Annotated in this window: 52 protein-coding genes, 1 pseudogene and 1 other annotated feature; of the genes and pseudogenes, 7 read left to right on the forward strand and 46 right to left on the reverse strand. The window is 36.0% G+C overall.

What is annotated here, in order from left to right:
• Positions 1-163: 163 nt before the first annotated feature.
• From HMPREF2811_RS00170 to comGA, 7 genes are read right to left on the reverse strand one after another with little or no spacing between them, the layout of a single operon-like run.
• Positions 164-922: a hypothetical protein gene (locus HMPREF2811_RS00170; protein WP_071407590.1), complete on the reverse strand. Its 759-nt coding sequence runs from the start codon at positions 920-922 to the stop codon at positions 164-166.
• Positions 912-1,337, reverse strand: coding sequence for a competence type IV pilus minor pilin ComGF (locus HMPREF2811_RS00175; protein WP_071407591.1), 426 nt, complete (start codon positions 1,335-1,337; stop codon positions 912-914). Before HMPREF2811_RS00175 ends, HMPREF2811_RS00170 begins: the two co-directional genes overlap by 11 nt.
• Positions 1,309-1,641: a type II secretion system protein gene (locus HMPREF2811_RS00180; protein ID WP_071407592.1), complete on the reverse strand. Its 333-nt coding sequence runs from the start codon at positions 1,639-1,641 to the stop codon at positions 1,309-1,311. Before HMPREF2811_RS00180 ends, HMPREF2811_RS00175 begins: the two co-directional genes overlap by 29 nt.
• On the reverse strand, positions 1,622-2,056 hold the full coding sequence (gene comGD / locus HMPREF2811_RS00185) for a competence type IV pilus minor pilin ComGD (protein ID WP_141749216.1): 435 nt from the start codon (positions 2,054-2,056) through the stop codon (positions 1,622-1,624). The genes HMPREF2811_RS00180 and comGD overlap by 20 nt, the downstream gene beginning before the upstream one ends.
• The gene (gene comGC / locus HMPREF2811_RS00190) at positions 2,025-2,369 is read right to left on the reverse strand and encodes a competence type IV pilus major pilin ComGC (protein ID WP_071407594.1); all 345 of its coding nucleotides are present in this window, start codon (positions 2,367-2,369) and stop codon (positions 2,025-2,027) included. Before comGC ends, comGD begins: the two co-directional genes overlap by 32 nt.
• Before the next feature lie 17 nt (positions 2,370-2,386).
• Positions 2,387-3,463 carry a competence type IV pilus assembly protein ComGB gene (gene comGB, locus HMPREF2811_RS00195; protein ID WP_071407595.1) on the reverse strand — a complete coding sequence of 359 codons (1,077 nt, stop codon included), beginning with the start codon at positions 3,461-3,463 and terminating at the stop codon, positions 2,387-2,389.
• Complete coding sequence (gene comGA / locus HMPREF2811_RS00200) at positions 3,417-4,427, reverse strand: competence type IV pilus ATPase ComGA (protein WP_071407596.1); 1,011 nt, start codon at positions 4,425-4,427, stop codon at positions 3,417-3,419. The genes comGB and comGA overlap by 47 nt, the downstream gene beginning before the upstream one ends.
• Positions 4,428-4,683: 256 nt before the next feature.
• Here comGA and HMPREF2811_RS00205 point away from each other — a divergent pair, with 256 nt between their 5' ends.
• Entirely contained in the window at positions 4,684-4,899 is a 216-nt protein-coding gene (locus HMPREF2811_RS00205; protein WP_066125911.1) for a DNA-directed RNA polymerase subunit epsilon, read from the forward strand.
• Position 4,900: 1 nt separating this feature from the next.
• Entirely contained in the window at positions 4,901-6,628 is a 1,728-nt protein-coding gene (gene rnjA / locus HMPREF2811_RS00210; RefSeq protein ID WP_071407597.1) for a ribonuclease J1, read from the forward strand.
• A 275-nt stretch (positions 6,629-6,903) separates the two neighbouring features.
• Here rnjA and HMPREF2811_RS00215 read toward each other — a convergent pair whose 3' ends face one another.
• From HMPREF2811_RS00215 to HMPREF2811_RS00235, 5 genes are all read right to left on the reverse strand, one after another.
• Positions 6,904-7,242: a glycoside hydrolase family 36 N-terminal domain-containing protein gene (locus tag HMPREF2811_RS00215; protein ID WP_168164917.1), complete on the reverse strand. Its 339-nt coding sequence runs from the start codon at positions 7,240-7,242 to the stop codon at positions 6,904-6,906.
• A gap of 94 nt (positions 7,243-7,336) precedes the next feature.
• Positions 7,337-10,318: a glycoside hydrolase family 2 gene (locus HMPREF2811_RS00220; RefSeq protein WP_071407599.1), complete on the reverse strand. Its 2,982-nt coding sequence runs from the start codon at positions 10,316-10,318 to the stop codon at positions 7,337-7,339.
• 17 nt (positions 10,319-10,335) lie between these two features.
• Entirely contained in the window at positions 10,336-11,160 is an 825-nt protein-coding gene (locus tag HMPREF2811_RS00225; RefSeq protein WP_066124292.1) for a carbohydrate ABC transporter permease, read from the reverse strand.
• A complete protein-coding gene (locus tag HMPREF2811_RS00230; protein WP_071407600.1) occupies positions 11,150-12,025 on the reverse strand; it encodes a carbohydrate ABC transporter permease in 876 nt (291 codons plus the stop codon). The genes HMPREF2811_RS00225 and HMPREF2811_RS00230 overlap by 11 nt, the downstream gene beginning before the upstream one ends.
• A gap of 74 nt (positions 12,026-12,099) precedes the next feature.
• Positions 12,100-13,380 carry an ABC transporter substrate-binding protein gene (locus HMPREF2811_RS00235; RefSeq protein WP_066124289.1) on the reverse strand — a complete coding sequence of 427 codons (1,281 nt, stop codon included), beginning with the start codon at positions 13,378-13,380 and terminating at the stop codon, positions 12,100-12,102.
• A 137-nt stretch (positions 13,381-13,517) separates the two neighbouring features.
• On the opposite strand from HMPREF2811_RS00235, the gene HMPREF2811_RS11870 reads away from it, so the two are divergent.
• Positions 13,518-13,754 carry an AraC family ligand binding domain-containing protein gene (locus HMPREF2811_RS11870; protein ID WP_168164918.1) on the forward strand — a complete coding sequence of 79 codons (237 nt, stop codon included), beginning with the start codon at positions 13,518-13,520 and terminating at the stop codon, positions 13,752-13,754.
• Complete coding sequence (locus tag HMPREF2811_RS11810; RefSeq protein ID WP_210386524.1) at positions 13,678-14,382, forward strand: AraC family transcriptional regulator; 705 nt, start codon at positions 13,678-13,680, stop codon at positions 14,380-14,382. Before HMPREF2811_RS11870 ends, HMPREF2811_RS11810 begins: the two co-directional genes overlap by 77 nt.
• Before the next feature lie 61 nt (positions 14,383-14,443).
• On the opposite strand, the gene HMPREF2811_RS00245 is transcribed toward HMPREF2811_RS11810, so the two are convergent.
• The 10 genes from HMPREF2811_RS00245 to HMPREF2811_RS00290 form a co-directional block, all read right to left on the reverse strand.
• Entirely contained in the window at positions 14,444-15,385 is a 942-nt protein-coding gene (locus HMPREF2811_RS00245) for an alpha/beta hydrolase (protein WP_245631244.1), read from the reverse strand.
• Entirely contained in the window at positions 15,372-16,739 is a 1,368-nt protein-coding gene (locus tag HMPREF2811_RS00250) for an MATE family efflux transporter (RefSeq protein ID WP_066124283.1), read from the reverse strand. The genes HMPREF2811_RS00245 and HMPREF2811_RS00250 overlap by 14 nt, the downstream gene beginning before the upstream one ends.
• A 111-nt stretch (positions 16,740-16,850) precedes the next feature.
• A complete protein-coding gene (locus HMPREF2811_RS00255) occupies positions 16,851-17,396 on the reverse strand; it encodes a polysaccharide deacetylase family protein (RefSeq protein ID WP_066124281.1) in 546 nt (181 codons plus the stop codon).
• Positions 17,397-17,416: 20 nt separating this feature from the next.
• A complete protein-coding gene (locus tag HMPREF2811_RS00260) occupies positions 17,417-18,949 on the reverse strand; it encodes a glycoside hydrolase family 43 protein (protein WP_066124279.1) in 1,533 nt (510 codons plus the stop codon).
• On the reverse strand, positions 18,949-20,067 hold the full coding sequence (locus HMPREF2811_RS00265; protein ID WP_066124277.1) for a family 8 glycosyl hydrolase: 1,119 nt from the start codon (positions 20,065-20,067) through the stop codon (positions 18,949-18,951). Before HMPREF2811_RS00265 ends, HMPREF2811_RS00260 begins: the two co-directional genes overlap by 1 nt.
• A 13-nt stretch (positions 20,068-20,080) precedes the next feature.
• Positions 20,081-22,192 (reverse strand): glycoside hydrolase family 3 C-terminal domain-containing protein, encoded by a 2,112-nt coding sequence (locus HMPREF2811_RS00270; RefSeq protein WP_066124274.1) that lies wholly within the window; start codon positions 22,190-22,192, stop codon positions 20,081-20,083.
• A gap of 28 nt (positions 22,193-22,220) precedes the next feature.
• Positions 22,221-22,841 (reverse strand): DUF624 domain-containing protein, encoded by a 621-nt coding sequence (locus tag HMPREF2811_RS00275; protein ID WP_066124272.1) that lies wholly within the window; start codon positions 22,839-22,841, stop codon positions 22,221-22,223.
• Between the two features lie 21 nt (positions 22,842-22,862).
• Positions 22,863-23,759: a carbohydrate ABC transporter permease gene (locus tag HMPREF2811_RS00280; protein ID WP_066124270.1), complete on the reverse strand. Its 897-nt coding sequence runs from the start codon at positions 23,757-23,759 to the stop codon at positions 22,863-22,865.
• 12 nt (positions 23,760-23,771) lie between these two features.
• Entirely contained in the window at positions 23,772-24,731 is a 960-nt protein-coding gene (locus HMPREF2811_RS00285) for an ABC transporter permease (RefSeq protein WP_066124267.1), read from the reverse strand.
• Between the two features lie 90 nt (positions 24,732-24,821).
• Positions 24,822-26,498 (reverse strand): extracellular solute-binding protein, encoded by a 1,677-nt coding sequence (locus HMPREF2811_RS00290; protein ID WP_071407602.1) that lies wholly within the window; start codon positions 26,496-26,498, stop codon positions 24,822-24,824.
• A gap of 316 nt (positions 26,499-26,814) precedes the next feature.
• On the opposite strand from HMPREF2811_RS00290, the gene HMPREF2811_RS00295 reads away from it, so the two are divergent.
• Positions 26,815-27,660, forward strand: a complete 846-nt coding sequence (locus HMPREF2811_RS00295) for a helix-turn-helix domain-containing protein (protein WP_071407603.1) — start codon at positions 26,815-26,817, stop codon at positions 27,658-27,660.
• A 104-nt stretch (positions 27,661-27,764) separates the two neighbouring features.
• On the opposite strand, the gene HMPREF2811_RS00300 is transcribed toward HMPREF2811_RS00295, so the two are convergent.
• The 10 genes and pseudogenes from HMPREF2811_RS00300 to HMPREF2811_RS00330 form a co-directional block, all read right to left on the reverse strand.
• Entirely contained in the window at positions 27,765-29,234 is a 1,470-nt protein-coding gene (locus HMPREF2811_RS00300; protein ID WP_071407604.1) for a GH39 family glycosyl hydrolase, read from the reverse strand.
• 20 nt (positions 29,235-29,254) lie between these two features.
• The gene (locus tag HMPREF2811_RS00305; protein WP_066124263.1) at positions 29,255-29,914 is read right to left on the reverse strand and encodes a hypothetical protein; all 660 of its coding nucleotides are present in this window, start codon (positions 29,912-29,914) and stop codon (positions 29,255-29,257) included.
• Positions 29,915-29,968: 54 nt separating this feature from the next.
• Positions 29,969-30,640 carry a C-type lectin-like domain-containing protein gene (locus HMPREF2811_RS00310; RefSeq protein ID WP_141749217.1) on the reverse strand — a complete coding sequence of 224 codons (672 nt, stop codon included), beginning with the start codon at positions 30,638-30,640 and terminating at the stop codon, positions 29,969-29,971.
• A gap of 104 nt (positions 30,641-30,744) precedes the next feature.
• Positions 30,745-30,906 (reverse strand): hypothetical protein, encoded by a 162-nt coding sequence (locus tag HMPREF2811_RS11300; RefSeq protein ID WP_157064752.1) that lies wholly within the window; start codon positions 30,904-30,906, stop codon positions 30,745-30,747.
• 84 nt (positions 30,907-30,990) lie between these two features.
• Positions 30,991-31,377: an aldo/keto reductase gene (locus HMPREF2811_RS11815; RefSeq protein WP_169792661.1), complete on the reverse strand. Its 387-nt coding sequence runs from the start codon at positions 31,375-31,377 to the stop codon at positions 30,991-30,993.
• A gap of 5 nt (positions 31,378-31,382) precedes the next feature.
• Positions 31,383-31,766 (reverse strand): annotated as a pseudogene (locus HMPREF2811_RS11820) (aldo/keto reductase); the annotation flags it as partial.
• 71 nt (positions 31,767-31,837) lie between these two features.
• Entirely contained in the window at positions 31,838-31,981 is a 144-nt protein-coding gene (locus tag HMPREF2811_RS11675) for a hypothetical protein (RefSeq protein WP_157064751.1), read from the reverse strand.
• Positions 31,975-32,220 carry a DUF6171 family protein gene (locus HMPREF2811_RS00320; protein WP_066124260.1) on the reverse strand — a complete coding sequence of 82 codons (246 nt, stop codon included), beginning with the start codon at positions 32,218-32,220 and terminating at the stop codon, positions 31,975-31,977. The genes HMPREF2811_RS11675 and HMPREF2811_RS00320 overlap by 7 nt, the downstream gene beginning before the upstream one ends.
• A gap of 3 nt (positions 32,221-32,223) precedes the next feature.
• A complete protein-coding gene (locus HMPREF2811_RS00325) occupies positions 32,224-33,663 on the reverse strand; it encodes an alpha-N-arabinofuranosidase (protein ID WP_066124258.1) in 1,440 nt (479 codons plus the stop codon).
• Positions 33,664-33,678: 15 nt separating this feature from the next.
• Positions 33,679-35,646, reverse strand: coding sequence for a right-handed parallel beta-helix repeat-containing protein (locus HMPREF2811_RS00330; protein ID WP_071407605.1), 1,968 nt, complete (start codon positions 35,644-35,646; stop codon positions 33,679-33,681).
• Between the two features lie 101 nt (positions 35,647-35,747).
• On the opposite strand from HMPREF2811_RS00330, the gene HMPREF2811_RS00335 reads away from it, so the two are divergent.
• A complete protein-coding gene (locus HMPREF2811_RS00335; RefSeq protein ID WP_066124253.1) occupies positions 35,748-36,842 on the forward strand; it encodes a helix-turn-helix domain-containing protein in 1,095 nt (364 codons plus the stop codon).
• A 72-nt stretch (positions 36,843-36,914) separates the two neighbouring features.
• Here the strand turns inward: HMPREF2811_RS00335 and rplT are convergent, their stop codons facing one another.
• From rplT to HMPREF2811_RS00400, 13 genes are all read right to left on the reverse strand, one after another.
• A complete protein-coding gene (rplT, locus tag HMPREF2811_RS00340) occupies positions 36,915-37,271 on the reverse strand; it encodes a 50S ribosomal protein L20 (RefSeq protein ID WP_066124251.1) in 357 nt (118 codons plus the stop codon).
• 30 nt (positions 37,272-37,301) lie between these two features.
• On the reverse strand, positions 37,302-37,499 hold the full coding sequence (gene rpmI, locus HMPREF2811_RS00345; protein ID WP_066124248.1) for a 50S ribosomal protein L35: 198 nt from the start codon (positions 37,497-37,499) through the stop codon (positions 37,302-37,304).
• Positions 37,500-37,520: 21 nt separating this feature from the next.
• A complete protein-coding gene (gene infC / locus HMPREF2811_RS00350; protein ID WP_066124247.1) occupies positions 37,521-38,054 on the reverse strand; it encodes a translation initiation factor IF-3 in 534 nt (177 codons plus the stop codon).
• A gap of 28 nt (positions 38,055-38,082) precedes the next feature.
• Positions 38,083-38,215: a sequence feature (ribosomal protein L20 leader region), on the reverse strand.
• Between the two features lie 414 nt (positions 38,216-38,629).
• Positions 38,630-40,306, reverse strand: a complete 1,677-nt coding sequence (locus tag HMPREF2811_RS00355) for a formate--tetrahydrofolate ligase (RefSeq protein ID WP_071407606.1) — start codon at positions 40,304-40,306, stop codon at positions 38,630-38,632.
• 20 nt (positions 40,307-40,326) lie between these two features.
• Complete coding sequence (purD, locus tag HMPREF2811_RS00360; RefSeq protein WP_071407607.1) at positions 40,327-41,574, reverse strand: phosphoribosylamine--glycine ligase; 1,248 nt, start codon at positions 41,572-41,574, stop codon at positions 40,327-40,329.
• Between the two features lie 10 nt (positions 41,575-41,584).
• Complete coding sequence (gene purH / locus HMPREF2811_RS00365; protein WP_083513238.1) at positions 41,585-43,099, reverse strand: bifunctional phosphoribosylaminoimidazolecarboxamide formyltransferase/IMP cyclohydrolase; 1,515 nt, start codon at positions 43,097-43,099, stop codon at positions 41,585-41,587.
• On the reverse strand, positions 43,084-43,662 hold the full coding sequence (gene purN / locus HMPREF2811_RS00370) for a phosphoribosylglycinamide formyltransferase (RefSeq protein WP_066126006.1): 579 nt from the start codon (positions 43,660-43,662) through the stop codon (positions 43,084-43,086). The genes purH and purN overlap by 16 nt, the downstream gene beginning before the upstream one ends.
• Positions 43,659-44,717: a phosphoribosylformylglycinamidine cyclo-ligase gene (gene purM / locus HMPREF2811_RS00375; RefSeq protein WP_245631287.1), complete on the reverse strand. Its 1,059-nt coding sequence runs from the start codon at positions 44,715-44,717 to the stop codon at positions 43,659-43,661. The genes purN and purM overlap by 4 nt, the downstream gene beginning before the upstream one ends.
• A complete protein-coding gene (locus HMPREF2811_RS00380; protein ID WP_066126009.1) occupies positions 44,686-45,930 on the reverse strand; it encodes an amidophosphoribosyltransferase in 1,245 nt (414 codons plus the stop codon). Before HMPREF2811_RS00380 ends, purM begins: the two co-directional genes overlap by 32 nt.
• 10 nt (positions 45,931-45,940) lie before the next feature.
• A complete protein-coding gene (gene purE / locus HMPREF2811_RS00385; RefSeq protein ID WP_066126011.1) occupies positions 45,941-46,411 on the reverse strand; it encodes a 5-(carboxyamino)imidazole ribonucleotide mutase in 471 nt (156 codons plus the stop codon).
• 27 nt (positions 46,412-46,438) lie between these two features.
• Positions 46,439-50,071 (reverse strand): phosphoribosylformylglycinamidine synthase, encoded by a 3,633-nt coding sequence (locus tag HMPREF2811_RS00390; RefSeq protein ID WP_071407608.1) that lies wholly within the window; start codon positions 50,069-50,071, stop codon positions 46,439-46,441.
• A 14-nt stretch (positions 50,072-50,085) separates the two neighbouring features.
• On the reverse strand, positions 50,086-50,763 hold the full coding sequence (locus HMPREF2811_RS00395; RefSeq protein ID WP_066126015.1) for a phosphoribosylaminoimidazolesuccinocarboxamide synthase: 678 nt from the start codon (positions 50,761-50,763) through the stop codon (positions 50,086-50,088).
• A gap of 674 nt (positions 50,764-51,437) precedes the next feature.
• Positions 51,438-52,595: an O-antigen ligase family protein gene (locus tag HMPREF2811_RS00400; protein ID WP_071407609.1), complete on the reverse strand. Its 1,158-nt coding sequence runs from the start codon at positions 52,593-52,595 to the stop codon at positions 51,438-51,440.
• Positions 52,596-52,772: 177 nt separating this feature from the next.
• Here HMPREF2811_RS00400 and HMPREF2811_RS00405 point away from each other — a divergent pair, with 177 nt between their 5' ends.
• Positions 52,773-53,990, forward strand: a complete 1,218-nt coding sequence (locus HMPREF2811_RS00405) for a D-alanyl-D-alanine carboxypeptidase family protein (RefSeq protein ID WP_246829775.1) — start codon at positions 52,773-52,775, stop codon at positions 53,988-53,990.
• Between the two features lie 340 nt (positions 53,991-54,330).
• Here HMPREF2811_RS00405 and HMPREF2811_RS00410 read toward each other — a convergent pair whose 3' ends face one another.
• On the reverse strand, positions 54,331-54,759 hold the full coding sequence (locus HMPREF2811_RS00410) for a pyridoxamine 5'-phosphate oxidase family protein (RefSeq protein WP_066127005.1): 429 nt from the start codon (positions 54,757-54,759) through the stop codon (positions 54,331-54,333).
• Positions 54,760-54,870 lie beyond the last annotated feature (111 nt).

A 54,870-nucleotide genomic window follows, 5' to 3' on the forward strand; every position in this document is an offset into this window, starting at 1 on the left:
TCTTGTGGGGACCCACAAAAAGTTGTAGAGCCCAAATAAATTTCTGTTCATCCACACCATAAAGTATCGAACTATAAAAAGCTTTATCATCGTCCTATTTTACTAAAAATTTTTAACAGTCTTATCACTTTTTTTGATGATTATACATTATTTAATAATGATATTATGGAGTTATCACTTCTTCCAATATTATCACTTCCGATAGTATTAAATAGCCTACTTTTTCATTTAATTGTTGTTGTTGATAAAGCTGATGGCCAGCTTTATCATAAACCGTAACTTGTCGACCATCCGCATTGTTTTTGACCTTAACTTGTCCGATATTAAAGTCAAACTGGGTATAAGGCGCTGGTTGAATGTTCAGTTGTCCTTGAAAATTACGTCTCTTGTTAGATTGTTGCTCCCACCCTAGTTCACTCAAAGAATGCAATAGATCTTGCACTTGATTTTGAATCGGTGCGTCATCAAATGATTGGGGTAATTTATTAGATAACACCACCCCTTCTACTAATAATTCATCTAATCCCCCATCATTTTCTATCTTTTGCATAGCTTGTTCTTCAATATAGATTTGATGAGAAATAATATGGATTTGTGGTAGGTCTTGTTCTTCAACTTGAATCATTGTCAATTGTGAATGAAAGTTGGCTTCATCCATAACGATCCCGTGTCTAGGTAATAAATAAGTGGTTTGATGTTCGATTACTTCGTTTAACCGCTGAATTAATTGTTGAATACCCTCCTTTTCTTCCAGTAAAGTATTACTAATTGTCAACATACTTTGTCCTTGATAGTAACGTGCAATATCTCGGTAACGCATTAATTGAATCTGGTTATAGTTCAATAGACTAATATAGGTTAAGTGAGATAAAAACATAAAGACTATCACAATGGGCAACGCCAATGCTTTATTATTCTTCATATTTTACTATTCCGAAAAATTTTTGTTGATTTTGATAGGTGACCATCACTTCAATCCAACTTCCTTTTTGATTTAGTTCCCATGATTGTACTTGATAAGCATAGGGATGATGTCCTGGCTTTTTATAAATTTTATTGTTTTCTAATACAACCTGATAATAGCCAGCCCCATCTTTCATCTTAATCGTATTATGCTTCACCTCTTCCACTTGGTATTGTCGCAACTCTGCTTCCAATAATGATAAAAACTGGTGTCCATCGGCCGATAATTCTTGTGATTGAGCGAAACGAACCCTTTGATAACTGTTCATAATTTGATAGATACCATGCATCATTAGACTGATCACCATCAAACTAATTAATGCTTCAATCATAACCATTCCTCGATTATTGTAAATTGAGCAATTGGACTTCATATTGATTGCCTCCATCAAATACAATTTGATAAAACCCATTATTAGCTTGCCATGTGACTCCTTCTTCATATAAAAGAGTGTAAGCCTCTATGCGCGTATCTAAATCCAACGATGGTTGTTGTTGCGACATTTGGATTAAATCATCAAATAGTTGCCATTGGTTAGCAACTAACTTTAACTCTTCTAGTCGTTGTAATTCTCTATGATAAGCCGGCAAATACAACATCAACATTAAACTAAAGATAATAAAAGCAACCATACTTTCAACTAAGGCGAACCCCTGATTATTCTGGTTGTACCACAAATTTACCACTTCCTAATTGAAAGACAATTTTAACACGGGGACCTTCGTCATTATATAATGTAACCGTTCGAAATTGATTTACCCGACCATTTGCTAAATAATCAAAAATAAAAGTTTGATTAAAATACAAAGTTTCAGGTAGTTGCAGGTTGCGATCATTAAAGCGTACCTCTTGTCGAGATTGATCAAAAGTTACCGTATAACGTTTATTATGAAATAAGGCTTTTTGTTGAGTATAATTCAGTTGTGCTACTAATTGATCTACAAACAAACGATTTTCAATTTGATTAGCTATTTGACGATGAGGGATTTTTATAATGAGTAAAATTAGAAAACTTATTATTATTAAATGAATCAACATTTCAACTAAAGTAAATCCTCTATTATTGTCCACTATTACTAATAATTGGCACACTGATTATTGCGTCTGGACTTAGACCCAATAAACGTTCTGCTTCATCGGCTTGTTTTTGCGTCAGATACCCTTCACTAACCAATCGTGTCAAAGTAGCATCATCACTCTTTTCAACTAACTGATAAGTATTCACTTGTGTCTCCACAATTTCAGCAATATTTTCAGTTGCTTGGGTCTCAATCCTCTCTTTTTGTCCGGAAACATTTGGAATAATAATCGCCATCAATAATCCAACGATAATTAAGACAATTAACATTTCCAAAAGCGTAAAAGCCTTGCGATTGCTTAAATGTTTTGTAATTTTTCTTTTCATTTTTCCACCTCTTTCTTTTATAAACCTTCCATCGTTAAGATTGGTAACATCATCATCAAATACATTCCCATTACTAATAACGCAATCAAAATAAATAGAATAGGTTGCAAATAATTAATTTTTTTAGCGACATCTTCCATTAATTCGGTCACTAATTTATTTGAAAATAATAGACACTTCGTAGACAGTTGACTGGTCAATTCACCTTGATACACAATCATCCCTAATTCCGGTTGAAATAGTCTTAAATCGTCTAGGCTATCACTTAGCGCTTCTCCCTTCTTTAAATTTTCTGTTAAATAAGCCGCCACTTCTGTTAAAAAAGGATCAATCGGATATTGTACAATAAAATCAAAAGTCTGCTGTAAAGAAAAACCGCCTTCTAAAAAATAACCTAAATTTTGAGCTACTTTATATGTACAATAATATCGAATCCATTTATTTAACAGAGGAATTTTTAGTAATAGCTTATAACGATGCATCGCACTTTTTCGGAGTAAATAAACATCAATAAAAAAATATCCCAAAATACTAATAGCAAATAGACTGATTAATATTTGAGGTAAATAAGAAAAGAATAAAACTAATAAACGAATAAGTGGCGTGGTTTGATAAACTTCAACTGAAATAAAACTAAGAATATGGGGAAGTAGAAATATTCTCATGCCTAATAATAACGAAATTAAAAAGACAAACATCACGATCGGGTAAGTCAATGTCTTTACTATTTTTTGACGATAATCAGCTTGAAGTTTTAAAGACTCCGAACATTTTTGTAAAGCCGGATAAAAACGTCCCTGTTTTTGTCCATAAAAAATTTGCGCGACAATATCCAAAGAAAATCCAATTTGTCTCAGTCCTCTTTCTAGACCTACACCTTGTTCTAGTGATTGCACTATAATTTTAATCAGCTCTCGATATTGAGGCATCAGTAATTCCATAAAGACTAGCGCTTGATTTAACGAAAATCCTTCTGTTAATAATTCAAATAAATTTTGTAAAAAGAGTGCCTGGTCCTTGGTTTTCACTTTTTTAGGTAAAGGACGTTTAAACCACTTCAAACTGATGGTAGCTTTTACTGGTGATGTATCCATATGACCATGCCTTTCTTAAATAATCATTAATCTCCGGAAACCTCGCCTCCCCTTGTGATAAAACCTCTTGCAAAGTTGAACCAGCTAACACCTCAAAAATAGCGGCTCTCCCTCCTAATTTGGGCTTAAGGACAGATGTACAAGGTACCAATCGTTGGGAAATAACCCCGATTAAAGTTTGACGAATTTGTTCATTACTGACTGATAATTCTTGTAATCGACCAATCACGCCTAAAGTATTTTTTGCGTGTATCGTCGCAATCATTAAGTGGCCCGTTAATGCTCCTCTAATTACCATTCTGGCGGTTATCTCATCACGAATTTCACCAATTAACAAAACATCAGGATGATGACGTAAAGAAGCTTTAATTAAGACATCATAATCTATATCCGCTCTTAAATTGACTTCTGTTTGTAAAAAGGTCTCTTCGATAATCTCGACAGGGTCCTCCATGGTAATCACTTGCAGTGGCTCTTCTTTCATTCGCTCACGTAATAATTGATAAATAGTCGTAGTTTTTCCTGAACCGACAGGCCCAGAAAATAATAATAATCCACTTTTTCTTCTCACTAATTGTCTTAGGTGTGCTAGTTCATTCGGAAAATAAGTCATCAGTGCTTGTTGATGATGGGTTACTTGTCGAATCAAACGAATCACCAGTGATTCCCATAAGTTCACATTGGTGATGGTCGATAAACGCAACTCTACTGCACCACCTGCTACTTGATAATGAATCGAACCAGACTGTGGCTTACGCTTCTCACCTACATCCAAATTAGCTAAAAATTTAAAATAACTAATTAATTTACGGCCCCAAGCTTCACTTTCATCTCTTTGAAAGACCATTTCACCATTTACTCTAAAATAAATGGCATACACTTGATGTCTTGGCAATATATGAATGTCGGATGTATTTTCAGTTAATGCTTCTTCAATCATTATTTTCGCTTGTTGTTCAATCATTTCTTACCACCTCTTTGACCGGTCATCATTAAATACGCAAAATATTATCAAACACTTTTTAAGTAAGCCTTTTATTAAATTAAAGTTTCTATACTTAATCCACTTAGTATGATAAAATATTGATAGCATAGCCCGTTTAAACAGTTTTTATCCATTAATTACGTGTTCTTATGCAATCAATTCGCAATAAAATTTCATTACAATACACGTTTTGAAAACTTTTAAACCCAGTAATAAAAAATAAAAGGAGATTCATATGATTTTTAAAGCAACATACCAAGAAACTAAAAACCAAGTTCCATTAAGAGAAAACACTAAATCACTTTATATCGAAGCGGATAATATTGTGGAAGCTCGCGCTAAATTTGATGAGAATACACCATACAATATTGAATATTTACAGGAGTTATCAGAAGCTCATTTAGAATATGAGCGCGAACATAATCCTGATTTCAAAATAATGGAGTTTTAGAATGTCTACGACACTAAAAAATAACGAAACAGGCATCTTTGCTCTAGGTGGATTAGGCGAAGTTGGAAAAAATATGTATGGTGTCCAATTTCAAGATGAGATTATCCTACTAGACTGCGGTGTGATGTTTCCGGAAGATGAATTATTGGGAATTGATTATGTCATTCCTGATTTTCAATATATTTTACAAAATAAACATAAAGTATCGGCATTAATTATTTCCCATGGTCACGAAGACCATATCGGAGGCGTTCCTTATTTATTACAACAAATAAATGTTCCTATTTATGCAGGAAAATTAGCCAGTGCTTTAATCCGTAACAAATTACAAGAACGTGGTTTGTTGAAAGATGCGAATATCACTGAAATTGACGAAAATACGGTTTTACGGTTTAGAAAAACAACCGTTAGTTTTTACCTGACAACACATAGTATTCCCGAAGCATATGGTGTAGTAGTTAAGACCCCTCCTGGCAATATTGTCTTTACAGGGGATTATAAATTTGACTTTACTCCTGTTGGTAAACCTGCAGATTTGCATCGAATGGCTCGTATCGGTGAAGAAGGGGTTTTAGTGTTATTAGGAGATTCCACTAATGCAGAAATCCCAACTTTCACGAAGTCAGAAAAAATTGTGGGTCAATCGATTAAAAATATTATCCAAGGTGTGCAAGGACGGGTCATCTTCGCAACTTTTGCTTCAAACGTTTCACGTCTTCAACAAGTTGTCGAAGTTGCCAAAGAAACTAATCGTAAAATCGCAGTCTTTGGACGTAGTATGGAATCGGCGATTAAAACGGGGCGCGAATTAGGCTATATCGAAACGGATGGCCAAGATCTTTTCGTTGATGCTCGTAACATTGATTCTGTAGACGGTAATAGACTTATTATTTTATGTACCGGATCTCAAGGTGAGCCGATGGCCGCTTTAAGTCGTATCGCTAATGGTACACACCGACAAATTTCGATTCAACCGGAAGATACGGTAATTTTCTCTAGTTCACCTATTCCAGGCAATACTATCAGTGTCAATCGTGTCATTAACCGTTTAACTGAATTAGGTGCCAATGTGATTCATGGTAAAATTAATAATATTCATACCTCAGGACATGGTGGTCAACAAGAACAACTGTTAATGTTACGTCTAATGAAACCTAAATATTTTATGCCGGTCCATGGTGAATATCGCATGCAAAGTATCCAAGCAGAATTAGCACAAGAAACCGGTATTCCCAAAGAAAACTGTTTTATTTTAGCCAATGGTGATATGCTAGCAGTTACCCAAAATAGTGCTCGTGTGGCGGGTAATTTCCAAGCACAAGATGTTTACGTTGATGGTAGTGGTATTGGTGATATCGGAAGTATCGTCTTGCGTGATCGTCGTACTTTATCCGAAGATGGTTTAATCATCGTCACCGCAACAATCGACTATCAAAACCATGCGTTAATTAGTGGTCCTGATATTATGTCTCGTGGCTTTATTTATATGCGTGAATCCATTGATTTAATCAATGAAATGCAAAATCAATTGCGTTCAGCCATCAACCGTGGATTAAATGAAAATGGTGCTGTGGTAACTGAAAAAATGATTCGCGATGTGATTTTTGATACAATTTATCCACTCATTCATGAAAAGACTGAACGTAAACCAATGGTCTTACCAATCTTATTAGATATTAATAAAGGTGTCCGTAAACGGGTAACCCCTAATAATCAATCACAAAATTAATCCGTTTAGCTAGTCTTTTTGAATGATACTTAATAAACTATCCCCCTTAAAGTAGATACCAAATATTGATACTACTTTTAAGGGGTTTTTATATGCAGATGGGCGATAACAAACACTCTCAATGTCTGATATAAGTAATTTTATCTCTAATAAAAAAACGTAGAATCAGATTAGATAATGTAAATTTTTCATACCGCCTAACTGTATTGTCGATTGTTAGGAATATAAAGAAGCGGGCAAAAATCGCCCGCTTCATATTACTATTACTCACTATTTTACTTTTTTAAAGACCATTGTTGACTTACAAAATCTCCAGAATGTAAAATTTCACTTTCATCCCTTAAACGTGGCATCGGCAAACCATTAGGTCCGTCAAAATCTGTTACAACTTCTGCTGATTCAAATTTGAAATCAGTTACTTGATTTTGATGATGTTCTATAATAACAGATGGTTGACGGAAATCACTACGTCCTAATTGTCCTACGACGAAGCGCTGGGTATCAGGCGAATAAGTACGGTCATCACTATAGGGACCACCCGAAAATGCATGGTTTTTTTCAATTAAGGGATTTGATTGACGATACTCGTCAATCGCACCCCCAAGATGTTTCACCGTCACATAACCATGATGTACGCCAAGTATTAATGAAAACTGACTAGCAGTAATATTAAATAATTGATCATGTACTTTAATTAATGGTTTAACCTCATTTCACAAATAAATTAAACTTAAATTCAAAATCATCATCTAAGCGATAATGCTCGAATAATTCTGGTCCACAGGCATTCGTCCCAATACCAGATTGTTGTGGATCTAGTTGGAGATAAGTCATATCCTCCAATACTAATTTATCACGATGCATCACTTCTGTTAATTGTTTAATTGAATAATGAGAAGCATTAAAATGCATGCCTTTCACAGAATGAACTGTCAATGATTGTTGACCATTCGTTAGCACGAGTTGGTTAATACTTCGATTACCATTTTCTTGTGGTGTAACATAAGGTTCATACATCTCTATTACCGTCGCCGTAAAGTTCCCCTTATAGGATGCATGGTATTTGTCACGATAGTTTTCTTCCGGTCCATAACCATGATAATTGACGTTTTCGAAGCTTGCTAGTAACGGCAAGGTCATACCAAAGCGAGGTAAAAATGGAATCACTGGATTTTTAGCCACTTTTCCTGCCACTTCAATCAAACCATTGCCAAAGATAGTATACTCAAGGGTCATCTCCAAGAAGTTTTGTCTTGCGACAGCATGCATGACCGCATCAAAGGACACTTTTACATGATCATCTGCTTTTGTAATATGCGTCTCATGTACTCTTGTTTGATGACGATCAAAATTGGCTTGTAGCCATTCGCGCTTAATGTTACGATCATTATCAGTCGGTGCACGCCAGATAGTCCACTCTCCCGGTTGGTTTAAAAGTGTTTGTTTATTCACTTTTAATTGCTCAATCGCTGCATTTGCTTTACTTAATACGACCTCACCAAAAGCAGTTGTAATGGCCACGGTTGCATTCGACTCCTCATAAGTAATATTGGTAGATGATTCTGATAATTCTAAAGTTAATTCAAATTCATTGACTTCAACCCAATCAAAACCAACAAAATTATCCGATAAATCGTGATAAACAAAACGGATAATGCTAATTGTGGTTAAATCAGTCAATGTGTCCTTTAAATCAACTGTCAAACTGGCTTGTGGTGCAATATCTAACCTTGGTAATTCGTGAGTTGCCACTACTGCTCCTGTTAAATCCGCTACTTCTAAAGTCACTTTAAAACGGTTTTTTGCATTAACAAAATCGAGACGATTTTTAAACGTAAACTGCTTAGCATTTAAATCAAGGTCTTCTAACAAGAAAGGTTTAAATAAGTTTTGGTGTTCTTTTACCAGGACATGTGGTGTTCGATCCGGATACATTAAACCGTCCATACAGAAATTACCTGCATGCGGATATTCACCAAAATCGCCACCATAACGATAGACCGGTGTTTTATCAGGTTCAAAACGATTCAGATTGACCGCATGGTCAGCCCATTCCCAAACATAAAGACCGACAAATTCTGGGTATTGGTAGAACAATTCATAATATTCCGTCAAATCCCCCGAACTATTCCCCATAGCATGGGCGTATTCACATAACATAAACGCTTTTTCAATATTTTCAATGTCTAAATAATATTCTTTAATTTCCGTAGGTGAAGCATACATACGACTCCAACTATCAAAATATTGAGTATCATATTCTTTACTGCGGTCATAGTACCAATACGCTTCGTAATGCAATGGACGAGAAGGATCTAACTGACGTGCATGTTTTAACATCGCTTCAATATTAGGCCCATAACCGGTTTCATTACCCGCTGACCACATTACAATGGAACTATTATTAAAGAATGGGATAATCGAAGCATCCATCCGGTCGACAAAAGCTTTTTCAAAGGCTGGGTCTTCTGGTAAAACATTGTAATTATCATTACCACCCATTCCATATAGGTCTACCACCCCATGACCTTCTAAGTCCGCTTCACTCATAACATATAACCCAATTACGTCTGTCAATTCATAAAATTGACCATTTTTTGGATAATGGGCTGTTCTTAAAGCGTTAAATCCATATTGTTTAATTAACGTTAAATCTTTCCATTGATCATCTAGTGTCACGGTCGCTCCAGTATTTGCATTCGTATCATGATGATTAACCCCTATTAATTTTACCGAACGATTATTCACATAGAATTGATTATTTTTCATTTCTACTAAGCGAATTCCTACTAATTGTTGAATATGTTCACTGCCTACAGTTAACAATAAGCGGTATAATTGAGGTTCTTCGGCATTCCATAAAACTGGATTCATCACTTCAATCGTAAAATCATTGTCTGATGTCGTCCCCTCATGGATCACCTCATTATTCGGTGCTAATAATTGGTACTTAACGTCTAAATTTTCGCATGTTTTGTTAAGCTCAACGGATAAAGTAGCTAATGATAAATCATCATTGAAACTTTGACGAACAAAGAAACTTTCTACTCGGTCAACCTCACGCTCTAAGACATACACATCACGGAAAATGCCACTATAACGGAATTTATCTTGATCCTCAAGATACGTCGCATCCGACCATTTTAACACCAACACATGCAATGTATTCTCGCCATCTTGAAGAAATTGCGTAATGTCAAATTCTGAACTGGCATGAGAAATTTGGCTATAACCTACAAATTGATGATTGACCCAAACATAATAAGCAGAATCGACCCCTTCAAAGGTTAAATGATATTCTTTTTGTTCTTTTTTATTGATTTTAAAATGACGACGATATAAACCAGCCGGATTTTCAAATGGGACATAAGGCGGATCAAACGGAATCGGATATTCAGTATTGGTATACATTATTTGGTCATAGCCATATAATTGCCAACAACTTGGCACAGGAATTTGGTCATAACTTAACTCAGTATCGTCTTCCCAATATGCTTTCTCAATTCGATTGACACTCGTAAAGTATTTAAAATCCCAATCGCCATTTAAATTATGGAAGTACTCACTTTTCGTACGCTCGGTTAAGGTTTCAAACAAGTCATCCGTATGAAATGGGACATAATAATTTTTCCTAGGCAAAGTATTTACATGAAACACCTCTAAATTTTCAAAATAATTAGGTAATAACACTTTTTCTTCATCCTTTCTTATTTAACAGCACCTAACATACCCGCTACAAAATATTTCTGTAATACAAAGAAGATAATTAATGTCGGGATGGTGGCGATTAAAATCGCAATCATCATTAAGCCATAATCCGGTGCATAACTTGATCCTAAATTTGATAATAGTAACGGTACCGTACGCATTTCATTAGTTTGTAAAGTAACTAATGGCCATAAGTAATTATTCCAAGCATTCATGAATGTAATAATTGCTGCTGCTGCGTAGGTATTTTTCATCGTCGGCATGTAAATTCTAAAGAATAAACCAATTTCAGATAGCCCGTCAATCCGCCCAGCTTCTAACAATTCTTGTTGGAACATTTTAGTATTTTGACGGAAATAAAAGATTAAGAACGCCGTTGCAATATAAGGTAAATAAGCTGATGCATAAGTATTGAAGCCAATCATAGGATTAATGGTTGATAAACGGCCAAAGAATTTAAATAATGGAATCATTAAAGCGGCAAATGGAATCATCATTGACATCAAAATAATATTAAAGACAATATCCGTCCATTTTGAACGGTAGACTTCAAACGCATACCCGGCAATCGAACTGATTATTAATGCTAAAACAGTTTGTGAGACAGCAATAATGGCAGAATTTTTTAAAGCCGTAACCATATCTGTTTGCTCAAACAAGTTTTTCAAATTGTTTAATAATTCTTTTCCTGGCAATAAAGAGCCGCTCGTTACATCAACACTGGCATTCGTCGCTGAAATAATCATGAAATAAAACGGAAAGACAAATACAATTGACATCATCAATAAAAAGATGTATATAAAAATTTTATTTTTATTTTTCATCGCGATTACCTACTTTCATTTGAATAATAGAGAATATAATGACTAAAATAACGATCGCATAAGAAACAGCAGCGGCATAGCCAAAGTCTGGTGTATACTTAAACGAAAGATTATAGATATATTGTGAGATGGTCATCGTTGCATTCCCCGGTCCTCCTTGAGTAATGTTCATTGGTTCGTCGAATAATTGCAAGGTACCGATCGTTGAGGTAATCGATGTAAATAAAATAACTGGTTTTAATAATGGCAACGTAATTTTAAAGAACTTATCAATAGGTGACGCACCATCTACATCCGCCGCTTCATAAATTTGGTCATCAATATTCTGTAAAGCGGAAAGGAAGAAAATCATATTATAACCTGTCCAACGCCAAGTAATAGCGATAACAATGACCACTTTTGCCCAAAATGGATGTGATAACCACATGATTGGCTTATCCAAAACATTGATTGCCATTAGTATTTGGTTTAAAACACCATTATTTGCGAAAATATATTTAAAAATTAAAGAATAAGCAACTAATGAAGTGACAGACGGTAAGAACACAATCGTTCTAAAAATCCCTTTGAACTTCAACGTTTTATTATTTAATAAAACCGAGAAGAAAATAGCTAAAACAACCATAATCGGCACTTGGAAAATCAAGAATATTAAGGTGTTTTTTAAAGATTGAATAAAGACTGGATCAGATAATAAACGCTTATAGTTAGTTAATCCTACAAAAGATAAATTCGCACCTTTTCCAGACTGTAATGACATGATAAAGGCTGATAGCATTGGATAAAAATAGAATAAAATGATTAAGGCCACTGGCACAGCAATAAAAGCCCAACCTAATAATTTTCGTCTTTGAAAGACATTCATAATTCTCACTCCTATTTATAAAGGCTGTAGAAGATTGTCATTCTACAGCCCTTAATTTATTTTTTACACTGATATTAGTTATTTAATTGGTTTTCTGCTTGGGCTTGAGCATCTTGGAAGATTTGATCAATGTCGCCACCAGCTAAATACTGTTGTAAAGATGCCTTCAAAATATCTTCAATTGCATAAGTATGAATACCATAGTTTAATGAAGGAATTTCAGCAGACCATTCGGCAAAATCTTTATAAACTTTTTGTCCACCAAAAAATTCAACTTCAGTATCATAGGCATCTGATTCTAGTGCAGGTAAATACGTACCTAAAGCACCCATTTCCGTAATCAAATCACCATAAAATTCAACATTAGAACCAAATGTTTTAGCTAAGAAATCAGCTGCAGCTTCTGAACCTTCCTTATTAATCACATAGAATGAAGAACCACCTAAATTAGAAGAATGAGTTGCGCCTTCCACTTCTTGTTTAGGCCAAGGTACCACCGCCCACTTACCAGCTTGGTCTGCTGCTTGAACAACTGATGGTGTAATCCAGTTTCCTTGCGGAACAGTCCAAACGACACCTGTGTTGAACGCTTCTAACATTTGAGCCCAGTCACTATGAACGTTCACTAAATCTTTTTCATACATTGATTTGAAAGTAGCAAATGCTTCTTTTAAAGCAGCATTGTCAGCAATATTTGGTGTGACACCATCTTCTGTGGTATACCAAGAACCAGAACCATTAATCATCGCACGAAATAATCCAAGATCATTTAAATCCATTGATAAAGTTTTTAAACCAGTAGTTTCTTGTACTTTTAAGCCAATTTCTTCTAATTCAGTCCAAGTAATGTCTTGTAAATCTTCTACTTTGTAGCCTGCTTCTTCTAAAATATCCGTACGTATATATAATCCTGTAACCCCAGTATCAAAAGGTACTGAATAAAAATTCTCTTCAACTGTACTTGCTTCAATTTTATATGGTGCAAAATCATCTGAATTAATATAATCATTTAAAGGAATAAAAGTATCTGGATAGGCTGTTAAGAAACTTTGTGCACGATAGTCCTCAATCAATACAATGTTTGGTAAACTATCTGTTACTCCGGAACTCATCGCGGTATTTAATTTTTGAATTATGTCAGCTTGCGCATTTTCTTCAATGTTCACATTTACATCGGGATTTTCCTTTGCATAATATTCTTTGGCAATATTCAAGGCCTTAATATTAAAGTTTGGATCCCATGCCCATACATTGATTTCTTCTTGAGCTGAAGCACTTGGAACACCCGCTACTAAAGCTGAACCTAAAGTGCCGACTGCTAATAAACCGCTAAACTTTTTCATCCATTTTTTCATTCTTTTTTCCTCCTAATTTTTTAAACAAACCTGTAAACGTTTCCTACACTTTAAATTATATGGTATAACTGTAGAATAATCTATGTTATAATGAATAAAAATACATGGACGAATGTTTCCATCATTCGGAGGGTGCAATGAGAAATCTATGGGTTTACTTTAATAATTCGGAATCCGACTTAAATATTGATGAGTGCGGTATCCAAACTTATGACGAATTTGAAATTTATCAATACAAAGTATATCAAAATTTTGTACTACATTTAGTAGTGGATGGTGAAGGTTTTTTTGAGATTAATGGGCAAAAGTACCCCCTTAACAAGGGGGGAGGGCTATATTATTCGCAATTCCGACGATGTTCTCTATTATCCTAAAGCCAATAATCCATGGACTACCTATTGGATTGGCCTAAAAGGTGACAAATTGGAAGAATACCTTAATGGCACTTTGTTAAAGAATAAACATTTAATAAAGTTCCATCCTAATGGCAAAACTCAAGAGGTAATTAAAAATATCTGTGAAACAACCCAATTGAATGAATCAAATTTACCTAATGAATTTTGGTACAAGAGTCAACTATATTTACTGTTCAATTATATCAAAAAAGAATTTTCAGTGAAAAACAATACAAATTCACTAACCTCCAAAGAACTAGCTGAAGTTGCATATCATTATATCTATACTAATTATATGAATGAAATTAGTATCGAAGAAGTTGCTGAATACCTAGCGGTCAGTCGTAGTTATCTGTATAAATTATTTAAGAAAAAATACGATTTTTCGCCACAACAATTTTTGCTCGACCGACGATTAACAGTCGCAGCTTCAATGCTATTAACTACTGATGATACTATTAGCACTATTAGCCAAAAAGTGGGATTTCGTGATCCACTCTATTTTTCTAAAAGCTTTTCTAATTATTATGATTTAAGTCCGAGCAAATTTCGTCAGCAACACGATTATGATTCTTATCTAGAATCTTGGGAGAAATTTAGGGATTAAGTCTTAATTTTCCGGATCACAACAAAATCGCCGACTGGTTTTAGAACCGTCGACGATTTTTTTATTCTTCATACCAACTTTTTTCTGGCAATTCCAATTCTAATCTTTCTAATAACCACATTTCTAACAAGTCCATCCATTTAGCTACATTTAAATTTATTTTAGACTTTGCATCTGAAGATACTTGAGTCGCAACACTTAATCCATGCAGACCAGTTTCAAAAATATGACAAGCAAACGGAATTTCTGCGGCTGCTAAGGCATTCGCCATCAATGTAGTTTGTTCAATCGGTACTTGTTGATCACCAAAGGTCGACCATAAAAACATTGGTGGAGTATCCTTACTTACCTGACGCGCTGGACTTGCTAATAATAAAGTTTCATCACTCGGGGTGCTGGTGCCAAATAATACTGTGCTTGATTTACTAAAGAAAGCTTTTACTTCAGGTCGCTTTTTATCCAAATAATCTCTCATTGCAAAATAATCTGAAATTGGGTAACCCGCAATCACCAAAGCAGGTCGCAGTGCTTCTCCAAAATTATCAAAAGCTTCTTGAATTAAATCATGATTCCAGTGAACACCATAAGATAATACATTATGACCACCAGCAGAAAAACCACATATTCCAATTCGGTCAACATCAACCAACCAATCTTCGGAATGTTCACGAATTAATAGCATCGCTTTCGCAATATCATGCATTGGTTTTGGAAATTGAGTCCGTTCTTTTGGCTCTAATGTTTCACTTTGATGAACAATCATATAATCATCGTCTGGTTCTAAATAAATATTGTATCTAAGAACAAAAGCATGGTAGCCCATACTATTAAATTTTAATGCAATGGGTTCACCTTCACGATCGGAACAATTAAAATATCCTCCACCTGGACATACGATAATAGCTGGTCTTTTCTTTCCATTTAATAATTCTGTTGAATCATCTAATAGATAAGTTGTTAAAGTAGCATGAACATCGTTTTCAACTAAATTAATTCTTTTCACTAACAATTAAATCCCCTCCTAATTCTTGAGGTGTATGTTCTTTTTTAAAACGATAATATTTCAACATCATCGGTGTTAATGCCCCTATCCAAGCTAAGGGGTTTGCAATAGTGGCACCAATAAAGCCAAAATATTTTGATAAAATAACGGCAGCAAACATTCGCATAAATAATTCGATAATGCCGGCGATGGTCGGCGTCCTAGTCTCACCCACACCTTGCAGGGTATAACGGTAAATAAACAACATGGCTAAGAAGAAGTAAATAGAAGAATTCGTTAAAAAGAACCATTTTGAAAGTGCAAGTACTTCTGTCTGACCTTTCCCTATAAATATTTCAATTAAATGATGACTAAATAAATTAATTAAAATACCTACAATAATACTATAAGTAACTGAAATTTTAACCGTATCACGAACCCCAATCCAAATTCTCTCAAATTTTTTAGCACCGTAATTTTGTGCGGCATAAGTTGCCATCGCCACCCCAAAGGACATCATCGGCATCGTAGCTACTTGATCGATTTTATTTGATGTGGTATAAGCAGCTACTGCGGTTGATCCTAATCGGTTTAAGGCGATTTGAATGGTAATGGCACCAATCGCAATAATCGACATTTGGAATCCCATTGGAAAGCCGATTCCTAAATGATGTTGCACTTCTTCTTTCGTTGTTTTAAAAGAGTCTCTATTAAGATGTAACATTGGTAAATTACGCCATATATAAATCGAACAGGCGATCGCTGAAAAACATTGGGAAATAACCGTTGCAAGTGCTGCTCCATCAACCCTCATCTTTAACTTCACGATAAAGAACAAATCTAAAGCAATATTGATACAACTAGCAATGATTAAAAAGACCAATGGTGTTCTAGAATCCCCAATGGCTCGTAAAATGTTAGATAGTAAATTATATAACATGGTCGCTAAGATTCCACTACAAATAATAAAAATATATTTAGCAGCATGCTCGATAATTTCGGGCGGTGTCTGCATTGCTTCTAATAACTTTCGACTTAACATCATACTGGTAATAGATAAGACACTACCGATGCCAAAGGTTATCAACAAAGAGACACCAAATGATTTATGTAACTGATGATATTCTTTAGCTCCATATTTTTGTGATAACGGAATTGCTAAGCCGGACGTTAAGCCATGAGCAAACCCTAAAATTAAAAACATAATACTCCCAGTAGAACCTACTGCAGCTAAAGCTTCCACCCCTATTGTACGGCCCACAATAAAGGTATCTGCCATATTGTAAATCTGTTGAAAAATATTCCCAATAAAAAGCGGAATCGCAAAAAGCAAAATCAGTTTTATTGGATTACCTTTGGTCATATCGTGTGCCATACATTTCACTCCCAAAAATTTAAATCAATAGATTAAAAGTGAGATAACATCATTATCAAATGCTATCTCACCTTAATTAATAAATTCTTTTATTAAACAGTCAAAAACCAGCTAACTTAAGATATCATCCACAGTCACAAATTGATACTTTTTCTCGATTAAATTTGTTAAGATTTCAGGTAATGCTATTACTGTTTGTTCAAAACAATGCAACAACAATATGTCGTTATTGGTAACATTTTTTTGAATATTTTGGATTATTTCTAGTGCCTCAATTTTTGACCAATCCTTTGAATCTGCTGTCCACAAGACAATCTTTTTATCAATGATTTTTTCAACTTCTTCATTAATATACCCATATGGTGGTCTCAACAAATGTGGGATATTATCGGTATAGCGTTTAATGACTTCATCAGCTTTTTCAACTTCTACTCTCACTTCATCGGCTGTTAATTTTGTTAGGTCCGGATGAGTGAAAGTATGGTTGCCAAGATGATGTCCTTCTTCAACCATCCGTTTCATAACTGCTTGATGTTGAGCTTCCAATTCTGCCCAAACAAAGAAGGTTGCCTTAACCTCGAACTGATTTAAAATATCTAAAATGTCATTAGTGTATTCATTAGGTCCATCATCGAATGTAATGGCTAATTTCTTCATCTAAACTCACCTCATTAAAATCATCGATTGATTTGATGTGTGATATTACTTACTTTTAAGTAACCCTCTGATGGTTTATCTTCAGATATAGCAAATACTCCTAAAGTACATCCCACAAATCCGCCTGCTACTTCTGTACTTAAATAGTGGGCATCCACTTTATCCGCTACTACTAATTCATCACCATCAAATAAGACTTTACCTGTTAATTGTTGTCCGTCCCCTTCAAAGATTAAGGTCATTGATGAGGATGACACCGTTTGTTGACCTAAAATTGTCGTTTCACCATCTAATACTGATTCCATTAAAACCTGATAATCGGTTTGATTTTTCTCAACTCTTAATTGAATGTAATAAAGATTATTTTGTAACAACACAATCCCACCAGTCGAATTAGCTTCTAATCTGGCATCGATTTCGACAGCGAAGCGATAATACATTGATTTCTGTCTTAAACCAAGATAGGTTGGGCTATCGATATCCTGTAAGCTTACTCGGCTAGGTATTAAACTTACCGAATGGTCCGTTTCATTCCAACGATAGTTCTCTTCAATAGGGTTTCTTAAATATAAGAAAGCTGGATTGTCTTTAGCAATGGCAAATTGACTTACTTTCTCAGTTGGCACCAATGGTAATAAATGAGGGGCTTCGGTTAATAAACGCCCTTCGCCAGGATTCACCACCGGCCATCCATCTTCCCATTTCACTTCTGCTAAAAATGTTTCTCTTCCTAAATTACTATACCCATCAAAAATACGACTTGCTAAGCATGTCATATACCACTGGCCATCCGGTGTCTCAACAAGGTCGCCATGTCCCACATTACAAACTGGGAAATCTTTACCTAAATGGCGATGAGTTAAAATCGGATTATTTTTATTGCCAATGTATGGGCCATCCACTTTTTCTGAACGAGCAATGGTAATGGCATGATTAAAACTCGTTCCACCCTCAGCAATCATTAAGTAATAATAACCATCTTTTTTATAGAGATGCGGTCCTTCTGGCCAAATTGCGTCTCGCAACGCTCCTTTCCATAAGGCTGTACTCACACCTACTAATTGATGCGTTTCTAAGTCTAATTCTTGTAACCAAACTTCCCAATCTCCATTGTAGGTGACCCCTTTGGGATTAGGTCTGGTACCAACGTAATAACATTTGCCATCTTCATCAAAGAATAAACTAGGATCAATGCCTGGTGCATTTTCTAAATAGTGTGGCTCTGACCAAGGCCCCGCTGGGTCTGTCGCCGTTACATAAAAGTTGCCTCCATTAGTAACATTGGTAGTGGTCATATAAAATATCCCATCATGATAGCGAATGCTTGGTGCAAAAATCCCTTGAGAATGTTCCGCATTTTGTAATGGTAATTGTTCGGGTCTATCTAAAATATTGCCAATCTGAGTCCAATTAACCAAATCTTTACTATGATAAATAGGAACGCCAGGAAAATAAGCAAAGGTTGACGTAACTAAATAATAATCATCCCCTACCGCACAAACAGATGGATCAGGAGAAAAACCTTCTAAAATTGGATTCTTGTATAAATTCATTATTCGCCTACTTTCTCGAATGCTCGGTAACGACCGCTTAATGCCATAAATGAGAATGCATATAAGAAGTTATCATAATATCTTCTCTCACCTTTACGGATAGGTGTCGCCCAGAATCGTTTGACAAATTCTTTCGCATTATCTGTTTCTTTATTAGCCAACGAAGCTGCAGCTAAAGTTGCTAATAACCCTACTGGGTGTAAGATTTCCTTATCGGTTGGCTCACCCTCAATGGTTAACTCATATTGATAACCTGGATTGTTTTCGTCGATAAAGAATTGTTGTAATGTTTTAAGTCTTTCCTGTAAAACAGGAATTTTTTCATTCCATTCCATATCAATCGCTACGTTCATGGCCGTACGATAGGCATCACTATAAAAATGTGGATGTTCACTATCATATTTCGGTGCCCCATCGTATAAACTATATTCAGGATTTAAGCCAGTTTCTGGATGGAAAGCAGTCGGTAAATATTCACGGCTCGCTTGTGCAGCCTCTTTAAAAAATGCGCGATCTTCCTCGTAAGCATGAATCGCAAAATAATCATAAAAATGTGGCACATGATAGGATGGATCAGTAAAATCGCAATTCGGAACAAACTTAATTAACTTAGTTTCAGGATCAAACATTGGATCGCCTTCGAATTTACTACCTTTATGGACCATGTATTTCAGTAATTCTTGCGCTTCATGTAAATAATTATAGATTCCTTCGCCATCACCCCAGCGATTAGACGCAAAAATTAAATCAATTGCAAAGAACTCTTCTCCATCTGGAGCAGGTCCATATGAGTTTTTCTCACCTGAAGGGTCAACCGACCAAGCAAAATAATGTGCGTTTTCGCCAGTATCCATATACATGTATTTTTTAGTCCAGGCCCATAATTTATCAAAGTAATCTTTTTTATCATATTGAACGGCTAATAACATCGCATAGGACATTCCTTCAGTTCTGACATCGATATTCCCTGTATCAACGACATAACCTAAACCTTCGTCGTTTTCAAAATATACTTTGTCTGGTCCTTCAAAAATTTCATACCAAATATTATCAAGTCTTTCTTGAATTTCTTTTTCATCGTATCCATACTCTTGGAACAAATTTGTATATTTCTTCATCGCTTTCTCCTTGTTATTTTAATAATAATTCTTCAGATAATGGTGTTGGTTGATTTAGTTCAGCTAGACGGTCACATGGGAATCCGGTCGAAATGGTCAATAAGACTTTTTCACCATCTAAAATGCGTTCACCCGCATCATCCACCACTGTTAAATTCGAAACTGGCACGTCAAGCTTCACGGTTTCTATAGCACCTTTCGCTAAAGCAATACGCTTAAATCCAACTAATTTACCATTTAATGTTTCATGTTTTGAATCTGTCTTAGCATAAACTTGAATCACTTCTTCAATATCAAAGTCGCCCGTATTCTCAACGGTTACCTCAACGTTATAGCATTCATTTGCTTTATTCACCACTAAATCCTTAAGTTCCACTTTAGAATAATGTAAGCCATAGCCAAATGGATATAATGGTGTTTCTTCTAAGTAACGGTAAGTTCTATTTTTCATACCGTAATCTGAGAAATCAGGTAAGTTTTCTGCCGTTCGATAGAAGGTTAAAGGTAATTTTCCACTTGGACTAATCTCTCCAAAAATCATTTCAGCTAGAGCCGTTCCACCATGACTACCTGGATACCAAGTGTGAACAATCGCTTTAAGATTAGGGTGTTCTTCCAACCCATTTAATGAAATCGCAGAACCAGCTGATACCGCCAGTATTACCGGTTTACCAATGGCTAATACTTTTTCTAATAGACGACGTTGTACTTCTGGTAAGAAGAGATCATACTTATCTCCCGAACCGTATACATTACCAGAATCCCCTTGTTCCCCCTCAATAGTTGGATCTAATCCTAGACATAGAACCACCACATCCGAATGTTTCGCCGCAATTATCGCTTCCGATTCTCTTTCGAATGGACGAGACAAAGTAGACTCTGCATGTTCTTTAAATAAATGACCACCCGGAGCATAAAACACCCTGGCATCGTCGCCTAAATAATTTTGCAAACCATCAACAAAGGTCGTATTTCTTTCCGCAATACCAAAATAGTTTCCTTGTAAGACTTCAACGCTGCGAGCATTAGGTCCAATCACTGCTACCGCTTGAATATCCACTTTATTAAGTGGTAAGAAATCTTTGTTTTCTAATAGAACCATTGATTTACGTGCTGCTTCTAGAGAAACCTTTTGATGATCCTTACTTGCATTCACTTCATATGGTATTTGATCCAATTCGTTATCATCTGCAAACATTCCTAGTCGAACACGTGTGGTATATAATTCAATAACCGAATTAGTAATTTCTTCTTCCGTAACCAGTCCACGTCCATGCGCTTCATACAAGGCATCAGAAATATTACCGGCACATAAGTTACAACCAATTTGCATTGCTAATGCCATTGTTTCCGCTGCATTATTAGTATAATGATGGTTTAAATGTACGTCTTCTAACGCAGCATAATCAGATACGACATGTCCTTGGAAATTCCATTTTCCTCTTAATATTTCTTGCATTAATTCCGGATGCACACAAGCTGGAATGCCATTGACTGCATTATATGCACCCATAAAGCTTTCAACATCGGCTTCTTTAACAGCAGCTTCAAATGCTGGTAAATATGTTTCATACATATCTTTTTTAGATACAACTGCATCAAAAGAATGGCGGTCGGCTTCAGGACCACTGTGTACCGCGAAATGCTTCGCACAAGCGGCTAATTTCATATAAGGTCCATCACCTTGTAACCCTTTAATAAACGCAACACCCATGCGTGCAGTTAAATAAGGATCTTCACCATAGGTTTCTTGTCCTCTCCCCCAACGTGGATCACGGAAAATATTTATATTTGGGGACCAAAAAGTTAACCCTTTATAAATATCGTTGTCCTTTTCACCATGATATTGATTATATTTCGCACGTCCTTCAGTAGAAATAATATCCGCTACTTTTTCCATAAATGCTTCATCAAATATCGCCGCTAGGCCAATTGCTTGAGGAAATACCGTCGCAACCCCTGCTCGAGCGACACCATGTAGGGCTTCATTCCAATAGTTATAATCTGGAATTCCTAAACGTTCAATAGCTGGAGCTCTAAAATTAATTTGATCGATTTTTTCTTCCAATGTCATCTTTGCAACAATTTCTTTTGCCTGTACTCTTGCTTCCTTATGTGTTAACAAAGTTTAGTCACCTCTTGAATACATATTTTTAACTATTATTTGCTAATCTAAATTGAGCGAAAATACCCTCAATCATCTCTATCCCCTTCGAAATCATAAAGGGTGGTAAAATCATTCCTAAAATTGGGACTAACCAAATGCATACAGCAACTAACGCTGATCCTATCAGAAGTTTGATCGCTGTAACGATATTTAATAATAGAATGATCGTGGAATTTTTAAAGACTGTTTTAAAATTATCGGTGAATCTTGCAATATAACATAACATCAATAGAACTACCGGTGTTGCGAGAATAATCATTAAAATATGAAAAATCTGTAAGGCATCTTTTAATAAAGCATAACTGTCAATTAAAGACTGTCGATTTAATACAAAGGCTAAAATCAATAACAAATAGCCTAACCAAACGATGGTACTTTGTTTAAAACTATTAAGAAACGCTTTTACATATATGTGAATAAATTTTGGCTTTTCTTGAATTTTATACTCATAAATTGTCTTATACAAAGCAGAAATTGAAACGCCCACCGTCAATAACGGGATTGAAGTAAATAAAAACAGAATACCCATCAAAGCATAGTCGGCTAATTTATTTATTCCGTCTATCCGTTCTTGGCGCTCCTGAGCTCTTTTACTCTTGTGTTCCATTTTTATCACCCCTTTTTAGTATTATCCTTTAACCCCACCAATAGTTAATCCTGAAACAAAATATTTTTGTAAGAATGGATATAAACAAACAATTGGAAATGCCGTCACAATGGTAGTCGCAGCACGAACAGAAGCCGGTGTAACCATGGTTGAGTTACCAGCTTCAGCAGCATTACGCATACTATCCGCATTAGCACCCTGACTCATAACTGATGATAAGAGTTTCATTAACTCATACTGTAAGGTACTCAAATTGTCGTTAAAACCATTAAATAACATCGCATCGAACCAAGAGTTCCATTGCCAAACCGCAATAAATAAGGCAACCGTCGCAAGAACTGGTTTACATAATGGTAAAATAATACTCCAGAAAATACGGAGATGTCCTGCCCCATCCATTTTGGCACTTTCAACGAAACTATCTGGTAAACCGTTAATATAAGTACGAATTACTAAAAAGTTAAACGCACTAATAATACCAGGAATTACATATACCCAGAAGGTATTTAATAAACCTAATTTTTGAGTCCAAATATATCCCGGTATCATACCAGCATTTAAATACATTGTTAAAATAACCAATAAGGTAATGGGTACTCTAAAGATAAATTCTTTTCGACTCAAAATATATGCTAATAAAGCTGTTAAGAATGTTTGTGTCAGTGTTGCAATAACCGTTCTCGCTACTGAAATAAATGCAGCATTCATCAATGTTGGTCTTCTGAACACAGCTCTAAAATTATCTAATGTAAATTGTCTTGGTAATAAATAAATTCCGCCTCGCAATGTATCCATACCGTCGTTTAAAGCAACTGCCACAGTATTTAATATTGGATATAAAGTGGCTGCTATGAAAAACACTAAAAAAACCCACTTAAAAATATCAAATATTAAATCTGAAATAGAAATTTTTTTCATATAATCCACCTCCTAGAATAAACTTTCCTCACCAGCAGCTCTAGCTAACTTATTACCCAATGTTATTAAAATTATACTAACAAAAGAGTTAAAAATACCTGCAGCTGTCGCTAAAGAATAATTATTTAAGCTAATCCCAAACTTCAAGACAAAGATATCAATGGTTTGAGACACACTTTGTATTAAACCATTACCTAGTAGGTATTGTACTTCAAATCCAGCATTTAAAATATTTCCTAAATTAATTAGCAATAATATAAAGATGGTCGGTTTAATTCCCGGTAATGTAATATGCCAAATTTTTCTAACTCGGTTAGCCCCATCTATTTCGGCTGATTCATAAAGCTCTTCATTAATCGCTGACATGGCTGAAAGATAAATTATACTTCCCCAACCTGTACTTTTCCAAACATTAGCAAATCCCACTATCCACCAAAAATATTTAGGGTCTGAGAAGAAATTTATCGGTTGATTAATAATATTTAATTTTAATAATAACTGATTAACAATCCCTGTCTCCGGACTTAATACATCCATGACAATTCCTGTTACGATTATCCAAGACAAAAAGTGAGGTAAATACGATACCGTTTGCATAAATTTTTTAGCATGTTTGTTTTTCACTTCATTAAGTAAGATTGCAAAACCAATTGAAAAGATGAATCCTAATGTTAAATTGATAATACTCATGGCTAATGTATTTCTTACAACCCGAAGGAAGGTAGCATCTTTAAATAAGAACATAAAGTTTTCTAGTCCAACCCACTCTTGATTAAAATATCCTTTTCCAGGTTTATAACGTTGAAAAGCCATTACCCACCCTATTAATGGAGCATAGTTAAATGTTAAAATATAAATGACAAATGGTAAGGATAATAGGACTAAATCTTTTTGATTCCAAACTTTTTCAAAAAATGTTTTTTTCTTAGCAACACGATGTGTTTTTATTTGATTAATAGCTGTATTCTCCATACAATAAACCTCCAATCTCTATTAATAAAAATTTAGCCGACGTGAATCTCAAAGATAACACTCGGCTAACATTTAAAGATGATTCTTTGATTAATTTTCGTTTTCCTCTGCTTTTTTAATTAATTCTTGTTCAAGATCATACCTTCTTTGAACTTCTTCTGTTAATGCACTTTCGTAAGCTTCAACATCTACTTGGGCATTATATGCATTCATATAATCTTCCCAATTCTTTTCAAATTTATCTGGTCCATCCATAATTATTTTGGGTAGCCATTGCATCTTAACATCATTCATATTTTGGAAAGCAATTCCCGCAGGATCAGAGCTTGTCCATTTTCCTCGAGCTGTATAAAGTGGGAACCATGGGTGAACAGGATCCTGTTTGCGCATCATTTGGTTGGAATTTTCAACACCATAGGCATCTAGCATTTCTTTATCTATTTCAGACAATGTTTTTCTATATTCAGAAGGTTGCTCACCTGGTGAAACAGTGTTTTTACCATCAGGTAACAAACCAGTATATTGAGGCATGTATCCAAATGGTACTCCATTTTGTTGGACATAGTCAGGGTTTCTCCAATTGTCCCATTGTTCCTCAGTTCGGTAGAACATTCCATCTTCATCAACTAAATAATCTTCACCTTCAACACCCCAACCACGTAAAATCATCCCTTTTTCAGATACCATGTCATCCCACATTTGTAAGATACCTTCTACGTCTTTAGCACTTACGGTGATACCAATACCACCTTGTGTAGATAAAACATCGCCTTCACGATACTGAGGTAGTACATCCGGATTCATTGTTAAACCTAATGGAGCATATGTTAATTCATCTTTTCCTTGTGAAATTAAAGAATCTTCAGCTTGTTGGAAATTCCATCCTTGATCAACCATTCCTAAAACACGACCAGATGACAATTTCGCAATATATTGATCATATTTTGATGTAAATGTTTCTGGGTCTATAATTCCTTTAGAATATTCCTCTGATAATTTTTTGAAATATTGTTTTGCTTCTGGAATTTGATCATAAACATGCGCTGTTTTTGTTTCAGGATCAACGATTGCAGCACCCTCATTTGGATGTCCTGCTAAGAACATTGGTGGATTTTCCAGTGCAAAAGCTCTCCAGTCGTCAGAAATGATTTCAAATCCAATATTTTTTTGTCCATCAGTTTCTGGATTTTCTGCCAAATAGTCTTCGATTAATTTAAAATACTCATCAAGTGTTTTAATTTCAGGATAGTCAGCCCATTTTAAAATACGTTTTTGAATCCAGAATGCTTCACCACCATATTCAGTTTTTGTATCCACATTGCCTTCTCTAACTGCGAATTGAGGAATCGTATAAATATGGCCATCATTATCAGCTTTAATTTTTTCCCATTGAACATCACTTAAAATGCCTTTTAAATTTGGATAATCATCTAAATAATCTTCCAAAGGAATGAATGCTCCAGCATCGATCATAGCATTACGAGCATCTGATGGTTCTACAATATCTGGATACTCACCACCTGCTACCATTACCCCTATACGTTCTTTGGCTGTTTGACCAGTTAACCAAGTTACTTTCACACGCCAACCGAATTCTTCAGCAAACGCATCATTAATACGTGTATTTTCTGAAATTTCAACACCTGGGTTCGCAATAAATGCTGTATAATGTCTTTCTTCCTGTGCTTTTACTGGAAGGGTACTACCAACTGATGCTGTAGTTAAAAGTGTCAATGCTGAAAGTGCTAATTTTTTCAATTTTTTCATCACATTTCCTCCTAAAAAAATTTGCTTTGTAGGTTAGTTTAATAAACAAACTATAATTGCACAACAATCCGAGTAAAGACTTCCTCCTTTCGGGTCCTCGGTAGACTTACTTGAGCCTTAGACTGTTCTTAAGCTTCTGTTTATAGTTTATAATAAACCGTTTCCATTTAAAAGACACAAAACGCTTACAACTAGACAAAATCTGTCATGCTAAAAAACCTACTATTTTACTTCAAGCATTGTGAAGCAAAAGCAACCCTTTACATATTTCTCTTTCTGAATTATATTATAGACATAAGCAAGAAAGGGGTTTATCATGACAGGTTTAGAGAATTATCATTTCGGTCAAGAGATGCAACATCGTGAATATCACCCAACTGACTTAGATTTCGATAAACATATTCATCGAAGTTTTGAACTCTGGTTTTGTGAATACGGCGAGTTTCAAATTTCAATCGACGATCACATTTATACCTTAAAACCAAATCAAATGCTTTTAATATTACCGTTCCAATCGCATGGTGTCCAATCATTTGTAAAAAATCAAGGACATATTTGGATCTTTTCTCCTGAATATATTGTTGATTTTTTCCAACAAGTACAAGGTAAAAAATTTGCTTACCCTATTATTCAATTGTCGGAAAATGACGTATCAGATCTAATGGACAAATTATTTCAAAACGATTCTATTTTTTCTCATAAATGGGCACTGTATCAAATATTGTCTCTTTACGAAAAACATACGAATCTTATTGACTCACAATTGAAAGATTCCATTACAGAAAAAATTGCATCATGGTTTTCTGAAAATTTCGATAAAAACAAGACATTATCCGATTTAAGTGAAGATATTGGGTATAGTAATGATTATTTATCTAAAATTATTGCTTCTACTTTTGAATCGAACTTTTCTCATATTATGAATCAACACCGGATTAATCGTGCATGTTATTTATTATCTAATTCTAGTTATCCTATTACTGAAATTTCAAATCTCTCTGGCTTCCAAAATGTTCGTACATTCAATCGCAACTTTTCAAAAATGATGGATATTACGCCACGTGAATATCGCAATAGTACCTTTAACTTAGAACATACCAACTCTAAAACAGACTTTTATACAGAAGCTTTCTTAAGAACTAATCAAATAAAAAGAAAATAAATTAAGGCTAGGTAAAGAACAAATTACTTGTTGTTACCTAGCCGTATTTTTTGAGTTGGTTTATAATATAAGTTAAATTATCATTACTTCCAACTTTAGTTTCATTATATTCTATCAATATAAAAACCACGATCACTCTTAATCTTTACTGATTTTAAAGTTATTAAACCAATTTCATGTGGTTCAATAATAACTTCAAAATCGTCATCTATTAGTAAATCAGATATTAACTTTGGCTGCGCTCCTTCCTTTATCAAGGTAAGTTGTTCTTTACTCAATGAAGCCGGCTCACCTAAATCATGCCAAACTTTTCTTGGATTGGTTGTTTTGGGATTGACCACCTGGTGAATCATGGATTGCGTTCCTTTCATCCCATTAATCTTAAAATGTATTTTTAAACTTTCTTCTGCAAAATTCCAATAAACAATTCGTACATTTTTGTCTTTATCAGTAGTAATAACCACATTGTTATCACGGTATATACAATTAGGATAAAGTTGTTTAAAGAAATAAAAAGTCCAATAAGTTGGTTTTGGTATATTGCCATTGGCGATAAGACCGAACCCTCCATGAAACGGAGTAAAGGGCACTCCCATCTCTTCAAAGACATCCCCAAAAGTCCAATAGGAATACAACTGAGAGGTATCCCCTAATCGCGACAACAAATATCCAACATAAGCAGCATTTAAATTAGTATCATGTAATGGTGTGTCTGGTCGATATGAGGTATTAAATTCTGTAATATGGATAGGTAACCCTTTAAATTCATCAAAGCTTTCAATTGTTTGACGAGTAACGGTTAATTCCTCCAATGATTCATCGGGGTTTCTTAATGTGGTATAACTATAATGCCCATCCACAGTCGGTTGATCAATGGTATAAAAATGACGAGTAAAATAATCCAATGCAATCTCGCGTTCACGACAGAACTCTAAAAATTTAGGTTGCCAAGTCTCTTCTACTCCACCACATACAGCAGGCCCCCCAACTTTAAATTTTGGATTAAAAGCTTTTATTGCTTTAAAAGTCACTTCAAATAATTTAAAATACTCTTCCATATCGGCATTTTCCCAAAAGCCAGGTAAATTAGGTTCATTCCAAACTTCAATCGGCCAGCTTAAAACGTCGTCTTCTCCATAACGCTCCATTAAATGTTGTAAAGTTACAACAACTAAATCGGTCCATTTTTGATAATCTCTTGGTGGCGTCACTTGGCCTTTCCAATAGAAGACTGTTTGGGTACCAGAAGCTAATTCTTCGGGCATAAACCCTAATTCAAGATAAGGTTTTAAACCTACCTCTTGATAAAAGTCCATGACTAAGTCTAAGTAGGTAAAATTATATTCAACGTGAGTTTTGCCGTCTTTATCTTGATATTCATGATAAATCGCCATATCATCTGAAAAAAGACCATGGCCACGAATATACTTAAATCCAATTGTTTCTTGAACGAATCGTAATTGCTTTTGATAATTTTCTTGCAATGCTAATCCCATCCGTCCGGTTCCAATACATAAATCACTATGATTATTAAATTGGATAACTTCTGACTTCATATCCAGTTCTATCTTCATGAAATTCTCCTCTCAAAAATTTAATTCGATAATGCAAATGGCATCATAGGGTGATGTAATTCGTTATATATATTCACTTCATAAAATGCTGTTTTAGCAAAATTGATTTTAATATCTCGCGAAGGTACTATTGCTGGTGACTCAATAATTATATGATTGGCGATTAAATTTACTTTTACATTTTTATGTGTTATGCCATCAACGATTATTTCTAGTCCATTGATACCATCTGTTATTGGTGGTATAAAAAGTTCCGGTATTTCTTCTAATTCAAATCCATTGTAACTTTCAAAATTGCGTTCCTCTTTGACTAATTGATGACAATGTTCGATTTGGATAATTACTTTTCCGTCTTCAACATTCAGCTTTTTAGCTCGTGGAGCATAAGCAGGTAAAGGATTTCCAAAATCAATGTGGTCAACTAATTGATACAATCTTTCCGCTAATACTTTTTTATTTTTTGGATGAATATCAAAAATATTGCCGACATCTGATGAACTGATTAAGTAATTATCCGGAACGGAATCAGCAATGAGTTCTTGTTGCTCACGTATTTTAACAAACTTGGAACCCTCATTGCCTAACCATTCACCAAACGGCGCAATTTGTACGACATAGAACGGAAGGTATGTTTGCTTTTTATTACGTTCTAACCATGCCTCACGCCACGATTGCACCATCTGTTTGAATAAATTATGATAATGTTCGGCTAAATCACAATCACTCTCACCCTGTTACCATAAAACACCTTTAATGCTAAATCCCGCTATAGGGGCTATCATTTGTTCAAATAAACACGCTGGCTCTTTTACATCTTGAGGACCCACTTCGGTCATTTCTTCATAGGTCAATTCTGATATATTAATCTTTTCACCTTTTACCTCAATCCAATTAGCTAGCTTAGGTTGGGCCGCTTCATCTGCCTGAATTTTTTCTAAAACACTTGGTAAATAGGTATTTTTAATTACATGACTAAAACCTTCATAGTTTTCTCGACTTGATAAAAGTGGTCGAACAGCCTCTTTAATGGCGTGATAACGATCTAAATCTAGGTTAGACACAATTTCATTAAAATTATCCATGTAAAATTTTAATTGTGGATCCTTACCTAAGGCTGCTTTCGGAGTCCAACTAACAGCACTCGTCCCGCCCCAATTACTTGAAACTATCCCTACTGGAATGCCTTTTTCACGCATTTTTTTAGCGAAATAATATCCAATGGCACACATCTCAGGAATGGTTGAAGGTTCAGCACTCACCCAACGATCCCATTGATTCCATTGCTTAAATCCTAATTCACGTTCTCCTTCAAACGAATATTGTCCGACTGTATACATTCTTAAATGTGGGTCCGTGTTCGTTATTTCTTCCTCCAGATGTTGTTCATAACGCATCCAAAATTCCATATTGCTTTGCCCACCTGCTAACCAAATCTCGCCTATATTCACATTCTTTAACTCAATATCATTTACTTTCAATGTAACATTCACTTGTGCAGGCTGTGCTGGAATTAGAATAGAGAAGCTTCCCTTTGATACTTGCTCTTGATAAACCAACTCTTCATTAAATGGACAGATATCGTCTCATCTTGGTCACTCGTTCCAAAGATAGCAATTGGTTTTTCTCTTTGCAGAACCATATTATCTGTAAAAATACTGGCTAATGTTATCAAATTATCACCTCATTTAATGCACGAAGGTAAGTGGACTAGGAGTATAGGCATGGTCACTCCATTGGTCCACTTACCGACGCTAATTTATCCTATTTTTCGATTGAATTTTTTAAATTCAAATAAGGCATCTATTTCTTGCTCTATCTCAGGTGTTATTTCAACTGCTAACGCTTTTAAATTATTCTCTAACTGCTCAGGTTTAGTTGCACCGGTAATCAAACAGGATATAGCTGATTTTCTTAAAGCCCACGCAAGAGAAAAGCTTGCTAAATCAGTGTCTAATCGTCCAGAAATATTTATTAGAACTTCGACTTTTTCTAAATTTTCTTCAGTCAACATCGCTTGTATTTGGTCTTGATAGGTTGCACGTGAACCTTCAGGTATTGCTTGACCTTGACGGTATTTACCTGTTAAGAGCCCTTGTGATAAGGGAGAAAATGGCACAATCCTTACCCCATGGCGTTCGCACACATCCATCATCTCTTGTTCAATATAACATCAAAAATATTATATTGTGGTTGAATCACAGAAATTGGATGTAATCCCTTTTCCTTTATTATGATGAGTGCTTCTAATAATTGAACTGGCGTCCATTCACTCACTCCATAATACAACACTTTGCCTTGATCAACTAAATCACCCAATGATTGTAGTGTTTCTTCTAAAGGTGTTTCATGATCAAACCGATGGCAAAAATACATATCTAAATAAGTAGTTTGCATATTTGCTAATGACTGCTCAATGGATTCAAAGATATGTTTTCTTGATAATCCCCTTCCATTAGCATCTTTTCCTGTTGGGAAAAACACCTTGCTGGACAATACTAACTCTTTACGTGGATACTTTTGTAAAATTCGACCTAAAAATCGTTCAGCTGCACCGCCACTATAAGCATCGGCACAATCATAAAATTTACGCCCTTCGAAATTGCTTAATCAATGGTCGCTTCAGCAACATCTTGAGTTTTTTGGTCACTAACATCAGTCATCCAACTACCAATCGCAATTTCACTAACTTTTAGGCCAAATTTTCCTAACGATGATATCTCACAATTTTCTCCTTTACTTCCTACCATTTACCTACCGGACAACGCTTATGATTTAATGCTGAACGAAACTGATAAAAGCAACCACATTTACTACACGTGTCTTGATTGCGAAATGGACAATTTAGACAAATCTGTTGTCTTTGTAGCCAAACCTCATCTGAGACACGATCCAATTCAAGTGCTAACTGATCTTCAATCAGTTGTGATACATCTATCTTCATTAGTTCTTCTTTGGTTTCACATCCAAAACACGGTCGTTTTTCCATAGGCTAAATCGCTACTTGGACTGTCACAACCGACATTGGCGCTACTTTAACTTCTAATGTTTGATCAAAGATTTGTACTTCTTCCACATCTTGAATTGTAACTGTCTCTGGGTGAGAAAAATCATTATAATCATCCATTTTTTCGCCTTTTATTCCTTTTGCAGAAAGGATTGAATTCGCATTGATATTATCAAAGCTAATGGTTTCATTTTCAGTCAACGAAAAATTACAGATAGAAATAGTCATCACCTGGTCTTTTCTTGAAATGGTATAGGTGATCGTTTCATTCTCGTCACCAAAACTTTCAACAAACTCAGCCTCATGATGTTCTTTATATAAATCAAAAACATGATAAGTAGGTGTTTTAACCATTTCGGCACCTTCTGTCAATACCATTGATTGCAACACATTGACTGTTTGAGCGATATTTGCCATATGTACTCGTTCAGCATGTTTATGAAAAATATTGAATGTAATGGCTGCCACCATAGCATCACGAATTGAATTTTGTTGATATAAGAATCCCGGGTTTGTACCTGGTTCAACCGCTAACCAAGTTCCCCATTCATCCACAATTAATCCTACTCGTTTTTCTGGATCATATTGGTCCATAATTGCGGAATGACGTGTAATTAATTCATCCATATATTGAGCATGTTTAATTAATGACCACCATTCTTTTTCCTCAAAACCAGTTGCTGGACCTTTATCTTCCCACGCACCCGTCATTGCATAATGGTGCAAACTAAGACCGTCCATAAAACGCCCCGCGTTTTTCATTAATACTTCTGTCCAATAATAATCATCTACAGCTGGGCCACAAGCAATTTTATAAATCGGTTGATCTCCATACTGACGAACATAAGTTTGGTAACGGCGATACTCATCGGCATAATACTCAGCGCGCATATTACCACCACATCCCCAACTTTCATTACCGACACCAAAGAATTTCATTTTCCAAGGTTCATCTTGTCCATTTTCACGTCTTTGGTTAGCCATTGGCGATTCTCCAGCCATGGTGATATATTCCACCCACTCTTGCATTTCTTGAACTGTGCCACTGCCCACATTGCCATTAACATAAGCATCACATTCTAATTGCTTAATCAATTCAAAAAACTCATGTGTTCCAAAATGGTTATTCTCTGTTACACCGCCCCAATGGGTATTCACCATTTTTTTACGGTTTTCCTTTGGACCAATACCATCTTTCCAATGATACTCATCCGCAAAACATCCTCCTGGCCAACGCAATACTGGTATTTTAATATTTTTTAGTGCTTCAACGACATCTTGTCGCATTCCGTTCACATTTGGAATTTCAGAATCTTCGCCTACATAAATACCTCCATAAATACAACGTCCTAAATGTTCAGCAAAATGACCATAGATATATTTCGAAATTTTTGGTCCCTTTTTATTAATAACTGTAACTTTCATGTTACGCCTCCTCTTTTATTTTTTGATAAATTCATATGAATCTTCTAAAGTAGCAAATGGTCCTGGATACGGTGTTAAGTCACGATGATTGCCATAGAAATCTTGATTGAAAATAATATCTGTTTCATCGGCACTTTCAAAACGTTGTTCTGGTTCAAAAGCGACTCCTAGCATTTCAGTTTGAATTAAATTAACCTTAAATGCATTCAGATACTCCGCAATGTTTGTTTCTAAAGTATAATGTCCATCGTGCTCGATTAGTTCCAATTTAATAGATTCTTCTAAAATTAATTGATTTTCTTCTTTATCGAAGGCTTCCGCGCCATTTAAATAAACATTACCATTAATCCAAACTGGTAACTTGCCAAAATGAGCATTATGCATTTTCATCATGCTAGGAAACTCATTTTCTAATTCAAAATCTTTTATCCAGTCTTCATATAAAGGATATTCATTAAATAGCGAGGTGCCTGTAACAGCCTCATTTTTATCTTGTCCCCATTTTTGAATAAAGATATTATTGTAAATACGATGATCCCCATGCAAGAAAGTCATAAATCCTGCCACTTCTGTACGATGCCGAATATGGTAAGGGGTATAACGCATATCAATACGTCCATCCTCTAAAGGTGTATCGGTGCCCCCTCCAATAGATATAAATGGTCCAGAACACAAGTTATGAATAATGGCACATCCTTGGGAGGCAATACGCATTGAATGTTTTGATAAGCAAACATTATTGTCAATAATCGTTGGTCCATGACTTACTTCAACAAAAATATCTTGATTTAATTGTCCTTTTTCAATATCACCTTTTGGTGGATGATTATCATGTAGGAAGTTTTGAGTTAAACGCGTTCCTTGAGCTTGCCAATCACACCAAATCCCCATAAAACAATGATGAATATGATTGCGTCTCATTAGAACATCAATGGCCGCATGAAGTTTAATACCTGCGACTTCAGCCCCAATTAATTCCTGCATGATATTTATATGGTGAATGTGATTATCTTCAATTGTTGAGAAGACTGCTCCCATACGTCCTACAATACCGGCTTGCTCACAATGATGAATATGATTATGTCGAACAAGATGGTGTCCAATATTTTCTTTGGTCCATCCATGATATTGACCACGGCAAACAGCATCTCTTTCCATTTGAGTTGGTGTTTTAAGGTGACGATGCGTGAAATACTGGTCATTCTCCGGATCACGATATTTACCTAAGGAAATGCCTACACATTTACTATGACTCACTTCACAGTCTTCAATGACCCATCCTTTAGACCAATGCGGGCCAATTAAGCCATCTTGGAAGGATGCCGGTGGAGCCCAAGTGGTAGCCGCCATTTTTAATTTAAATCCAGATACTTGAATATAATTTCGACCTGTTTCTTTAGGCATGAAGACTCTTCGTCTAACATTTATTTCAACATTTTCCTCATTAGGGTTCTTGCCATGAAAATTTGCGTAAATTTCAGTATATTCCCCATTTTGTTTTGTATACCATTTGTAAATTGATTTTTCAGGTTCCCAAGAACGTTCGTCCACTTCACCTTTAAGACAACCTTCTAAACTTTGAACTTCATAGAAAGTGAAATCATTCATATAAACAGCTCCGGTATGATTAATTGCAGGTCCGAAATACCAATCTCCCCAAACTAATGTCGTATAGGGATTATAGTCACCAAACGTATCATTATGAAGGGATACTTTCCAAACATTATCTTGATAGGGTTCCCAGTTTGTAATACGTTCAGCACCTGAAATAATAGCACCTAAAGGTTCGGTTGAGCGATAGATGATGGGATTACCCTCTTCGCCGCCATTAACGGGACTAACATATTCACGATATAATCCTGGAGCCACTAAAACCTCATCTCCAGCAACCGCAATTTTAGCAGCATCGTTAATATGCTTGAATGGTTTTTCTTTCGAACCATCCCCATCATATTTTGCTCTAGCATTGACATAAATTAACAAGTTATTCCTCCTAACATTTTATTACTATACAACTCATCATCTTTATACTATAATAAATGAAAGCGTATAAAAATATCCATTTTGAACAACTTGGAGGAAATATGTATCCTAAACAAACTCAATTAAACAATTTGTTATTTAGTCAACTTAATCCAGATGCCGTTCCATCATCTGAAAATTCACATCTGCATCTTAGTCACAAACCTAATACTGATTTAGTTATTTATGATATTTCGATGCCCTATTTAATTTTATACCAGGCTTTATATCCAACATTAAATCGAAGTATCTATTTTGAATTTAGCGAACAACACAAAAAGCAGTTCATTTCAACCTATGAAGCTACTACTCAAACCGAGATGCCCATGCATTCACACGACTTTTATGAGTTAACGATTGTCTTGTCTGGAGAATGTAAAATGAAAATCGAAAATGAAATTGTCAGTTTTAAAGCTGGAGATTGCTGGTTTGGTAATAAGAATATTCATCATAAGGAATTCATGGATTGTGAACTGGAAATTGTCCAATTTCTGTTTAAGGAAGAGTATATCATCGAAATTTTTGATAATAACTTAGCCTATAATGAAGAAAATATTCCCTCATCTTTAAGTTCATTTTTTTCGAAATTATTCCATCGAAATAATAAAAATCCATTTTATAATAGTAAAGAATATGTTGACATTCGTATTAAAGATTTTCAGCATTTGACAATAATTCATCAATTTATTAATGAATTGATGACAGAACTATTGTTTGGTTATCATGGTAAAAGCCATATTATGAAGGGACTAATATGTAAATTATTTTATTTTTTAGAAGATAAAGCTGTTTTTAATATTGAAACCCATCTAGCGCAATTAACTACGGAAGAACACATTTTGTTTACGATAGCTTCTGCCTATAAAGATAAAATGGGCTTATTTTCTCGTAAAGAAATAGAAGAGTTAACGGGGTATAATGGTAATTATGTCGCTAGAATTGTCAAAAAAAATACCGGGATGAGTTTATTAGATTACGGGAAAATCTTTTTATTAGAACACGCTCGACAGCTCTTAATTAACACCAACCTTAGTGTTCAAGAAATTGTAGAAAAATTAGGTTACTCGAATCGTTATTATTTTAATCGTATCTTTATTGAGCGCTATCAGGTCACACCATCTGAATTTAGAAAACTCAATCGCATGAAGAGTAATTAATATATACCATATATATTAAAAAACGCCGACTGGTTTAATCCAGTCGACGCTTGATAGTTATTGATAATTAAATTATGCTAATGCTTTTTTAGCTTCTTCAACTAAAGCTGTAAATGCTTCAGCATCGTTGATTGCTAATTCTGATAACATTTTACGGTTTACTTCAATACCTGCTTTTTTCAAGCCATTCATTAATACTGAGTAGCTAATACCGTTCATACGAGCAGCTGCATTGATACGAGTAATCCATAAGCGACGGAAGTCACGTTTCTTTTGACGACGGTCACGGTATGCATAAGAGTATGATTTCATTACTTGCTGTTTAGCAGTTTTGAATAATACACTTTTCGCTCCATAGTAACCTTTTGCTAATTTTAATGTACGTTTACGACGTTGACGGGTAACTGATCCACCTTTAACACGTGCCATGTTTCATTCCTCCTTAGTTCTTCTAGAATATTATAATGCTGAGATTTGATGTTTGATACGTTTCATGTCAGACGGATGTACCAAAGTTGCTTTTGCTAATTGACGACGTTGTTTTTTAGTTTTTCCGTGGAAACGGTGACTAGTAAAAGCACGCGAACGTTTTAATTTCCCTGAACCTGTACGTTTTACACGTTTAGCTAATCCACGGTGAGTTTTTTGTTTTGGCATGATTATTCCTCCTGAAATCTATTATTCTGCTGATTTTACTGGTGAAAGCATAATAAACATGCTTCGACCATCCATTTTAGGCTGAGATTCAACAACAGCAAATTCTTTTGTATCTTCAATAAAATCTTCTAAAACTTCACGACCTAAATCTTTATGCGTAATGGCACGTCCTCTAAAACGAATACTCGCTTTAACTTTATCACCATTACCTAAGAATTTAATCGCTTGACGTAATTTAGTATTGTAGTCGTGGTCTTCAATAGAAGGACTCAAACGAACTTCTTTAACTGTAATTGTCTTTTGATTTTTACGTTGTTCTTTTTCGTTCTTTTGCATTTCGTATCGATACTTACCGTAATCCATAATTCTGGCAACAGGTGGCTGTGCAGATGGTGATACTAATACTAAGTCTAGACCGAATGTTTCAGCAATTGTCAATGCATCATCTAATGATTTTACTCCGATTTGTTCGCCATTGTCTCCAATTACGCGTAACTCATTAGCTCGGATTTCTTCGTTAATTGGTAATTCTTTAACGATAATTTCCACCTCCATAATAGTTTGAGCGGCAAGTAGGATCCGCAATACAATAAAAAAGCAAGTTTACATAATAAACTTGCCGCAATAATAGACTTACAATGAATAACCATTGAAGTCTTCTTATTTGCCACACACCTACTAGTGTTGGCGAGAAACGGCAGTTTCTACTTGTTTTTCTCAACTTTTACATAATACCATAAAAAATCTGCTTGCGCAACCCTTAAACGTGATTATTTTTATTTAGTTCTTTCCTAATCAAACTTCGATAGCTTTATTTTGATTAAATACTTCTGTACAACATCAGTCAAACGCACTTTTCTTATTATAACCAATATAGAAAATGGTTGTCCACTCCTATTTACAAAATTCAAATCACACAGTATCTGATAAAGAGCCACCCTTTAGAATGCGACTGTGTTCTCTTTATATTGATACTGTGCAACGATCACTTAATCCTTGTTTCCTTTTTAATATCAACATAACTGTGTAAAAAAACATTGCTACCATATAAAAATAGACTAAAGTATACAAGTGATAGTTTCCAAAGAAACCATCTTAACATCATGTATGATTGATCTATCTTTCCATAATTAAGACAATCCGATAATTGTGCCTTCCTCGGTAATATCCATATGGTTGGCAGCAGGTACTTTAGGTAAACCGGGCATGGTCATAATATCGCCCGTTAATGCTACAATAAAGCCGGCACCTGCATACACTTTTAAGTGACGAACGGTTACTTCAAAATCAGTTGGCGCTCCTAATAATTTTGGATTATCAGTAAATGAATATTGTGTTTTCGCCATACAAATAGGCAATTTGTCGTAACCTAAGGTCGTTAATCGACGAGCTTGACGACGTGCTTGTGGGGTTAACTTCACTTGGCGTCCACCATAAATCTTTTGCACGATTGCTTGCAATTTTTCTTCAATCGTATCCTCTAATTGATAAACATATTGCAATTTGGATTCTTTTTCGGCAGCAACAACTACTTTTTCTGCTAGCTCCATGTTTCCTTTACCGCCATTAGCCCAACCATCTGATAAAGCTACTTCGACTTCCAATTCGTGACACACTTGCTGCACTACCGCAAATTCAGCCTCCGTGTCGGTAGCAAATTTATTAATCGCCACCACAACTGGTTTGCCAAATTGTTCATTTACATTTTGTACGTGACGACGTAAGTTGGCCACACCCTTTTCAAGTGCTGTCACGTTTTCTTTAGATAAATCTTCGCGTTTAACACCTCCATGCATTTTCAAAGCACGGATAGTCGCCACCACAACGACAGCATCAGGTTCTATTTCGCCAAGGTGACATTTAATGTCCATAAATTTTTCTGCACCTAAATCTGCACCAAAGCCTGCTTCGGTAACGGTGTAATCTGCTAATTTCATTGCTGTCTTCGTAGCGATGATTGAATTACAACCATGCGCGATATTGGCAAAAGGACCACCATGAATAAAGGCTGGTGTGCCTTCTAATGTTTGTACTAAATTCGGATTAATGGCATCTTTCATTAATATAGCTAACGCACCTGATATTTGAAGGTCTTCCACCGTAACAGGTTCACCACTATTGTTATAAGCAACAATGATTCGGCCTAATTTGGACTTTAAGTCGGTCATGTTTTCCGCTAAACATAAAATAGACATGATTTCTGAAGCCACAGTAATATCAAAACCATCTTCATGTGGAAAGCCATCTGATTTTTTACCTAATCCTGAAACAATATTACGAAGTTGGCGATCATTCATATCAACGACACGTTTCCAAGTAATGGAACGAGCATCAATATCTAATTCATTACCATGATGAATATGATTATCTAAAGCAGCTGCCACTAAATTATTGGTTGCGGAAATTGCGTGGAAATCTCCTGTAAAATGAAGATTGATATCTTCCATCGGAATAACTTGCGAGTAACCTCCACCAGCAGCACCACCTTTCATCCCAAAGACTGGACCTAAAGAAGGTTCACGTAAAGCAACCATTGCATTCTTACCAATCTGTCTAAGACCATCGGCTAATCCAACTGAAACGGTTGTTTTACCCTCACCGGCCGGCGTTGGCGAAATGGCTGTCACTAAAATCAGTTTACCGTTTTGACGTTCGTCTAAATCAGCTATTTGGTTGACTAAAACCTTTGCTTTATCATGACCATAAGGGGATAACTCGGTTGGTTGAATACCTAATTTATCCGCAATGACTTGAATTGGTAATGGTTGGATGCTATGTGCAATTTCAATATCAGTTAAATGTGACAAAAATTCTTACTCTCCTTCTCTTATTGGCCAATATCTTGACGATAACTTAAATTTGAACTTTTAATTTGTTTAACCAACTCATAGGCTCTTTCTCTAGCCATCGCTCGACTACTTCCCAAGCCCACTGCAGTTAATACTCGCCCACCGATATTCACAATGGTATCTTCTATTTTTTTGGTTCCATTATGAAATAATAGTTGATCCGAAGCTATTGATGGCGGTAATTCAATCGGATGGTTTTTATCAAACGTTTGTGGATATCCTTTAGAATGAAGCACCACCCCAACTGAATGTTGGGGAGACCACTGAAGGTCATGCTCATTCAAATTATTTGCAATGGCCTTTTGAATTAATTCAACTAAATCCGATTCAAGTCTTGGTAAAAGCACTTGCGTTTCAGGATCGCCAAAACGAACATTAAATTCCAAGACTTTGGGTTGGTGATGATCGACCATTAATCCAACAAATAAAACCCCTGTGAAATCAAACCCTTCTGACTCTAATCCATATTCAATTTGTGCTAAAAGAGTTTGAATCCGTTGATGCAAATCAGTGGCAAGACTATTAGTTGGAGAATAGCCACCTAAACCGCCGGTATTAAGTCCTTGATCGCCTTCTTCGGCTTTTTTATAATCATGGGCCATATCTAATGGAAATAATTTATTATGTGAAACCAAACATAAGAGTGATATTTCCTCACCCGTTAAATATTCTTCAATAACCACTTGATGACCTGCTGCACCAAATTTGTGATGATTCATCATCGAGTCAAGCGTCTCTTTTACTTCTTCTCTTGTCTGAGCAATCACAACCCCTTTTCCTAGTGCTAAACCATCTGCTTTTAAAACGATTGGCAAAGATAACGATTCAGTCACGCGGATTCCTTCTTCATAAGAGGTTACCGTTTCATAGGTAGCAGTTGGAATTTGATGGCGGACTAAAAACTGTTTGGTGAAATCTTTTGAGCCTTCAAACTGAGCACAATGACGATTCGGTCCAAAGATAACGAGCCCTGCAGCTTCAAAAGCATCAACTACACCTAGACATAGTGGTTCCTCAGGACCCACTATGGTCAGGTCTATCGCTCTCTCTTGAGCAAAAACCACTAAAGCTGGAATATCTGTTGGTTCTATTTCAACTTGAGTCGCAATTGAGGCTATACCAGCATTGCCTTTCGCTACAAACACTTCTTCAACTTGTGGCGATTGTGACACTTTCCAAGCTAGCGCATGTTCACGGCCACCATTTCCGATAATCAATATTTTCACAGATTGCCTCCTAATGTTTGAAATGACGCATGCCAGTAAAGATAACCGAGATGTCTTGTTGATTAGCGGCTTCAATCACTTCCGCGTCTTTAACTGAACCACCCGGTTGGATAATCACTTTAATGCCATAATCGACTAATGTATCAATAGTATCTTTAAAGAAGAAGGCATCTGATGCTACAACAGCCCCTTCTAATGGAAATTCTGATCGTTCAAGCGATTTTTCTAAAGCCCAAACGCGTTTCACTTCGCCATGACCTAGGCCATAGGTTTGGCCATTTTTAGCTACTACCATTGCATTAGATGCAATATGTTTGCACACTTTCCACGCAAAAATCAAATCTTGTTTCTCTTCTTCGGTAATCGCACGTTCAGTCATTAACTCCCATTTTTCAAAAAGTTCACGGTCAGTCTCTTGTAATAATAAACCATCGACTGTTTCTTTGAATTGTAAATTATTGGGTTTAATGTCTCCTAAAGTCGGTATTTCTAACAAACGGATGTTTTTCTTCGCTTGCAATACAGCTAATGCTTCCTCAGAAAATTCAGGCGCTGCCACAATTTCTAAAAAGGTTTTGCTTAGTAATTGTGCCGTTTCTAAATCGACTGGACGATTAAGGCCAATAATACCGCCAAAAATAGAATTCGGATCACAGTCATGCGCTTTTTGATACGCTTCTGCTAATGTGGCACCAATCGCAACACCACATGGGTTCGCGTGTTTAACTGCTACAGCAGTTGGTTCTTCAAATTCTAATAATAAATCCAAACAAGCTTTTAAATCATTTAAATTATTATAGGATAATTCCTTGCCATGTAATTGCTTAAAGTTATATTTCTTTTGACTAGTTGAATAATATGCAGCTTGTTGATGTGGATTTTCGCCATAACGTAAGGATTGTGGTGTCTTATAAGCTAAGGTTAAATATTCAGGAAAAGCTACTTCATTAGTACGATTAAAGTAAGCTGCTATTTGTGCATCGTAGTAGGCTGTCAAATTAAAAGTTTTGCCAGCTAAGGTCTGACGCTCCGCTAAACTTAAGCTCCCGTTTTCTTGTAATCGGCTTAATACCCAATCATAATCCGTTTGTTCCACGATAATAGTGACATCTTGATAGTTTTTAGCTGCCGCACGAATCATCGATGGACCGCCTACATCAATTTTTTCAATAATATCACCATGAGTCGCATCGACTTTAGCAACCGTCTCTTCAAATGGATATAAACTATTCACGACCATATCAATACTTTGAATATCATGTTCTGCTAAGGTTTGGCGGTGTTCTTCATTATCTCGTTTAAATAAGATCCCTCCATGAATAGCTGGGTGGAGTGTTTTTACTCTTCCGCCTAACATATCTGGATAAGAGGTAACATCTTCAACGGGAGTGACGGCAATCCCAGCCTCTTCTAAACATTTTTGAGTACCTCCGGTCGATAATATTTCCCAACCAAGGTCAACTAAACCTTGAGTGAACTCGACAATACCTGTTTTATCATATACTGAAATTAATGCACGCACGATGAATTTCCTCCTATTAAGTCTTTAATACTTTCAATTAAAATATGATGTTCGATTTCTAATACACGTTGTTGTAAGCTTTCAGGGGTATCTTCTGGCAATACATGAACCACTTCTTGACGAATGATAGGTCCCTCATCTAACTCTGCGTTAACTATATGGGTAGTCGCACCCGTTATTTTCACCCCACGTTTAATCACCGCTTCATGAACTTTTAAACCATAAAATCCTTTACCGCTAAATGCCGGAATTAAAGAAGGATGAATATTTAAAATTTGAGTTGGATAGGCCGCTAATAGTTCTGGCCCTATTTTTCTTAAATAACCTGCTAATATTACGTAATCTACTTGGGCTGATTGTAAGGCAGAGGTTATATCACCCTCTAAGCGGCTGGTCAGGGTCTTAATCCCAGCCAAGCGCGCTCTTTCCAAACCATAAGCTGTAGCATCTGATGAAATGACGATGGCTATTTCCACGTCTAACACTTGCTGATGACAAGCATCAATGATTGCTTGAAGATTACTGCCTCCCCCTGAAATTAATACACCTAACTTTATCTTTCTCATGATAAACGTACACCTGTAAAGTCATCGCTAATTGTCCCTAAAACAAAGGCCTGACTATCAACAGTCGCTAGACAATTAAGTGCTGTCTCTACGGCTGCTGGAGCGACGACCACTACTAGTCCAACGCCCATGTTAAAGGTGCCATACATTTCATCACGATCGATTTGTCCCCATTCTTGTAATAATTTAAAAATGGCTTGTTCAGGAATCGCTTGGGTATCGATTGTAATCCCTAGATTATCGGGAAGGATGCGAGGTAGATTTTCTTCTAAACCGCCACCAGTTATATGGGCAATCCCTTTAACCTCAACACAATCGAATAAGGCGGCCACTTCTTTTGCGTAAATACGTGTGGGCACTAATAATATTTCGCCAACCGTTTGATCTAAACCAGGAATATTATCTTCATAGCTGATATTAGCTTTTTCTAAGATTGCTCGTACCAATGAAAATCCATTAGAATGGACCCCTGATGAAGCTAATCCAATCGCCACATCCCCTGGTTTTATATTGGCACCTGTGATTATTTTTTCTTCATCTACCAGACCGACGACAAATCCTGCTAAGTCATATTCATCTTCTGAATACATTCCGGGCATTTCTGCCGTTTCGCCACCAATCAGTGCTGCACCAGCTTGTTGACAGCCCGTAACTACTCCTTCAACAACTGCTGCCATCTTTTCCGGAATTAATTTTCCGGTAGCGATATAATCTAAAAAAAACAATGGTTTTGCACCTTGACATAAAATGTCATTGACACACATTGCCACACAATCAATACCAATTGTATGGTGAATATTTAAGGTTTGCGCAATCATCAACTTGGTGCCTACCCCATCAGTACCTGAGACTAACACCGGTTTTTTTATCCCCATTAAATCAGGTTTGAAAACACCAGAAAAACCTCCTAAATTGGTTAGTACTTCCGGACCATGTGTTTTTTTAACCATATCTTTCATTAATGCAACTTGCTCATAACCGGCTGCTTTATTGACGCCAGCTGTTTTATAATCTAACCCCACATTATGCCTCCGTTCTTTCAAAGTAGTCGCCATACATTTGTTGACGTCCTATCGCTTTGTATAAACCATTTAGCGATAAGAAAGCTAATGAATCACAGCCAATGATGGCTTTCATTTCTTCAATATTATGTTCATAAGCAATTAATTCGTCATTATCAGGAATATCTACCGTTAAATTATTCGAGCTAACAATTTGCGGTGCCGCGATTCTGACATGTACTTTATTAGCTCCTTTTTCTTTTAAATTCTTTACAATTCGTTTAATAGTAGTGCCTCGAACAATTGAATCGTCAATTAATATAATGTCACGATTCATAATGTTGCCACGAATCGGCGTTAACTTAATCTGAATGCCACGTTCGCGTTCGACTTGCGTTTCTTCGATAAATGTACGGCCGACATAGCGATTACGGACAAACCCCTCTTGGAAAGGAATGCCGGATTCTTTGGCATAACCTAAAGCAGCAATCACGCCAGAATCCGGAGCACCAATCACAATATCAGCTTCAACTGGTGCCTCTAAGCTCAACATTTTTCCTAAACGGTAACGCGCATCATAAACTGAAATATTATCAATTACCGAATCTGGACGAGCGGTATAAATAAATTCAAATGCACAAATATTAGACGTTTCATTTGAAAGGTAATAAGATGTTTGCCCATTTGCGGTATGAATAAAAATCTCACCCGGTTGCAAGTCGCGAACAAAACGTGCACCAATCGACTCAATGGCACATGATTCAGTCGCAACAATCGTCGCTTGTGAATCATAACCGATACATAAAGGTTTAATGCCCATAATATCACGGTAAGCAATCATCTTATCGTCATTGAGATAAATGAAACTAAACGCACCTTCAAGACTCAATAAGTACTCTCTTAAGTCTGCACATTCACCTTCAAGGCGATCCCATAAATCGTCAAAAACAGAACCTTCATTGGTAACCACACCATCAAAAACCATCACCGCCCCATTTCGTTGGATTGGCATATCCGGTGTGTGGTCATAACGGAACTTATATTTTACAAAGCCAACGCCCTTTGATCCTTTCAAATCATCATTTTTTCCACGGGCAAAGCTTCGCTTAATAAGTCCCGGTCCAACACAAAGGTCCACTTCTCCGTCATGCACGGTCGCAATACCAGATGATTGTTGCCCTCTATGTTGTAAGGCATAAATACCAAAATAAATGGAAGTAAAAACATCTTTGGGCTCTGTTGAAAAGTATCCAAATAATCCACTCATGGTAAGCCCCTTATAGGTCGGTAATGTCATCAGCCATCTTGATAACATTTTGTTTCATTTGTTGTTTATAGGCTAATAATTTTGCAGCGATGTCTTTATCATGAACCGCTAAAATTTGAGCTGCTAAAATCGCAGCATTAGCTCCACCATCAATCGCAACCGTTGCGACTGGAACACCTGAAGGCATTTGCACAGTTGATAATAATGCATCAAGACCATCAAGCGTTGATGATTTAACCGGAATTCCGATTACTGGTTTAATCGTCGCACCAGCTAATACCCCCGCTAAATGGGCTGCTTTTCCAGCCATCGCAATGTACACATCTGCCTCATCACGTTCCACTTCTTCCAGTAATAAATCTAAGGCACGGTGAGCAGAAATCACTAATACTTTGTAAGGTAAACCAAATTCTTTTAATTGTTCTACGACTTTTTGAGCAATTCCTTTATCGGAGGAAGATCCCATAATAATTGTTATCATTGCTATTCCTTTCTATATTTAAAGTTTTTAATTAAAATATTGACGAGCTGACTGAATAAATGGCGGTAAAGCTTCAATTTCAATATTGACGTATAAATCCTTATCCATTCTTTCAGGGTTTGAAACGGAAGCAAAGACTAAGCCATCTGGACTGGTCATCGCATCCACTGCGGGTGCATGATGGTACTCATTAAATACCGATAACACTTGCCCATTAGCAAATAATTCATCTGCTTTATCCCCTAAATCAATTTGTCCCCAAGCAGTCGCTACTGCGGTTGAGAATATTGGCGATGTCGCTTTGTTCGCCCATGCTGAATAATTAGACACTAGGGTACTTGGAATAATGTCTGCCATAAATTTGCCATATGGATTTTGGTTGACTTGAATCTTGGTTCCTGGTTGGAAACGTCCGAATTCAATTAAACCGGCACGAATTAAACTTGCTCCTGCAGAACCAGCTCCGTAAATTAGCCCTTTTTGTTCAAGATGTTGCATGATGGCTTGTCGAACAGCTTCATCCTGAAGTACTAAATCCCAACCAAAGCCAGATTCACTTGGTTCATTAGCAAACACAAAACCTGAAGCCAATGCAATTACTTGATAATCGTTTATTTTAGCTGCTAGTGCCGCCACAGATTGTTGATAGAGTTCATGACTTGAAGTTTGAATAATGTGAAATTCTGTCATAAAACCTGCCGCTTCAAAAGCATCACGTAAGTCATATTCCGTATTGGCACCTAAAATTACTGGAATCAATACACGAGGTTGATTGTTTTTAACTTGCTCACTGTATGTTTGAGTCACTGGTTTTGGACTTATTTGCATTGGTTTTTCAATCAATTCATACACTGAAGCTAAAACTCGTTTATTTGCTTGATGAATGTCGGTAATCTTAAGTTGAACATCCGCTAAACTAATTACCTCCACTTGTGTTTGACCAATCACTTCATAGGTTAACCCTTCTAAAACAGTTAAGTCTTCTACCTCAACTACAAAAGATCCCATCATTGCTTCAGTTAAACGATGAGCCATTCTGTCATGCAATTGGATTCCAATGTGGTTTCCATAAGCCGTATTCAATACTTCTGATAGTAAACCTTTGACACCGACCGTAGAAACAGCAGCTAATTTTCCTTCAATCGCTAACTGATGTAATCTTTCAAGTGTCGCTTTAAAATTACTTAAATCTAAGGTACCGTCTGCTTGAATAACTGATTCTATTAAGACAACCGGATGATTCGCTTTTTTAAAGGCTCGTGATACAACCTGGTGAATGGTTCCCGTCGCTACAGCGAAACTTACTAATGTCGGCGGCACCGTTAATTCTTCGAAAGTACCCGACATTGAATCTTTTCCGCCGATAGCAGCTAATCCTAAAGCCGCCATCACTTCATTCGCACCTAATAATGCTAATACTGGTTTGCCCCATGCTCTTGGATTGTTCCCTAAAGATTCAAAATATTCTTGGAAAGATAAGCGTGCTTTTTTGTAATCAAATCCCATCGCAACTAAACGAGCAATTGATTCTACTACCGCATAATATCCTCCATGGAACGGTGAACGTTCTGCTAAATATGGATGGTAACCATATGCCATCACAGATGTCGTTTGAGTTGCACCTTTATCAACTGGTAAACGAGAAATCATTCCTAATTCTTTCGTTGCACGGAATTTTCCACCATATGGATAAAGCACGGTTCCACGACCAATTGACGCATCAAATTGTTCATCCATTGCTTGTTGATTGGCTTCAGCTAAAGTTTGAACAAAAGCCATCACATTTTCTTCGGTAAAGGCAAACTCTTCGTAATCAAAAGGTTTCTGTGTTGGGTTAACTAAAAGGGCATCCGCTTCTTTTTCGGCCCCATTAGTATTTAAAAATTCACGACTTAAGTCGACAATTTTTTGACCGTTCCAATGCATCACCATGCGTTTTGACGCAGTAACTTCCGCAATAATGGTTGCTTCAACATCTTCATCCGCACAATATTGCATAAAAGTATCAATATCATCTTTTGAAACCACCACAGCCATTCGTTCTTGTGATTCTGATAATGCAATCTCGCCGCCATGCATTCCTGGATATTTGGTTGGCACTTTATCCAAGTCAATCATAAGACCATCGGCTAATTCACCTACCGCAACGGATACCCCACCGGCACCAAAGTCATTACAACGTTTAATCAATCTAACAGCATCGCCATTTCTAAAGAGACGGCCGATTTTACGTTCAATGGACGCATTTCCTTTTTGAACTTCTGCACCGGCCGTTTCAAGTGAAGTTTCTGTTTGAACTTTTGACGAGCCAACAGCAGCACCTAAACCATCACGTCCAGTACGTCCACCTAATAAAACAACATAATCACTAGCTTGAGGCTCTTCCCTAACAACATTCTCTCGCGGAGCCGCCGAAATGAGTGCACCCAATTCCATCCGTTTTGATTCAAAACCAGGATGATAGATATCCTCATTAAAAGAGGCGGTAACCCCATATTGATTGGCATAATCTGCATAGCCAGCAAGCGCCGTTTTAGCAATAACTCGTTGTGGCAATTTGTCTTTACGAACATTTGCCCATGCTTGGTTAGGATTCATTCCGCCACCCAAGCGCATTGCTTGATAAACCCAAGAGCGACCTGACAATGGGTCTCTGACCCCACCGCCAATACAGGTTGACGCTCCCCCAAATGGTTCAATTTCGGTTGGGTGGTTATGGGTTTCGTTTTTAAAGTATAATAACCAATCTTCTTCGGTTCCTTCTACATCTACTTTTATTTCTAAAGCACATGCATTGATTTCAGCAGAAATTTCGACATCCTCTAATTGATGTTTCGATTTTAAGTTTTTCGCTTGAATAGTGGCTAAATCCATTAAAGTAATCGGACGATCGGTACGTTGTAATTGTTGACGAGTTTGAAGATAATTATCTAAAGCTGCTTGGAATAGAGGTGCAAATTCGCCTGCTTCTACCTCGATATCTTTTAAGTGCGTATTAAATGTTGTATGGCGGCAATGATCGGACCAATACGTATCAATTACTTTTAATTCGGTTAAATTCGGTTCACGGTCTTCTGATTGGAAATAAGTTTGACATAATTTCAAGTCATCAAAATCCATTGCAAACTGTGTACCAAATACCTTTAACGCTTCATCATCCATTGTTAAAAATCCACTAATCGGTTCTAAATCGGTCGTTGCTGACGCTTGAATCACCGGATTGGCTGCATCAAAAGCCACTTCTACTTTTTCAACAGGATTCAAATAATATTGCTTAAACATTTCAAATTGAGTAGTCGAAATATTTTCAATCACAATCACTTCAGAATGATGAACGCGTCCATGATCAAAACCTAAGACTTGACGCATCATTCGTTCGGTCATTTCTTCCTTTTCATTGTATTGGCCTGTTACTTGACGACATCTAAATGCATGTCCAGCAAATAAATCATCAGTATTTAGATGTAAAAGACGATGCGGCGTTGATAACATTCGGTCTTTAACTGTTTCTAATTCAGCTTCACTTAAATTCTCAAAATCAAAAATATCAAAGTAGTGAATGACAAATTCATTTTCCCATCCTAAAAACTCACGTGCTTCTTTCGCTAATCGTTCAACTTTTCCTAACTGTCCTTGAATGGATTCTGTAATTACGCGCATTTTGTTGTCCCCTCTTATAAATAATGAACGATATCTAATGGATTGACGTATTCAGTTTCTTTATAAACACGCATATTACCACCAGACACTTCATCGATTAACACAATTTCATCACTACCCGCTAAACGTCCAAATTCTAATTTAATATCATAAAGTGATAATCCTTTAGTGGCTAAATCTTCTTTAATAATAGTTGAAATATCACGAGTCAATTGTTTGATCTTAGCATATTCACCTTCATTTAAAATTCCTAAGATTTCTAATGCATCTTCATTAATCAGTGGATCTTCTCGGTCATCATCTTTTAGTGTAAATTCAACATACCCTTCCAGTGGCATACCTGATTCAGCATATAATCCATAACGACGAATAAATGAGCCAACCGCTACAAAACGGCAAATAACTTCTAAGCCTTTTCCGAACACTTTAGCCGGTTTAATTTCCATCGTATTCTCATCAATGTTGGCCTCAACAAAATGTGTTGGAATTCCTTTTTCTTCAAGGAGTTCAAAGAAATATTTAGAAACTGTGACATTGGCTTTTCCTGAACCTTCAACCGTTAAACCAACCTGATTGGCACCTGGATCAAATTGGCCATCTTTACCAGTCATATCATCTTTAAAGTGAAAATAGGTTTTACCTTGTTCGTCTTGCAATAAATCTTTCGTTTTACCTCGATAAATGTTTTCCATTCCATTGACTCCTTTACTTTTTATCTGCTCCGACTAACTATAAAAAAAAAATGATGAGGAATATAACTCACACAGACTTTTTTAGTTTAACATTCGCATTTTTTGAATGTCATTCTAATAAAGCCATAATTATTATCCCATCTATGCTTTTATTATAAACAAATATAATAACTATTGTGTAAAAAAACTTATTGTGTTTTATTTCTCCTGTTTAATGTTCGTGTTTTTAAACGGGAGGTAGTCTTTTAGGAGGTATCATCTTATGTTCAAACTTTTTACTAATCCCCAAGATAAAAAAAGCGAGCAAGAAGTAGAAAACCACCGATTTTCGCTTCACCTGCTCGTCCAGTCATAATTTTGGGAGTGAACCAGAAGTAGAAAATTGAATGATTTTCGCTTCGTCTGTCCACCCCCGCACAGTTGAGTAGGCCTTAAACAAGTCTTTAAGACGCAGGTTGAGACCACTCAACCACTGCGCTTAAGACGCAGATTGAGACCACTCAACCACTGCGCTTTGAATTAAATAGAAATGCTTGAGCAGAATTTAAAAAGTTTTTGCCCAGCCTCCCTCGATCGCCGTTTGATGACACCAATTATGACGCCATTAAATAAAAAAATGAGACTAGGAAGAAATCATTTAAGTATCTTCCCAATCTCATCGACTATTTTTAATTTTATTTCGTTTGATAATCAAATGCTTCAATCGGTGAGGATGCAATTAAAAGAAAGACATATCCCGTTTGAAGCCATACAATCGATACGTCCATTAAACCATGAACCAAAACCAATACTCCCATCGCCATCAATAAGGCTATATCTTTCTTCTTAGATGGTTCGCTTAATTGTTCTATTAAAGTACGAACAAAAGGCGTTAAGGCATTTACAAAAATTAATAACCCGAAAATTCCATAATTAGCTAAAAAATCTATCAATAGTTGATGTGAATGCATATCCGCTTCATTCGTCACTAAATAATAGAAATTAATATATGCTAAAGGACCTCTTCCAGTTAATGGGCGTGTCTTAAATATTGCCCATCCATTAGACCAAATCATAAAGCGATCTTCAAAACCGTAAGCTAATGACTCAAAACGTGGGAAAATACTTGGGTTTAAAATAATCACCACTAATCCCACTATACCCAGCGTTAAAAACACTATTGCGATACGGCGATAATTAAACCACAATATCACAAAAGCACCAATTAAAACCGTTGGAATCAACATTCTCGATGCAGTTAAAATAACTGAAATACTATTTAAGGATAGAATTAATAAAACGAGAGCATATTCCCATTTGTTTTTGGCAATAGTAAACCAATAAATAGTAATCACCATCGCCATCACGATATAGAGCCCGAAATAGTTAGCATTAAAGAAGAAAGACTCGGCTCTAAATTGAGGACTTGCATCAGTTATTATATAAGTCCAAGGTAATGAACGCTCTTGAATAAATTTAACATAAGTACTTATTGCATGTATACTTATCAGGCCACTCTCAATAATCAAAATCTTCATTAATAAGACAAACAAATCACGCTTTATAATTTGGCGATAAACCCAAAAGAATAATGCAAATAATAAAAAACCTAGTGGAAGTAGAGCACCTAAAAAATTATAATTCAATAATGCAACCACTTCTGCATATACAAAAAAAACCAACCAGGGTGATAATGTCTTTAAAATTTCTATTAAACTATCGCGTTTTTGATACATTAAAATCATCAAAATTATGAATATTATCGGACCGCTAATGAAAAATGGCAGTACAATACTCATAGTTGCATAAATTAAGAGACGTTCTGGTAAAGTATATCGGGTCAGTAATTTCATAGTAACACCTCCAGAAGCACAATGTTTAAAATTATATATACATTATATAATACTAGCATAATCATGACTATTAATTGTGAAGTTTTTTTGAAAAATTAGAATTTTTTCTAACTTTATGCCACATTTTGTCTTTTATTTGCTATAATTATTAGGGACTATTACTAAGGAGGATTTATTTTGAATTTAACATCCAAATTTTCTAAATATCTACTAACATTTTTAACATTATCCATGATTAGCGGACCGATTGGCGTTTCTGCACAAGTATCAAAAACCCCAATCTTAAGCGGCGATGTACCCGTTATTGAAGAGACTGACCCCTATGTATTACCCGAGGATTACCCTCAAGACATCTTAGATTGGTACGCCTCCAATATTGACGCTCGTTCTTACGTGGTAATGGATGGTGAAACAAATCGTGTATTAGCTGAACAAAAAGCCAATACGCGTTATCCTATCGCTTCTATGTCAAAAGTTGCGTCAATATATTTAGTCTACCAAGCTATTAAAGACGGAAAATTGAAAATGGATGACAAAATTGAAATCCCTCAAGCAATTGAAGATAATATGTCATTTAATCCTGAAATGTCAGCCATGGGATTATATGGTGGGGTTGAGTATACCGTGAAAGACTTAATTTACGGTGTTATGTTATTATCAGGTAACGACGCAACATCTGCTTTAATGTGGCACCTATATGGTTCAGAACAAGAAGGTGTTAAAGCGATTCGCGAATTATTAACGTCTTGGGGCATGACCAACTTTGAATTTTATACTGTTTCTGGTATTCCAAATCAATATATCCCAGAAGATTGGTGGATTGAAGGTTCAGTTGCCGAAAATGAAAACCAAATGACTGCTTCTGATGTTGCATTGATGGCACAACATATTGTACATGACTTCCCTGAAGTTTTGGAAGTGACGAGCGCGGATAGTTATGTCGCACAAGAAGGGACAGAATATGAAGTTGTCATGTCAAATCCTAATCAATTATTACCAGGTGGCGCATACGAACGAGCAGAAATCACCGGCTTAAAATCTGGTATGACTGATGCAGCAGGTAAAAACTTTGTCGCTTCCGGTAAGGAAAACGGTCGTGAAATTTATGTCGTTGTGATGGGATTATTCGATACCGCAGAAATGACGATGAGTTCTTATTGGGAAATTGAAATTTTACTTGATAAATTAGCAGAATATCCTGAGCTATATAAAAACGAGGGGTTGCCTGTTAATCAACACGAAAAACCAGTAGAAGAAGAAACTACCGTTGATGGCGAAACCACTCAAAGTGATGAAATCGAATCTCTAATTAAAGAACACGGTATTCCAAATGAAAACCGTCGTGATAATCCGATCACAAACTTTATGAAAGATATTTTTAATTTCTTCAAATAAAACCATATAATTAAAGCTCCTCAATCGACTTGAGGAGCTTTTTATTTACATAAACATAAAATGAGTGAACAAGAAGCTAGGCAAAAATTAAAAAAATTGATAAATCTAATCTCTTTAGTTTATTATGCAGTGGTTGAGTAATTTCAAGCTGCGCTGGGGTAAACAGACGAAGCGAAAACCAATCGATTTTCTACTTCTGGCCAACTCCCTCAATACCCACTCCCAAGCTAATATTGAGTATGTACAAAATATTTCTGACATAACATCACTTTATGATACTCGGGCATCGTCTAATAACCGTTTAATCTTGTTCTAGTCTCTATCGTTAGTCCTAAATCCATTATTTTCCAATGGTAAAGGTGTATTTATGCCCTTGGGTTAAACTTTGATAAAACCCATCTGCTTCATACATTTGAAATACTTGCACAGCTGCAACATCACTTTCATTAGGATAAACGTGTTTAACGAACGGATTATCTTTTAAAACTTCTTCTAGGCCTTCTCGACCGATTTCTTTTACTTTCCCTTCGATACGAATCACTTGAATTAAATAATCATCTTGCTTCAACGCTGTAATCGCAACATTTTGATTTCCTTGTAATTGCTTATAAAAATTAGTCTTTGGACTCGTCATAAAGAAAATTCCTTTTTCATTGGCTACCCCAACATTAATATAACGAGCATGTGGTTTGCCTTCAGCATCTACTGATGAGAATACTGCCGCTTTAATATCATTTTGTAAAATTGCTAAAATATCTTCTACTTGCATCAGATGCACCCCTATCTAAATATTACGTTAAATTAATTATACCACATTCCAGATAAAAGCGATATCATTATCAAGAAATGGATAGTGTCAAATTATTGTTGGTTTTCCTCT

Origin of the sequence: Globicatella sp. HMSC072A10 (assembly GCF_001811625.1) — a bacterium.
GTDB lineage: Bacteria > Bacillota > Bacilli > Lactobacillales > Aerococcaceae > Globicatella > Globicatella sanguinis.

Bases quoted from the DNA above. Each gene is read 5' to 3' on its own strand.
- HMPREF2811_RS00335 (WP_066124253.1), top strand. From the start codon at position 35,748: ATGTATCCTAAACAAACTCAATTAAACAATTTGTTATTTAGTCAACTT.
- purE (WP_066126011.1), bottom strand. From the start codon at position 46,411: ATGATAACAATTATTATGGGATCTTCCTCCGATAAAGGAATTGCTCAA.
- HMPREF2811_RS00380 (WP_066126009.1), bottom strand. From the start codon at position 45,930: ATGAGTGGATTATTTGGATACTTTTCAACAGAGCCCAAAGATGTTTTT.
- HMPREF2811_RS11675 (WP_157064751.1), bottom strand. From the start codon at position 31,981: ATGGTAGGAAGTAAAGGAGAAAATTGTGAGATATCATCGTTAGGAAAA.
- HMPREF2811_RS11810 (WP_210386524.1), top strand. From the start codon at position 13,678: ATGGGCAAAAGTACCCCCTTAACAAGGGGGGAGGGCTATATTATTCGC.
- HMPREF2811_RS11870 (WP_168164918.1), top strand. From the start codon at position 13,518: ATGAGAAATCTATGGGTTTACTTTAATAATTCGGAATCCGACTTAAAT.
- HMPREF2811_RS00260 (WP_066124279.1), bottom strand. From the start codon at position 18,949: ATGAATTTATACAAGAATCCAATTTTAGAAGGTTTTTCTCCTGATCCA.
- HMPREF2811_RS00410 (WP_066127005.1), bottom strand. From the start codon at position 54,759: ATGCAAGTAGAAGATATTTTAGCAATTTTACAAAATGATATTAAAGCG.
- rnjA (WP_071407597.1), top strand. From the start codon at position 4,901: ATGTCTACGACACTAAAAAATAACGAAACAGGCATCTTTGCTCTAGGT.
- HMPREF2811_RS00320 (WP_066124260.1), bottom strand. From the start codon at position 32,220: ATGGAAAAACGACCGTGTTTTGGATGTGAAACCAAAGAAGAACTAATG.
- comGA (WP_071407596.1), bottom strand. From the start codon at position 4,427: ATGATTGAACAACAAGCGAAAATAATGATTGAAGAAGCATTAACTGAA.
- HMPREF2811_RS00265 (WP_066124277.1), bottom strand. From the start codon at position 20,067: ATGAAGAAATATACAAATTTGTTCCAAGAGTATGGATACGATGAAAAA.
- purN (WP_066126006.1), bottom strand. From the start codon at position 43,662: ATGAGAAAGATAAAGTTAGGTGTATTAATTTCAGGGGGAGGCAGTAAT.
- HMPREF2811_RS00310 (WP_141749217.1), bottom strand. From the start codon at position 30,640: ATGGAATTTTGGATGCGTTATGAACAACATCTGGAGGAAGAAATAACG.
- purM (WP_245631287.1), bottom strand. From the start codon at position 44,717: ATGGCGACTACTTTGAAAGAACGGAGGCATAATGTGGGGTTAGATTAT.
- HMPREF2811_RS00290 (WP_071407602.1), bottom strand. From the start codon at position 26,498: ATGAAAAAATTGAAAAAATTAGCACTTTCAGCATTGACACTTTTAACT.
- comGB (WP_071407595.1), bottom strand. From the start codon at position 3,463: ATGGATACATCACCAGTAAAAGCTACCATCAGTTTGAAGTGGTTTAAA.
- HMPREF2811_RS00395 (WP_066126015.1), bottom strand. From the start codon at position 50,763: ATGGAAAACATTTATCGAGGTAAAACGAAAGATTTATTGCAAGACGAA.
- HMPREF2811_RS00255 (WP_066124281.1), bottom strand. From the start codon at position 17,396: ATGAAGAAATTAGCCATTACATTCGATGATGGACCTAATGAATACACT.
- HMPREF2811_RS00280 (WP_066124270.1), bottom strand. From the start codon at position 23,759: ATGAAAAAAATTTCTATTTCAGATTTAATATTTGATATTTTTAAGTGG.
- HMPREF2811_RS00285 (WP_066124267.1), bottom strand. From the start codon at position 24,731: ATGGAGAATACAGCTATTAATCAAATAAAAACACATCGTGTTGCTAAG.
- infC (WP_066124247.1), bottom strand. From the start codon at position 38,054: ATGGAGGTGGAAATTATCGTTAAAGAATTACCAATTAACGAAGAAATC.
- HMPREF2811_RS00275 (WP_066124272.1), bottom strand. From the start codon at position 22,841: ATGGAACACAAGAGTAAAAGAGCTCAGGAGCGCCAAGAACGGATAGAC.
- HMPREF2811_RS00305 (WP_066124263.1), bottom strand. From the start codon at position 29,914: ATGGTGCAATCGTGGCGTGAGGCATGGTTAGAACGTAATAAAAAGCAA.
- HMPREF2811_RS00235 (WP_066124289.1), bottom strand. From the start codon at position 13,380: ATGAAAAAATGGATGAAAAAGTTTAGCGGTTTATTAGCAGTCGGCACT.
- HMPREF2811_RS00205 (WP_066125911.1), top strand. From the start codon at position 4,684: ATGATTTTTAAAGCAACATACCAAGAAACTAAAAACCAAGTTCCATTA.
- rplT (WP_066124251.1), bottom strand. From the start codon at position 37,271: ATGGCACGTGTTAAAGGTGGATCAGTTACCCGTCAACGTCGTAAACGT.
- HMPREF2811_RS00250 (WP_066124283.1), bottom strand. From the start codon at position 16,739: ATGGCACACGATATGACCAAAGGTAATCCAATAAAACTGATTTTGCTT.
- HMPREF2811_RS00325 (WP_066124258.1), bottom strand. From the start codon at position 33,663: ATGAAAGTTACAGTTATTAATAAAAAGGGACCAAAAATTTCGAAATAT.
- HMPREF2811_RS00175 (WP_071407591.1), bottom strand. From the start codon at position 1,337: ATGAAGTCCAATTGCTCAATTTACAATAATCGAGGAATGGTTATGATT.
- HMPREF2811_RS00390 (WP_071407608.1), bottom strand. From the start codon at position 50,071: ATGCGCGTAATTACAGAATCCATTCAAGGACAGTTAGGAAAAGTTGAA.
- HMPREF2811_RS00300 (WP_071407604.1), bottom strand. From the start codon at position 29,234: ATGAAGATAGAACTGGATATGAAGTCAGAAGTTATCCAATTTAATAAT.
- HMPREF2811_RS00225 (WP_066124292.1), bottom strand. From the start codon at position 11,160: ATGAAAAATAAAAATAAAATTTTTATATACATCTTTTTATTGATGATG.
- rpmI (WP_066124248.1), bottom strand. From the start codon at position 37,499: ATGCCAAAACAAAAAACTCACCGTGGATTAGCTAAACGTGTAAAACGT.
- HMPREF2811_RS00230 (WP_071407600.1), bottom strand. From the start codon at position 12,025: ATGAATGTCTTTCAAAGACGAAAATTATTAGGTTGGGCTTTTATTGCT.
- comGC (WP_071407594.1), bottom strand. From the start codon at position 2,369: ATGAAAAGAAAAATTACAAAACATTTAAGCAATCGCAAGGCTTTTACG.
- HMPREF2811_RS00295 (WP_071407603.1), top strand. From the start codon at position 26,815: ATGACAGGTTTAGAGAATTATCATTTCGGTCAAGAGATGCAACATCGT.
- HMPREF2811_RS00400 (WP_071407609.1), bottom strand. From the start codon at position 52,595: ATGAAATTACTGACCCGATATACTTTACCAGAACGTCTCTTAATTTAT.
- HMPREF2811_RS00170 (WP_071407590.1), bottom strand. From the start codon at position 922: ATGAAGAATAATAAAGCATTGGCGTTGCCCATTGTGATAGTCTTTATG.